Below are 54,666 nucleotides of genomic sequence, written 5' to 3'. Positions count from 1 at the left end.
TCCACGATGCGTTTTTCCCGCAGCCTCGCCTCGAAGGCGGCGCGGTCGGGAATGACGATGGCGAGCTGGTTCTCCAGCACGCCGGCGAGCTCGGTGGCGGTCGCGATCTCGCGCTGCTCGCTGCGACCGCCGGCATGATGTGTCGACAGCCGGTTGTTGCGCAGCGCATAGCGCCGGTCGGGCAAAGCGAGCGCGGCAACCAGCGTGGTCAGGAAATGCGAGCTCGGATGCGTCGACAGGAAATGGCTGCCGACCAGGTAGTCGACCTCATAGGCCTGGCTCATGTCGAAGCGGTAGAGCGTGCGCCAATCGCCGCCAATGCCGGCTTGCAGGCGAAGATCGTCGCCGGTCTCGACGATGCGAAAGGCCTCATGCGGTGTCTGCTGCACCAGCCCGGGCTCAAGCAGCAGCGGCGCCGTCAGCGTCAGGCCGCCGAAGCCGACATCGGCAATGTAGGTGTGGCCGCCGAGCTCGACGCGCAGCAGCATATGGCTGCGCGCGGTGACGGCATCATCCGGCTGGCCCCACAACACGCGCGCCGCCAGCCCGCTGGCGGTGAAGCCGAGCGCCTTCAGCGCATGCATGAAGATGAGATTGTGCTCGAAGCAATAGCCGCCGCGGCCCTGGCCAAGAATCTTGTCCTGCAGCGAGGCGATGTCGAGCCCGACGGAAACGCCCATCAAGGCGTCGATGTTCTCGAACGGGATCGCCTGCGGGTGGATTGCGTGCAGCGCCTGCAGCGTGGCCAGCGAAAGGTCGGTCGGCCCGTCATAGCCGATGCGGGCGAAATAGCCATCGAGATCGAAGTCGCTCATTCAGGGACGGGTCCGGCTTGACCGGTCCGATATAGGCACTGCCCGCCAACGCTGCAAATAACGGCCACGCTTTGCGATTGGGCCACATGCCAATGCATGTCGCCCAGAAATGCGCAGCGGTTCTGGGACAACGACATGCATCAAAACAGGAGCATGTCGCCCAGAAGTGCGCACGGTTCTGGGACCACGGCGAAACAACGCCCCTAGAGAGCGTCGTCTGAATCCATTTCAGCGCGACGTGCTTTAGGCCGGTTTGTGATTGTTTTCGGCCGGCTCTTCCTCGATGGCCATGGACTGCTGCGCCGCCAGGAAGTTGCCGACATGGCTCAAGCCCTCGAAATGGTCGCAGAAGACCTTGATGACGACCAGCAACGGCACCGCCATCAGCGCGCCGACGAAGCCCCATAGCCATGACCAGAAGGCGATGGCGATCAAGATCGCCACCGCGTTGATCTCGAGGCGCCGTCCGACCACCGTCGGCGTCACGAACTGGCCTTCGACGATATCGCACAACACCACGAAAGCCGGCGCCAGCAGCGCATAGGCGATCGTGTCGAAGCTGATCAGCGCGATGATGGCGACGAGCAGGACGGTCATCAGCGCGCCGACATAGGGCAGGAAATTGAGCAGCGCCGCCGCCGCGCCCCACACCAACGGGGTGGGCATGCCGAGCCCCCAGAGGCCCAGCCCGATCATCGTGCCGAGGCCGGCATTGATCAGGGCAACGGTAAGCAGATAGTGCGAGATTTCGTGCTCGACGTCATAGACCACGCGCAGCGCCCGCTTCTTCTGGGTCATGCTGGTGAACGACTGCACGATCTTCTCGTAGAACAGCGTGCCCGAGGCGAGCAGAAACAGCGACAGCACGAAGACGATGGTGATCGAGGTGCCGGCTTCCAGGAGATTGCTGGCCGCCGTGGACAGAACGCCGGAAGGCGCCACCGCGACCCGCTGCACCCCCGGCTCCTGCGAGGTCTCGGTCAGAGCTTCTAGCTGATGCGCGAGATCCATCACCCGTTCGAGCGGCCGCTTGAACGGCGCCAGCCGCTCGGTGAGCTGCTGGCCGATCGAATAGCTGTTGTTGATGAGGTCGATGACCGGACCGCTGAGCAGATAGCCTGCGACGACGAAAACAAAGATTGAAAGCAGCACCAGCAACGTCGCCGAAACCACTTCCGGTACGCCGTGCTTGCGCAGGAAGCGCACGATCGGCGTCAACGTCAGCGCCAGCAGGAAGGCGAGGATTACCGGCATGAAGAAATCGCGCGCGAAATAGAGCGCTGCGATCGTCAGCAGAATGAAAATCCCGATCACCAGCGATCGCGTCAAGCGCATGTCCGCCCGGGCGCTGGCACGCGGATCAGGGCTTTCGACAACGCTCGCGCCCGAAACGATCGGCTCGGCTTTCATCGGTTCCCCTTGCAAGCCCACCACCCAAACAATGAATGCATGGCAGGCTTCTGGGCGAAACGCGGGAGTTCCGGGCAAGGTTCCATGAGCCGGCTTTCCGCGGCATCGCGCCTGCGGTCGCGCTGCGGGTCGGTCAGTCTTGGCTAACGGGCTTCCGCTCAGCCGGCCGGCGCCACGATGGCGGGCGCGGTTTTGGCCGTCTCCTTGCGCACGATCGGCGCCACCCTGGTGCCGTAAAGCTCGATCGCCTTCATGATCTTGGCGTGCGGCATGGTGCCGATCGCCATTTGCAGCAGGAAGCGGTCGTTGCCGAAGATCTTGCGCTGGGCGACGATCTTTTCCGCCACGGCCTCAGGATTGCCGACGAAGAGGGCCCCACTGGGGCCCCGCGCATGATCGAAATGCGCGCGCGAGGTCGGGCCCCAGCCGCGCTCGCGGCCGATGCGGTTCATCACCTCGGCCTGCGGTCCGTAGAAATCGTCGGCCGCCTGTTCGGTCGTCTCGGCGATGAAGCCGTGCACGTTGATGCTGGTGGCGAGGCTGGCCGGATCGTTGCCGCCGCGCCGCGCCGCCTCGCGGTAGATCTCGAACAACGGCGCGAAACGGGCCGGCTCGCCGCCGATGATGGCCAGCGCCAGTGGCAGGCCGAGCACGCCGGCACGGGCGGCCGACTGCGGCGTGCCGCCGATGGCGATCCAGACCGGCAGTTTCTCCTGCAACGGACGCGGATAGACGCCGCGGCCGTTGACCGGCGCGCGCAGCTTGCCCTGCCACGTCACTGTCACCTGGTCGCGGATAGCCAGCAACAGGTCGAGCTTCTCGGCGAACAGCTCGTCATAGTCCTCGAGATTGTAGCCGAACAGCGGGAAGGATTCGATAAAGGAGCCGCGCCCGGCCATGATCTCGGCGCGGCCGCCGGACAGAAGGTCGAGCGTCGCGAATTGCTGGAAGACGCGCACCGGATCGTCGGAGGAAAGCACCGTGACCGCGCTGGTCAGGCGGATGCGCTTCGTGCGCTCGGCCGCCGCGGCCAGCGCCACCACCGGCGCCGAGGCGGCATAGTCGGGACGGTGATGCTCGCCGAGGCCGAACACGTCGAGGCCGACCTGGTCGGCCAGCTCGATTTCCTCGATGAGGTTGCGCAGCCGTTCATGCGGGCCGATGGCGCCGGGGCCCGGCTCCGGGCTGACATCGGCGAAAGTGTAGAGACCGAGTTCCATCTGGTTGCGTCCTCAATGTTCATGTCGGCGTTTGTCGTCGGCGCTAGAGGTAACCATCCGCCGTTCTGCCCGCCAGACGCGCGATCTGTGAACAGTGCATCGCGCTGCCGGGCCGTATCCCTGCGGCAACAAGCCCGAATTTTTCATGGCTGCCATACCGTTTTGGCGCTTGAACTTGCCGCTTTCACGCGTATGTAAGCGTCGCGAATACACTGCAGGGAAGTGCACTTGGCTATCTACAGGGAAAAAGACATTTTCGAGCGGCGCAATGCCGCGAACGAGGCAAAGAAGGCGCTGCTCGAGCGCTTCAAGGCAAAGCCGGCGGCGGATGATCCGACAGTGCTGGCTCGCCAGGCCGAACGCAAGGCTATCCTTGAGGCCCGCGCCATCCGCGAGGCGGAAAAGGCTCGGCTGAAGCAGGAAAAGCTGGCGCGCGAAGCGGCCGAGAAGGCCGAGCGCGAGGCGATTGCCGAAGCGGCGCGTCTTGCGGCGGAAGCGGCGGCGGCCGAAGAGGCCAAGCGCCGCGAGGCCGAGGAATCCGAGCGCATCGCTTTCGAGCTTGCCGATGAGGCCGCGCGCAAGGCCAAGCGTGACGCACGCTACGCCGCCCGCAAGTCTCGCGTCGGGCGCACGCCTCCGGGCTTCTCCGCCCGCTAGGTTCGGATTCGTTGGAAATTAGGTCAGGGTCGCCGAAAGCGGCCCTGAACGCGTTTGTGCTGTGGATACCGAGCTAGTAGCACTGCACAGGGATTTTGACCGGTCGGCTCTGTTTGCGTTGGCAGGTGGAGATTGGCCGAAACGCCCATCGCGATCGTCATTCCAGGGCGGAGCAGGAGCGAAGCTCCGTCGCGAAGACCCTGGAATCCATGCCGTTACCTTCGCCAAGGCGTGCAACGGAGCAGAATTCTGCACCGAGGCGGCGCTTGCAAGTCACGGAATGGATTCTATGGTCTGCGCGCGTCGCTGCGCTCCTTGCTCCGCCATAGAATGACGAGGTTGGGGCGGCTTCAACCAATCCCCGGCGACTTCACGGAAACGAATGGAAAATCTTGCACCAAGACAAATGGCAACCTTTCAAAATCCCTGTGTCGGGGAGCTAGGCGACCAGTTTCAGCCCGACGATTCCGCAGACGATCAGGCCGATACAGGCGAGCCGGACAATCGTCACCGGCTCGCCGAGCAGCCAGATGCCGAGCAGCGTCGTGCCGACGGTGCCGATGCCGGTCCACACCGCATAGGCCGTGCCGACGGGCAGCGTCTTCAGCGCCAGGCCGAGCAGGCCGAGGCTGACGATCATCGAGGCAATGGTGAGAAGGGTCGGCAGCGGCTTGGAGAAGCCGTCGGTATATTTGAGGCCGATCGCCCAGCCGATCTCGAACAGGCCGGCGAAGAAAAGAAAAATCCAGGACATCGAAGACACTCCGTCGTTCCAGCATCGCCTCAGATGCTTGGTGGCGGGTCGTCCCGGCCGGTTTTTCGAAAGCGAGGTCGTCCTCGCCCTTTGATATGGGGTGGCCTCGATCAACAAAACACCGGCAGCATCGTCATGCCGCCGGTTCAAAGTCAGCATTGAGCCGGATCGACCGAATTCGGCCGCTTACTTTTCCTTGATGCGCAACGCCTTGACCGGCGGCGCCTTCGGAGCCGGGGCCGCCGCGGGCTTCTTGGCGTCCTTCTTCGGCTTGCGGGCTTCCTTGCCCGCCTTCATCGCACCTTTAGCCATGATTCGCTCCTCCGATTGTGGACGTGCGAGTGAAACAAGAGAAATGCCCGGCTGCAAGAGGCTGTGCCGCTTTGCGAAGCCGGTCGACCGGCTGTCAACCGATTTCCGAAACCTCGCACGGGCTGGTGCATTGTCTGTGAGGCGGGCCGTCAAGCTCGGGCGCGGGGCAGCTCGGAGATCGGATGGCAGGACATAGCGGCTCGAGACGGGTGATCTACGCCGCGCTCGCCGGCAATTTGGCGATCGCGGCGACCAAATTCACGGCGGCAGCGCTCACCGGTTCGTCCGCCATGCTGTCGGAAGGTGTGCATTCGCTGGTCGACACCGGCAACGGCGCGCTGCTCCTCCACGGCATGCACCGCGCCGCGCGGCCGCCCGACCGCACCCACCCGCTCGGCCACGGACGCGAGCTCTATTTCTGGAGCTTTATCGTGGCGCTTCTGGTGTTCGCGCTCGGCGCCGGCGTCTCATTCTATGAAGGCGTCATCCACATCATGGCGCCCGAGCCGTTCGTCAACGCCAAGGTCAACTACATCGTGCTCGCCCTTTCCTTCCTGTTCGAGGGCAGCTCATGGCTGTTAGCGCTGAAGGAGTTCCGGCAGCAGAAGGGCAAGCAAGGCTGGCTGCAGGCCGTGCAATCGAGCAAGGATCCCAGCGTCTATACGGTACTGTTCGAGGACAGCGCCGCGCTGCTCGGGCTTGCAGTCGCTTTCGCCGGCATCCTGTCGGCCCAGCTTCTGGGAATCCCCGAGCTCGACGGCCTCGGCTCGATCGGCATCGCCATCATCCTCGGCGCGACCGCCATCTTCCTGGCGCGCGAGAGCAAAGGGCTGCTGCTGGGTGAACCTGCCTCATCCGAAGTGCAGAAGAAGGTGCTGGCGATCGTTCAGGACGATCCGGCGGTGCAGCGCGCGAACGGAATCCTGAGCGTCCATATCGGGCCGGAGGAAATCGTCGCGGGCTTGAGCATCGAATTCGAGGATCATCTCAGCGCGCCCGATATCGAGGCCTGCGTCGAGCGCCTGGAAGCAAGGCTGAAAGAGGAAATGCCGCAAATAACGAGGCTCTTCGTCAAGCCGCAAGCCACTGGCACATGGGAGCGGCGGCGCAAGGCCATGGCCGAGGCCTCGGAGGAGGGATAGGCTTTGATAAAGCGAATTTGTCAGGAGGAAGGCCTATGAAGATCGACGGCGGATGTCATTGCGGCGCGATCGCCTATGAGGCGGAGGTCGATCCGGAAAAGACCTCGATCTGCCACTGCACCGACTGCCAGCAGCTGACCGGCACGGCCTTTCGCGTGACGGTTCCGGCGCCGGAAAGCGACTACCGGATCACCAGGGGCGCGCCGAAGGTCTATATCAAGGTCGGGTCGAGCGGCGCCAGGCGGGCGCAAGGCTTTTGCGGCGAGTGCGGATCGCACCTCTACGCCACGTCGGTGGGAGATGGGCCTAAGATCTATGGCATCAGGGTCGGCACGGCGCGTCAGCGCGAGGAACTCGTCCCGAAAAAACAGGTCTGGCACCGTTCGGCCTTGCACTGGCTGCCGGAATTCGAAGGCATGACGACCATCGAGGAGCAGTAGCACTGTCGGATCGGCCCGTTGGCGGAAGCCTCGGCGATTGGCTGAATCTTTCGCGCCTTCGCCATCGTCGGGCTTGACCCGAGGATCGATGCCGTGACCTTTGTGAGGGACTCGGCGGAGCAGAATTCTTAACCGTCTCAATGCCTTAGCGTCACGGCATGGATTCCAGAGTCTGCGCGCGTCGCTTCGCTCCTTGCTCCGCCCTGGAATGACGACGGGACGGGCGCTTCGCCAAATTCCGGCGGCTACCTACTCGTCGCCCTCCACGACGCGCAGCCTGAGCTGACCCGTCTTGGAGTCCGCTACCCGCGAACCGGCTTCGGCCTTTGGCGCTGCGCTTCGCGCGGCCTCGGCCTCGCCTTCCGCGAATTCCAGCGCTTCGATCTTCTGGCCGCGCTTGGTCACCTTCGACGTCGAGACCAGGATGTCGTCGATGTCCCGCGCCGCCTGGCCGAAATGTGTCTGCAGCCGGCGCACCCGCTCGTCGACCCGCCCCACATCCTCCATCAGCCGGATGACCTCGCCCTGGATCAGATGCGCCTGCTCGCGCATGCGGGCGTCCTTGAGGATCGCCTGGATCACCTGGATCGACAGCATCAGCAGCGAGGGCGAGACGATGACGACGCGGGCGCGATGCGCCTTCTGCACCACCGCCTCGAAATTCTCATGGATCTCGGCGAACACCGATTCCGACGGCACGAACATGAAGGCGGTGTCCTGCGTCTCGCCCTGGATCAGGTATTTTTCGGCGATATCGCGGATATGCACCTCGATGTCGCGCCGGAAAGCCTGCGCCGCCGCCTTCTGCATGGCCTCGCCCTCGGCGGCGCGGATGGCGTTCCATGCTTCCAGCGGGAATTTTGCGTCGATGGCGAGCATCGGCGCGCCGTTGGGCATCCGAACCAGGCAGTCGGGCCTGCTGCCGTTGCTGAGACTGGCCTGGAACTCGTAGGCGCCATGCGGCAGGCCGTCGGCGACGATCGCTTCCATCCGCGACTGGCCGAAGGCGCCGCGCGTCTGCTTGTTGGAGAGGATCGCCTGCAGCTGCACGACTTGGCCGGCCAAGGACTGGATGTTGCCTTGCGCGGTGTCGATCACCGCCAGCCGCTCCTGCAGCTTGGCCAGGCTCTCATGCGTCGACCTGGTCTGTTCGGCCATGGTCTGGCCGAGACGCCCGGTCATGGCGTCGAGCCGTTGTCCGAGCGACTGGGTGAGCTCGGCCTGCCGCGCCCCGAAAACCTCGGCGATCGCCCCCATGCGCCCCTGCATCTCTGCCTGCGCCTGCATGATGTCGGCCATCCTCGCCTCGGCATCGCGGGCATGGTCGGCGGCTTCGGCGGCCGCCGCTGCGCGTGCCCCGGCCGCGCGCCACAAGGCGACGACGAGCGCCACGGACAGCGCAAGCAGAAGGATTGCGCCGAAAGCCAGCGCCTGGCCAAGCGTGACGGTCGTGGCGCCGAGCCGCGCGATGGGCTCGGAAAGGACGGAGGTCATGTCGTTCATTCGGGCAGCATAACCGATTCGGCCTCCTGGCACAGATCAAAACGTGAACAGGTCAAAGATGCCCCGGTTGACGCTTTTCAAGCGAGGTCTTAGGTGAGACGCCATGTCGATCAAGCCGCTCATCATCCTTCCCGATCCCGTCCTGCGCCAGGTTTCCAAGCCGGTCGAGCGCGTCGATGCCGATTTGCGCAAGCTCGCCGACGATATGCTGGAGACCATGTATGACGCGCCGGGCATCGGCCTCGCGGCGATCCAGGTCGGCGAGCCGCGGCGGCTGCTGGTCATCGACCTCGCTAAGGAAGGCGAGGAGCCTCAGCCGCATGTCTTCATCAATCCGGAAGTGCTCGAAAGTACCGACCAGCGCTCGGTCTATGAGGAAGGCTGCCTGTCGATCCCCGATTATTACGCCGAGGTCGAGCGCCCGGCTTCGGTGCGGGTGAAGTATCTCGACCGCGACGGCAAGCTGCAGGAGATGCAGGCGGAAGGCCTGATGGCCACATGCCTGCAGCACGAGATCGACCATCTCAACGGCGTCTTGTTCATCGACCACATCTCGAAGCTCAAGCGCGACATGGTGGTGAGGAAGTTCAAGAAGCTCGCCAAGGACAAGGCACCGGGCAAGATGGTGGGCTGACGTCCGCCTTGGAACCCACTGCCTTGAGCGCAGGCTCCCATTATGATATCGATGATATCAGAGTGGAGAAACGCCGATGGGCGATATGTTAATTCGGGGCATTCCCGAGCCTTTGAAGCATGAAATTGAGCAAGCTGCTCGCAGGGGTGGCCACAGCCTGTCGAGCAAAGCCATCGATCTTCTGCGCAAAGGTATCGTTGCGGAAAAAGAGGCCAAGCCGGAGCGGGGCGCTTCGGCCTGGGATGCGATTCGCTCGGCATTCGTTGCTGAAAACGCCACTGACGAGACGTTCGCAGAGATAATGGACGAAATCGAAGCAGAAAGGAAACGTGACTTTGGTCGTCCGGTCGAGGATTTCGAGTGATCGTCCTCGACACCAACGTCATTTCCGAAGCCGGCAAGCCGGTGCCAAATCCGATCGTTGCCGAATGGCTTAACAAACAGGATGTTCTGGAACTCTACCTCTGCGGCCCGGTTATCATGGAGCAATCCTTTGGCGCGGAAAGATTTTTGAACAGGACTGGATCGGATCGCTATATCCGTGCCCTGGATCATCTGATCTCACATCAGTTTGCCGGTCGCGTGGTGGAGTTTGCGGGCTCAACCCCTCGTCTTGCCGGCAAGTTGCGGGCCATGCGTGAGCGAATGGGCCGTCCAATGAGCCTGCCCGACGCCATGATCGCTGCGATTTGTCTCGCGCAAGATGCAACCCTGGCGACTCGCAATATCCCTGACTTCGACGGGCTTGACCTGAAGCTCGTAAACCCTTTTGAAGCGGGCGCCTGAGCCAGCTGGCATTCGGGCCTCAAAACAGGATCGCAGGACGTCATGCCGCTTCGCGTCATCTTCATGGGCACGCCGGATTTCTCCGTGCCGACCTTGCGCGCCATCGCCGAGGCCGGCCACGAGATCGCAGCCGTCTACACCCAGCCGCCGCGCGCCGCTGGCCGGCGCGGGCTGGAGCTGACGCCCTCGCCGGTGCAGCGCGAGGCGGAGCGGCTGGCGCTCGACGTTCGGACGCCGGCATCGCTGAAAAGCGAGGCCGAGCAGCAGGCTTTTGCCGGCTTGCAGGCCGATGTCGCGGTGGTCGTCGCCTACGGGCTGCTGCTGCCGAAAGCCGTTCTGGACGCGCCAAGGCTGGGCTGCCTCAACGGCCATGCCTCGCTTTTGCCACGCTGGCGTGGTGCTGCTCCCATCCAGCGCGCCATCATGGCCGGCGATAGCGAGACCGGCATGATGGTCATGAAGATGGAAGAGGGTCTGGACACCGGGCCGGTGGCGATGGTTGAAAAAGTCGCCATCGCGCCCGACATGACGGCAGGCGAATTGCATGACCGCCTGATGGTTCGAGGCGCTTCGCTGATGGTTGAGGCGCTCGCGCAGTTGGGGATAAATTGTCTGACATTTACCCAACAGGCAACGGCAGGGGTGACCTACGCCCGAAAGATCGATAAATCGAAGACACGCGTAGACTGGACGCGGCCTTCTGGCGAAGTCCACAATCACATTCGCGGCCTCTCGCCCTTTCCGGGCGCGTGGTGCGAGGTCGACATTGGCGGCCGCATGGAGCGGCTGAAACTGCTTCGCTCGACGCTCTCGGATGGCGTCGGCGAGTCGGGAGGAATTCTCGATGACCGGCTGACGGTCGCCTGCGGGACAGGCGCGGTCAGGCTGGTCGAAGTTCAACGGGCGGGCGGAAAGCCCGCCGCCGCGCAGGAGTTTTTGCGCGGAGCCAAGATCGAAAAAGGAACGAAACTCACATGAGCATGATGTCGATACGCGCGGCGACGCCGCGGGATCGCGAGGCGATCCGCCTCGTCGAAGAACATGCCTTTGGCCAGCAGGCGGAAGCCGGCCTGGTCGACGCGCTTGTCACCGGCGGCGATGCCGTCGTCGAGCTGGTTGCGGAAGAAGACGGCCAGGTCGTCGGCCATATTCTTTTCTCGCGGCTGTTCGTTCAGAACGGCACCAAGCAGTTCGCCGCCGTCGCGCTGGCGCCGCTGGCGGTCGAGCCGTCGTTCCACGGCACCGGCATCGGCGGCGCGCTGATCCGTGAGGCGCATGTCCGGCTCAAGGAAGCCGGCGAGACGCTGGCCGTGGTCCTGGGCGATCCGACCTATTATGGTCGCTTCGGCTACAGCCATGCCCGCGCCGGGAAGTTCGAGAGCGAGTACCAGGGCGAGGCGCTGCAGGCGCTGGCCTGGGGCGACGCGCCCGAGACCGGCAGGCTGGTCTACGCTTCCGCCTTCACCGCTTTAGCCGCCTAGGCGAGCGGCAAGCGCCGCAGAACATGCCGCGTTTTCGGCTCGATATCGAATATGACGGCGGCCAATTCGCTGGCTGGCAGCATCAGGCCGACCAGCCCTCGGTGCAGCAGGCGATCGAGCAGGCGATCGAGAAGTTCTGCGGCGAAGAGGTAAGAATACGTGCCGCCGGCCGCACCGATGCCGGCGTGCACGCCACCGCGCAGGTCGCCCATGTCGACCTGGCCAAAGCGTGGTCGGGCGACAAGGTGCGCGACGCCGTCAACGCGCATCTGCATGCGGCCGGCACGCGTGTCGCCATCCTAAAAGCTGCCGTCGTCGCCGACGGTTTCGACGCGCGGTTTTCGGCCACCGGCCGCCACTATCTCTTTCGCATCCTCAATCGTCGGGCGCCGGCGGCGCTGGAAAAGGGCAAGGTCTGGTGGGTGCCGAAGCGGCTCGACGCCGAGGCGATGCATGAGGCAGCCAAGGTGCTGCTCGGAAAGCATGACTTCACCACCTTCCGCTCCACCCAGTGCCAGGCCGAAAGCCCGGTCCGCACGCTTGACCGCCTCGACGTCAGCCGCGATGGAGACTTCATCGAGCTGCGCAGCTCGGCGCGCTCTTTTCTGCACAACCAGGTGCGCTCGATGGTCGGCTCGCTGAAGCGCGTCGGCGACGGCTCCTGGAGCGCCGCCGATCTCAAAGCGGCGCTCGAAGCGCGCGATCGCGCCGCCTGCGGCCAGGTTGCGCCGCCGGACGGGTTGTTTCTTGTCGGGGTGGATTATCCGGAGACAGAGACGGCCAGGTGAAGGCCTCTCATTCTGCCAGTGACGCGAGGCAATCGTTTCAGCTTCCAACTTGTGCTGGAGACACCAATTGTCCCGCGTCTGCACTGCCCCTCATCGCCCTGCCGGGCACTTCTCCCCGTATAGTAACGGGGAGAAGGGGCTGGCCGCAGCGCCGGCTTCCTTCCTGCACCTTTAGCAATTGGCGAAGCCGCGGATGACAGCGCCCCTCTCCCCGTCACTATACGGGGAGAGGATGCCGGCAGGCAGGTGAGGGGCAGCGCTGACTTTGAATGGTGAAAAACGAGGATGGATTCAAATCCGAAGCGACTGTTCTGGAAACAGCTGCTCTCGCTGCAACATCAACCCGTCGTGCCGTCCGGTATGTCGATGCCGAGCAGCGCCTGCAGGCCGAACAGGACCAGCAGCGAGGCGATGAACATACCGACGAACACGGCCGTGCCCACCGCGGCGCCTTTGCCGATGGTTGTATTGGTCATGCGCCAGGTCAGCACCATCGACAGGGCGAACAGCGCCAGCGACACGAGGCTGCTGACCTCGCTGGCGGAAGGCAGGAGCAGCCTGAGCAGCGCCGAGGGCAGCATCAGCCAGGCGATGATCGCCGACGCCCAGTTGGACGCGACGACATAGTGGACGAAGCGGCCGCCGATGCCGGCGCGCGGCGCCACCAGCGCAAGCGCCACCAGCGGCAGCACCCAGGAGCCGATATCGACGGTCGCCAGTCTTATCAGCATGCCGAGGCGCCCGGCGAAGGCACTGGGGTCGCCGACCTCATTGGCTATCCCGACCCAGCCGACGATCAGCGCCGGCGCCGCCACGACGATGGCAAAGAAGGAATTCCAGAAACCGTCGGCCGAAAGGTCGAGCAGGCGCAGGCCATCGGCCTTGCCGAACATCAGCCGCCAGGCGCCGGCCAGCGAAGCATAGGTTTCGTCCGTCGAAAGCATGGTCACGAAAGGCCTTTTCCGAACCAGTCTTCGATAAAGCGTTCGTAGATTTGCGTCAGCGTCTCGAGATCGGCAAGCGCGACGCGCTCGTCCACCATATGCATGGTCTTGCCGACCAGCCCGAACTCGACCACCGGGCAATAGTCCTTGATGAAGCGCGCGTCCGACGTGCCGCCGGAGGTGGAGAGCGCCGGCCTCTTGCCGACCACCGCCTTGACCGAACCGCTCAGCGCATCGATCAGCTTGTCGTCGCGGGTGAGGAAGACATGGCTCGGCCGGTCGCGCCAGACAAGCTCGTAGTCGACCGGCGCCTTCTTGCCCGGCCGGTATTTCTTGCGCCCGGCGGCCTGGTCGAGCCTGTTGTGGATCTCGGCCTGGATCGATTCGGCGTCCCAGGTGTCGTTGAAGCGGATGTTGAACATGGCCGTCGCCTTCGCCGGGATGACGTTGGTCGCCGCATTGCCGACGTCGATCGACGTCACTTCGAGATTGGTCGGCTGGAAATCCTTCGTGCCCTTGTCGAACACCGGATGGAGCAGCGCATCGACAAGGCTGATCAGGCCACGCACGGGGTTGTCGGCAAGCTGCGGATAGGCGGCATGGCCCTGGCGTCCGTTGACGGTCACGCTGCCCGACAGCGAGCCGCGCCGGCCGATCTTGATCATGTCGCCGAGCGCATCGGGATTCGTCGGCTCGCCGACGATCGAGGCGTCCCACTTCTCGCCCTTGGCCGCCGCCCAGTCGAGCAGCTTGGTGGTGCCGTTGATGGCCGGGCCTTCCTCGTCGCCGGTGACGAGCAGCGACACCGAGCCTTTCGGGCCGCCATTCTTCGCGACCTGGCGCGCCACCGCAGCGACGAAGCAGGCGATGCCGCCCTTCATGTCGACGGCGCCGCGGCCATACATCTCGCCATTGGCGATTTCGGCGGCGAAGGGCGGATGCGTCCAGGCCGCCTCGTCGCCCACCGGCACCACATCGGTATGGCCGGCAAACATCAGATGCGGGCCGTTGCCCGAGCGCCGCGCATAGAGATTTTCGATGTCCGGCGTGCCGTCTTCCGAGAAGATTGGACGCTCGACCGAAAAGCCGAGCAGCTTCAGCATGTCTTCAAGGGCCGTAAGCGCGCCACCCTCGGCGGGCGTCACGGACGGGCAGCGGATCAGGGCGGCAAGATTCGCGGCGGGGTCGGTAGGCAATGTCATGGGCAAAGCGATAGTCGAAAGCGTTTGTCGTGTCACGGTGGCAGATGATCGCCGCTCATGCCGCCGACAATATGGTTTTCATGACGGTAAATGCATGCCGCCCGCAAGTGTGCGGCGGTTCTGGGAGAACGACATGCATAATAGTAACGTGCCGGCCAAGCGAGGACGAGTGCATGGCCAGTGAAACGAGGACGATCGCGATTGCCGGCGCCGGTAGCATCGGCTGCTATGTCGGCGGCTGCCTGGCGCTCGCCGGGCGCAAGGTCGTCTTCCTTGGCCGCGACCGCGTCGTCGCGGCCATGTGCGAAAGCGGGCTGCGCGTCAGCGATCTTGACGGCCGCGACCGCCGCATCGAAGCGCAAGCGATTTCGGCCACCGACGATCCGGCGGCGGCGCTCTCCGGCGCGGATGTCATCCTGGTGACGGTGAAGAGCGGCGCAACCGGGGAGATGGCCGGGCTGGTCGCCGCCCACGCGCGCGCCGATGCCGTGGTGGTCAGCCTGCAGAACGGCGTCGACAATGCGGACAGGCTGCGCGCCGCGCTGCCTGGACGGCGGGTGCTGACCGGCATGGTGATGTTCAACGTCGTCCTGTCGCCCGATGGCGAGGCGCCGCTGCGTGCGCACCGCGCCAGCCAGGGCGAGGTGATGAGCGACGACGGCGTCGATGGCCTTGCCGACCTGCTCGACGTCGACGGGCTTGCCGTCGAAGCGCGCGCCGACATGAAGGCAGTGCAGTGGGGCAAATTGCTGATGAACCTCAACAATGCCCTCGTCGCGCTTTCCGACCTGCCGCTGGCAAGACAACTGGCCGACCGAAGCTGGCGCGTCATCCTCGCCGGCCAGATCGACGAGGCGCTCGCCGCGATGCGAGCGGCGGGCATAGCGCCTGCGCGCATCACCGGCCTGCCGCCGTCGCTGCTGCCGAAAGTGCTGCGGCTGCCCGACTGGCTGTTCGGGCTTCTGGCTCGCCGCATGCTGGCGATCGACCCTCAAGCGCGCTCGTCGATGTGGGACGACCTGAAACGCGGCCGCCCGACCGAGATCGACGAGTTGCAGGGCGCGGTCATTCGCCTGGCCAGGCAAACAGGCATCCCGACGCCGATCAACGAACGCGTCACCGCGCTGGTGCGTCAGGCGGAAGCGGAAAAGCGCGGTCCGCCCGGTCTCGGGCCGGAAGCGGTCGGCGGCGGTCCTCGATCAGCGTGATCTTCTGCCAGATCTTGCGCGACAGGTTGGAGCTCAGATTCTCGATATCGTTGACCGCGTTGACGACGACATCGTCATTGACCGATTGCGCGAACAGCGCCGCGACCTTGCCGGCGATCGACAGCATTTCGGAGCAATAGTCGAGATAGCGCGCCAGGTCGGCCGCATCGGTGATGCGGGCGGGCGAATGCGAGGTTGGCTTGAAATCGGCCGACAAGGTCGCCGGATCCTTTGTCAACTGATGCATGTCGATGACATGGATCAGCGAGCGCAGCCCGTGCAGCTGCCGGAAAACCTTCTTGCGCTTGATCCGCTCCTCGGTGCGGATCAGCGCCAGCAGCCCGAGCGCCGCGAGGATGACCGTGTTGATCGTCGCCTCGATGCCTTGCATCGACTGCACGGCATCGTCGGCGCCCGAAATGCGGTCGAGCGGCAGGATGGTGCCGACGAACAGGAACATCGCCACGCCGGCGACGAAGGCCGCGACGATGACGCCGCGCAGCCACCAGATCGGCGCTTCCAGTTCCTTGGCGGCCTTGGCGAGGTCTCGCGACAGCGACACCAGTTCGGCGGCAACGGCGCGCAGGCCCCTTTCCGGGAAACGCTCCGCGACGCGCTCCTCCAGCCTTTGAGCGGTCTCGATGATCCGCGTCGGATCGAGCGTGCGATAGCGCATGCGACCTCAGCTATCGCCCGGCGCGTTGGTGCGCCTGCCGTAGCGGTTCGGTCCGGGATCGCTGCGGAAACAGGAAAGGATGATGAGCAGGATGGGACCGATGATGAGCGAGATCAGCGCAAAATAGGTCGGCTTGCCGAAATCATGGAAGCGCTTCGCCGTCACCGCGAACGTGGCCCAGGCCGAGATCAGCAGCACGCCCCAGCATATCATGGCCCAGTTCTGGCTGGCGGTCGTGTTCAGCTCCACCCGCGCGAACTGGTAGAACGGGAAAAACTGGACAAGCACCAGCAAAATCCCGGCCAGCGCATAAGCGACCGGGCTCAGCCGCCCCGAAAGGCTGAAGAACAGCCAGAGGAATTGCGATCTTTCAGCCAATGGCGTCCGCTCCGTCGTGGACGATCAATCGCGCAGCAATTCGTTGATCGAGGTCTTGGAGCGGGTCTTGGCGTCGACGCGCTTGACGATGACGGCGCAGTAGAGGCTCGGGCCCGGCTCGCCATTGGGCAGCGGCTTGCCGGGCAGCGATCCGGCGACGACCACCGAGTTCGGCGGCACCTCCCCGTAAAAGACCTCGCCGGTGGCGCGGTCGACGATCTTGGTCGACTGGCCGATGAACACGCCCATGCCGAGCACCGAGCCTTCGCGCACGATGCAGCCTTCGACCACTTCCGAGCGCGCGCCGATAAAGCAATTGTCCTCGATGATGGTCGGGCCGGCCTGCATCGGCTCCAGCACGCCGCCGATGCCGACGCCGCCGGAAAGATGCACGTTCTTGCCGATCTGGGCGCAGGAGCCGACCGAAGCCCAGGTGTCGACCATGGTGCCGGTATCGACATGGGCCCCGACATTGACGAAGGACGGCATCAGCACGGCGCCCGGCGCGACATAGGCCGAGCGGCGCACGATCGAGGACGGCACGGCGCGGAAGCCTGCCTTCTCGAAGTCGACGGCGCTCCAGCCGTCGAACTTGGACGGCACCTTGTCCCACCACACGGCCTGGCCGGGACCGCCCTTGATGATCTCCATCGGGTTCAGCCGGAACGAGAGCAGCACCGCCTTCTTCAGCCACTGGTTGACGTGCCACTTGCCGTCATCCTGCCGTTCGGCGACGCGGGCGACGCCGCGGTCGAGCAGGTCGAGCGCCGACTGGATGGCGTCGCGCGCCTCGCCGCGCGTGGCGGTCGAAATCGTGTCGCGCTCCTCGAAGGCCTTCTCGATGGTCTTTTCGAGGCTCGCCAGATCGGGCTTCGACATGATTTCGCTCCATTACCAAGCTGTTAAGGGGCCACGCCTTAACCTGTTTAAAAGTCGCGCGGACCCTATGTTAAGGCTCAATGGGGGTCAATCGCGCCTGCGGCACGGGACGGCGCAAGTGAAGGAATTGGACGGGTGGATTCGATGACTCCCATGGAAAAGGCGGGCTGGACGCCGCTGCCGCATTCGGACGAGGATCTGGAGCGCTCGAAAGGCGTGCCGGATACCCCGCAGACGCGTGCCGAGACCTACCGGCTGGCCTGGAACGATCCCGAGTTCATGACGCGTCGCGAATTGCGTGCCGTGCGGCTGCAGCTCGAGCTGCTGAAGCCGGAAATGATCCTGGCCGAGCGCGGCATTCATTCGACCGTCATCCTGTTCGGCGGCGCCCGCCTGCCGGAACCCGGCGGCGAAGCCTGGGCGGCCAAGAACGAGACGCAGAAGAAGAACCTTGAGGCGAACAGCAAATATTACGAGGAAGCGCGCAGATTCGCCCGCCTGTGCTCGCAGCAGTCGGCCACCTCCTATTATCGTGAATATGTCGTCGTCACCGGCGGCGGGCCCGGCGTCATGGAAGCGGGCAACCGCGGCGCCGACGATGTCGGCGCGCCGTCAATCGGCTTGAACATCGTGTTGCCGCACGAGCAGGCGCCCAACGCCTATGTCACGCCGGAGCTCTGCTTCAACTTCCACTACTTCGCCGTCCGCAAGATGCATTTCGTCATGCGCGCCAAGGCGGTCGCGGTTTTTCCGGGCGGCTTCGGCACGATGGACGAGTTCTTCGAGACGCTGACGCTCATCCAGACGGGACGCATGGAGCGCGTCCCGGTCATCCTATTCGGCAAGGCGTTCTGGCAAAGGGCGATCGATCTCGATTTCCTCGCCGAGCAGGGCACGATCTCGCCCGGCGACCAGGACATCATCGATTTCGTCGACACGGCCGAAGAGGCCTGGGAGATCATCCGCCGCTTCTACAAGTTGTAGGAACTGATGAATTGAAGAACTGAAGAATTGGGGAAAAAGGACCTCCGGATCGTTCGCCAGTTCTCCAATTCTTCAATTCCTCAGTTCTCCAATTCCTCTAGCCCGAGACGGCATCCCGGCCCGGTCTGCCTACACCGGCAGCTCGACCAGCCAGCCATTCGAGTGCGCGAAACGCACGATGGCCGCCCGCGAGTGCAGCGCGAGCTTCTCGGTTGCCCTGGTGCGATAGGTCTCGATGGTCTTTATGCTGAGGTTGAGCCGGGACGAGATTTCCTTGTTGCTGTAGCCGAGCGCCACCAGCTGGATGACCGACCGTTCCCGTTCGCTGAGATTGCCGGGATCGCCCTGGGTGGCGCCGCGCGGGCTCAATATGCGCGCGGCGAGCGCCGGATCGACATAGTTGTTGCCGGCCAACACGCAGCGGATGGCCTGCAGCAGGTCCGTCGCCGTCGACCGCTTGACCACGAAGCCGCGGCCGCCGGCCGCAAGCACCTGGCGCAGGCAGCCTGGGTCCTCATGCGCCGTCAGCGCTATGCAGCTGACCTCGGGAAAGCGTTCGCCAAGCCGTTCGATCAGCGTGACCCCGTTGACGCCGGGAAGCGATATGTCGACCACGGCGACATCGGGTAGCGTCTTGCCGATCCCTTCAAGGGCATCCTCGGCATTTCCTGCCAGTCCGACGATCGTCAGATCGTCCTGGCTGTCGATCATCGCGCCGACCCCCGACAGGATGATCGGATGGTCGTCGACCACGAATATGCGCCTGCAGCACACCTTAACCTCCATCAGTCTGCCAAAGGCCCTGTCACGCGGAAAGGGTCCTCTTGTCCTTGATGGTCTAGGCAACTGGCCCGCCTGGCGCGGGACGCCCGTCTGTTCTGGCGGCCTGAACGGCCGCAACGGGTAAGCCATCCCCCGCCTAACCCAATGAAGCCGGACTGTAAGCCACCGCTAATGTCCGGGATGTGCAGCGCTTCACGTAACCCCACCTGACGCCGAAGATGCCGTTTCAGACTTGTTCGCGTCTTGTCGGGCGGACTGTCGATCAGCCGGCCAGAGGCACATCGGCGTAAATGGTGGTCCCCTTGCCCCTGGCCGTTTCAACCGACAATTTGCCACCGACCAGCGCCAGCCGCTCCCTCATTCCGGCAAGGCCCAAATGGCCCGGACCGGGTTCGGCGCCGGCGTCGAAGCCGCGGCCGTCATCCTCGATCGTCAGGCGTAACCGATCATCCTGGATGTGCGCCGTGACGCTGACGCGGCTCGGCGCGGCATGCTTGCCGATATTGGTGAGCGCTTCCTGCGCAACGCGGTACAAAGTGAGCGCGATCTCGGCAGGCGGCGGGCTCGACAGGGCTTCAAGATCCATCTCGCATGCAATGCCGAGTTGACCGCAAAGCATGGTAGCCAGGTCCTCGACCGAAGCTCTGAGGCCTTGGCGATCGAGGTCTGCGGGTCGCAGGCTCCAGGCGGCGTCATGCACCCTGGCGCTCAGCTGGTCGATAAGCATCGCGGCGCGCTCGAGGCGGGCGTCCATCTCCGGCGAGCCGGCGCGAACGATGTGCAATTCGAGCGCGACGCTGGCGAGCAGCTGGCCAAGATCGTCATGCAGCTCGCGCGACAGGCGCAGGCGCTGCTCTTCCTGCACGGCAACCAGATGCCGCGCCAGACCACGGCGCTTTCCCGAGCTTTCACCTTTGCCGGTGTCGATGCCACCCTCCATCGACTTCTTTTCCCGTCAACGCCCCGTCCGCGAGAAGAGGCACAAGGGTTGATGCTGCGCGCAATATACACCCGGCATATGCCTTTATGCCTGTCAGTTTTTTCCCGATCGCTTCAACTTTTCCTGACACGGGGTCAGCAGAAAAACCGGCCGCTCCTGCCGATCAGCCCGAATTCATGGGCGCTATTTCCGCGTGCATCCTTAGAGCGTCCTCCCGGTCATCTTGAACTGGCCGGGAAGCTCAACACCAACCAAGGAGAACGTCATGAGAAAGATCATCCTGGCCGCGGCCGTGCTGTCGGCTCTGACCGGTTCGGCATCCGCATTTTCGGTCGGTAGCGGCAACGGCAACGGCAACGGCAATGTCGGCGTCGGCAACGGCAATGGCAACGGCAACGCCAATACCGGCGCCTTCAACGGCAACTTTAACGGCAACGGCAATTTCGGCTTCGGCAACGGCAACGGGAACGGCAACGCCAATATGGGCGCCTTCAACGGCAACTATAACGGCAACCTCAATGCCGGCGCCGCCAACGGCAATGGCAACGGCAACGGCAATTTCGGTCTTGGCAACGGCAACCTGAACGGCAACGGGAACTGGGGCATCGGAAACGGAAGCGCCAACGGCAACGGCAACGCCGGTCTCGGCAACGGCAACGGAAACGGCAACGGGAACCACTAGTCCCCGCCCAACCGCCGGCGTCGCCAAGCTTCGGCTTGGAAAGACGCCGATGGCTCTGGGACCGTCGAGCCAAGCGCCGGTCCCCCGCGCAAGGCTACCGCGACATGTCGCCGGCGGTCCCAGTCCTTTTCGCCCAATCCTTTTTGAAGCAGATCCCAATTTCAAAAGCTAAGCCATGGAAGGAGCTCGCAGATGAAACGCTACGTCATACCGGCGCTATGCCTGGGGTTGTTGAGCGCAACCGCGGCGAAGGCTGACACCACGACGGGCAGCCAGGCCTTCGGCATGTCGGCCGTCCAGGGAGCGGTCGGCAAATACGGCCAATCCATCGGCGCGAACGTCAGGGGCATGAACCCGCTCGGCAATTTCGGCGGCAATGTCGGCTACAAGAACAGCGGTACGGGCAATGTCGGCGCCTTCAACAGCGGCACCGGCAATGTCGGCGCTTTCAACGGCAACTCCAACACCTCGCCGACAAGCGGCAACGGCAACATTGGCGCCTTCAACGGCAACTACAACACCGGCCAATACAACGGCAACAGCAACATCGGTGCCGGCAATGGCAACTTCAACGGCGGCAACTTCAACGGAAACGGCAATGTCGGCGCCTTCAACGGCAACTCCAACGGCCGGGGAAACCGCTGATGACCGGCTTGAGCACATCCACCCTGCCTCGCAGGCGCCGGGTGGCGGCGAGGCTGCTTGACGGCAACGGCCTCGCGCTCGGCACGCTGCTTGCCGCGTTCCTGGCCGCCGACGCCTCGACCCTGGTCAGGATTGCCGACCTTCCAATCGGGGCCGGCGTCGCCAACGGTCTCGGCAATATTGGCAATTTCAACGGCAACGGAAATTCCGGCAACTTCAACGGCAATGGCAACAGCGGCAATTTCAACGGCAACGGCAATGCCGGAAGTTTCAGCGGAAACTTCAATGGCGGCAGTTTCAACGGCAACGCCAATTGCAGCAACGGCCATGGCAATGGCTATGCGTCGGACGGCAATGGCAACGGCACGAGAGCAGCGGGCAATCCGGACCTGTGCCGGTTCTTGAAGGAGCTGAACGGCCGACTGGGACTGCCGCCCGGCACGATTCCGGATTTCGACTAGGTTCTCGATACAGGGATTTTGAAAGGTTGACGTTTGTCTTAGGGCAAGATTTCCGTTCATTTGCGTGAAATCAGCGCAAACGCCGGAGATTGGTTGAAGCCGCCCCAACCTCGTCCTCTATGGCGGAGCAAGGAGCGAAGCGACGCGCGCAGACCATAGAATCCATGCCGCGACTTGGAAGCGCCGCCTCGGTGCAGAATTCTGCTCCGTTGCACGCCTTGGCGAAGGTAACGGCATGGATTCCAGGTCTTCGCGACGGAGCTTCGCTCCTGCTCCGCTCTGGAATGACGATCGCGATGGGCGTTTCGGCCAGTCTCCAACGCATGCCACCTGGCAACGCAAACAGAGCCGACCGGTCAAAATTCCTGTGACAGCAGGCCCGGCGACAGGGCGAGATCATCGCCTGTCTTGTCCGCGAAATCAGCGCAAACGCTGGCGATTGGCTGAAGCCTCCCAGCCTCGTCATTCCAGGGCGGAGCAGGAGCGAAGCCCGTCGCGAAGACCCTGGAATCCATTCCGTGACCCGGGGGCGTGGAATGCAGCGGACCAGAATTCTGCACCGCGGCAACGCTCATGCGTCACGGAATGGATCCTCGGGTCTGCGCGCGTCGCTACGCTCCTTGCTCCGCCCGTGGATGACGAGGCCAGACCGTTTCGGCCAATCTCCAACGCATGCCACCTGACACGCAAACACCGTTCAGGCCACGACGTCGACGATCGCGGTCAGGAAACTCGCGAGGTCGTCGGTGACGAAATCGACGTCGTCCTCGTTTGCCGGATCGCGTTCCCAGATCTCCGAGAAGGTCGGCTCGAAATTGCGCGGCACCACCAGCACCGTCGTCATGCCGAGCGTTTTCGGCACGGCCAGATTGCGCGCCAGATCCTCGAACATCACCGCATTGTGCCCGGTCACCGAGTGCAGTTCGGCAAAGCGCTCATAGGTCTGGCGCTCCGGCTTGGGGTTCAGCCCCGCCGCGACGATGTCGAAGATGGCGTCGAAATGTTCCAGTATGCCGAGCTGGCGCGCGGTGCGCTCGGCGTGCCTGCGATCGCCATTGGTGAAGATGAACTTGCGCCCGGGAAGCTGGCGGATCGCCGCGCCCAGCACCGGATCCGGCACCAGCCGCGAATAGTCGATGTCGTGCACCTTCTCGAGAAAATTGTCGGGATCGATGCCGTGCCGCTTCATCAGCCCGTTCAGCGTCGTGCCGTATTCCAGGTAGAGCTCCTTCTGCAGCTTGCGCGCGTCGTCGCGCGAAAGCGTCAGCAGCTCGCCGACATAGGCGGTCATCTTCACGTCGATCTGCGCGAACAGGTTCGAGTGATGCGGATAGAGCGTGTTGTCGAGGTCGAACACCCAGTCCGTGACATGGGCAAAGCGGGCGGGATCGGGTGTCGTTGTCATGGATTTCTTATGGCATGCCGGCCAGGAGTTTATCCACAACTTATACGCGTCACGAATCGCGAAAATGGCGTGTCACTTCAAATTTTAAAAGTCCCGGAAAGGTCGCCTTTAACGCTTGCTGGCACAGAAGCTTTCCGTTGGGAGCAAGTGATGAGTCGCATATTTCTGAGGGCCGCTGCAGTGGCGTTCGCTTCGGTCGCCGTCTCGCTGTTGTTGACGCTGATTGTGGTTCCGGCAATGGGCTTTGCTATGAGCCGCACCGTCTGGCTGGCCTCGACGGTTTGCCCGCTCGTGCTCGCCTGGGCCGCCAGCGCCAGCAGCTTCTGGCAGAGCGGCCGGCTGAAGAATGCCCATCGCGAGCTTGCCCGGGCTCATGCGCAGCTCGCGGCGGCGCACAGGCGCCTGTCGGAAAAGGCAAGCCGCGACGACATGACCGGCATGCTCAACCGCGAGACCTTTTTCGCCGCGCTCGACGGTTCGCGGCGCAAGAGCGATCGCGGCGCGCTGCTCATCATCGACGCCGATCACTTCAAGAGGATCAATGACAGCTACGGTCATCTGACCGGAGACGAAGCGCTGCTTTTGATTGCCGGCGCCATCGAACGCGGCATTCGCAGCGGCGACGTGCTCGGCCGCATAGGCGGCGAGGAATTCGCGGCTTTCCTGGTTGGCGCCAGCGAACCGGAAGCCAAGCATATCGCCGAACGCATCCGCCGCGAGGTCGAGCTGATCCGTTTCCGCCCGGTCGACGAGCGGACCGTGCCGCTCACGGTCTCGATCGGCGGCGTCTGCTGCGGCGAGAGCGCGACGGTTTCGGATTTGATGCGCGCCGCCGACCGCAGGCTTTACGCGGCAAAGAACCGCGGCCGCAATCTTTCGATCCTCGACCGCGAACTGCCCGAGGCGGCATGAAGCCTCGCCGCAGGCGTTAGGAATGCCCTAACCATGTCCATATTCAACCGCGCTAGACTTCCTGGCGTAACGCCGTTTTCACCCGGGTCTGGCACGGAATTGGCCTCCAACGCGGCATATGTGCCGTTGAGGAACGGCATGCGTGGATCGAGGCCCCTGTCGAGAGGCGTGTCATGAGCAGGTTCATGAGAAAAATGTCGCGCCGCGCGATCGTGCAGGCGCTGCTCGCGCTGCCCGCCCTGTCGCTGTTCCGCAGCCAGCAACCCGTGGCCGATGCCAACGACATTGTCGAGATCAATGGCTGGATCCTGCGGCGAAGCGACCTCGCATGATCTTCGACAGCTACGAGGCCTACAAGCAGGCCGGCTTCAGACCCAAGGCCTGCATTCTTGGCTCCGGCCCGGCCGGCACGACGATCGCCAGGAAGCTCGGCTCAGCCGGCATCCCGGTCGTCGTCCTCGAAGCGGGTTCTCGCGAGTTCAGCGACGAGTCGCAGGATTTCTACCGCGGCAAGACGGTCGGCGATTTCTATTTCGACCTCGACATCACCAGGCTGCGCTTCATGGGCGGCTCGTCCAACCACTGGGCCGGCTGGTGCCGCGTGCTCGACAGCCAAGACTTCGAGCCCAAGGCCTGGGCGCCGGACACCGGCTGGCCGATCGGTCGCGCCGACATCGAGCCCTATCTTGGCGAAGTCCACGACATCCTCGAGCTGCCGGCCTTCCGTCCGGACGTCCCGGTTTCGGACGACATCCGCTGGGTTCAATTGATCAAGAGCCCGGCGGTTCGCTTCGGCGAGAAGTTCGCCGACGAGCTCGACAAGAGCAGGAACATCGCCGTCGTGCTCAACACCTATGCGACCGAGCTCACCGGCGACGGCAAGCGCGTCACCGGCGCGAAGCTCTGGTCGAACGGCCAGTATGCCGGCACCTTCGCGGCGGACTATTTCGTCACCTGCACCGGCGGGCTGGAGAACTCGCGGCTGCTGTTGTGGTCGAATGAGCGCTCGAATGGCGGCGCGGTGCCGAACGCGGCGGCGCTCGGCCGCTACTGGATGGAGCATCCGACGTTCCAGGGTGGCAATGCCATCCTCGCCAATTATTCGGAGTTCGAGGTCGACGCCTCGAGCGAAGCCTTCTTCTCGCCGACGCTTGCCGCGATGGAGCGGCTGCAGATCATGAATTTCGGTATCCGCCTGATCGAGTCGCCCTATCCCAATGTCAAGAAATTGATCGCCGATCTCGCCTGCACGGCGCCCGACATGGCGGAATGGATGTCTTCCCAGCTGGACCAGAGGCTGCACTGCGCCGCCCAGCTTTACGTCGCCTGGGAGCAGGCGCCGCTTGCCTCCAACCAGATCGCGCTGTCGAAGGCCGACGTCGACCACGCCGGCGTGCCGCGCATCGAATTGCACTGGAAGAAGTCGCCGCTCGAGCGCCGCACGCTGCTCGAAGGCCTCAGGCTTTTCGGCACGACCATGGCGCAGAAGAATCTCGGCCGCGTCCGCATCGACGACTGGATCGGCAATGGCGGCGATTACCCGACCAATGAGGAAACGGCCGGCCACCACCATATGGGCGGCACCCGCATGGGCACCGACATCTTGAAGAGCGTCGTCGACGCCAATTGCAAGGTGCACGGCATGGACAATCTCTATGTCGGCGGCTCCTCGGTGTTCTGCACGTCGGGCCAGTGCAACCCGACGACGACCATCACCGCGCTCGCCTGCCGCCTCGGCGAACATCTCGGCAAGGTGATCGTCGTCTGATCTCGACCGTGCTGCGCATTCATTAATGCGGCACACGCCTGCAGGGCGAGCAGTTGGCCAGGATCAAGGCCGAGCCGGACAAGGCATAGCCAGAAGTCAGCGCAGGATTTTGAAAAATTGCCGTTTGTCGATGGGCACGATTTTTCACCGAATCAGCGCAGACGCTGGCGATTGGCGGAAGCCTTCCAACCTCGTCATTCCAGGACGGAGCAGCCGCGACGCGGCGTCGCGGAGACCCTGGAATCCATTCCGTGGCTCTGATCAAAGAGTGCAGCTGAGCAGAATTCTGCACCGCGGCAGCGCTCATGCGACACGGAATGGATTCTATGGTCTGCGCGCGTCGCTTCGCTCCTTGCTCCGCCCGTGGATGACGACTGGGTGGGCGTTTCGGCTAACCGCCAAGGCATGGCATCTGCCAACGCAAACTTGGCCAACCGGTCAAAATCCCTGTGCTGGGGAACTAATTGCAAAAAAGGTCAAAGCGGCCCGGCCGCCTGTCGGCGGCTGAACCGCCCTGAATGTCGGTTGGGCGAGAACCGACCTCAGAGCAATTCCAGGAAAAGTGCGTTGCGGTTGGGGCTCGGCGACTTCGCCGTAGCCTCCGTCCGGAATTGCGTCAACAACACTCAGACCGTCGCCGGGTCGAGCGCCGGCTGGTCCTTGAACCGCGCCACGATGCCGGCGAGGTCGCGATTGGCGAAAGCGTCGCGCAGCGCATCGAAGGACGGCAGCACGAAATAGGCGCGCTGGAACTTGTCGATCTCATAGCCGGTGCGCATCACCGTCTCGAGGTCGAACGGCACATGGTGGGCGTCCTTGCTCTCGACCGCGAATTGCAGCTCGGTGAAGGACGACATCAGCCCGGCGCCGAAAGCTTTCAACGGCTGGCCGGCTTCCTGGATGAGACCGTATTCGGCGCTGTACCAGTAAAGCCTCGTGATCATCTCGTCGCCGCCGAGCTCGATCAGATCTTCCGCCTTCCGGCCATACATCTGCATGAAATCGGCGAACACCGGCTGGGTCAGGATCGGCACATGGCCGAAGAAATCGTGGAACATGTCCGGCTCGACGATGTAGTCGAGCTCTTTTTCCGTCCGCAGCCAGTTGGTGACCGGGAAGCGCCGGTTGGCGAGATGATCGAAGAAGGGGCCGGCCGGAATGAGGCCGGGCACCGCCACGATCTCCCAGCCCGTCAGCCTGGCGAGCTTTTCGCTGACGGCATCGAAATCCGGAATCCTGTCGAGCAGCCCGAGCGCGGCGACGCCGTCGAGATATGAGCGGTGCGCGAGCTTCCGCGTCAGCTTCGTCTGGCGGTCGCAGAGCGTGCGCCACACCGCCTGCTCCTCGGCCGAATAGTCGTGGCCCTGCGCCACGGTGAAATCGCTGCGGCAGACCGAATAATCGCCGCGAAGGCCCTGCGCCGCGCATTCGGCGGCATAATCGGCAACGCTGATCGTCATCATATCCTCCTCAAGATCGTGATCCGCGGATCGTGACGGGGAGTTTAGAAGCGACCGCTGAGGCAAATCAGCTTTGTTTATGGCACGCCAGCTGATTTGGAGGTAAAAGCGCTCAGATCAACGCGAGACTGAGAAGAAATGCCTCAATTCGACGACTTCGAGATAAGGATGCTCGATATCCTGCAGCGCGACGGCCGCAAGCCCGTCTCGGAGCTGGCGCAAGAGATCGGCCTGTCGACCACGCCTTGCGCGCGCCGCTTCGAGGCCTTGCAGGAAGCCGGTATCATCAAGGGCTTCGCCGCGGTGCTCAGCCGCCGCGCCGTAGGCCTGACCGTCGAGGTGTTCATCCAGGTGCGGCTGGTCAGCCACAGCGACGGCTCGCCCGAAAGCTTCATCGCCGCCGTGCAGCGCATGGACGAGGTCTCGTCCTGCTGGACGATGACAGGCGACTACGATTTTCTGCTGCATGTCTTGGTGCCGTCGGTGGACGACTTGAACGCCTTTGTCATGCACCGGCTGATGCGTCTGCCCGGCGTGCGAGACGTCCATACGCAACTGGTGCTGCAGAACATCAAGGGACCCGGCCACGTGCCGCTCAGCCATCTGCTGCGCTGATCCGGTCAAATCTGGCGAAAAGCTGCGTGGAAACTGCTGAACCGCGCCAAGGCGGCTTCGACATAGGCGACTAGCACAAGCGGACCAACATGGAGGTCCGCCTTGAACATCGTGCTGATCAATCCGCCGCACACCGCCATCGGCAGCCGTGTGCCCGATGACCACCTGCCGCCGCTCGGTCTTTTGGCGATCGGCGGGCCGCTGATCGATTCCGGTCATCAGGTGCGCCTGGTGGATGCCGAATTCGGGCCGATGCCGCTTGCGGCGATAGTAGACGAGGCGCTGCGCGGCGATCCGGATTTCGTGCTGATCGGCCATTCCGGCTCGACCTCGGCGCATCCGACCGCTTTGCGCATAGCCGAGATGATCAAGGCCCGCGCGCCGGACGTCATCGTCATCTATGGCGGCGTCTTCCCGACCTATCACTGGCGCGATATCCTCGCTGCGACCGACGTCTTCGATTTCATCGTGCGCGGCGAGGGCGAGGCGACCGCGACGGCGCTGGTCGAGGCGATCGAGATGCGCCAGCCGGTGGCAAGCGTTGCCGGCATCGCCTATCGCGACGATTTCGGCCGCCCTGTCGCGACGCAGCCGGCGATGACCATAGCCGACCTCGATGCCTGGCGCGTCGGCTGGGAGCTGATCGATCATCGCCGCTACTCCTATTGGGGCGGCAAGCGGGCCGTGGTCATGCAGTTCTCGCGCGGCTGCCCGCATCTGTGCAACTATTGCGGCCAGCGCGGCTTCTGGACCCGCTGGCGCCATCGCGACCCGGTCAAATTCGCCAGGGAGATCGCTTGGCTACACCGCGAGCACGGCGTCGAGCTGATCAATCTGGCCGACGAGAACCCGACTTCCTCGAAAAAGGCCTGGCGCGCCTTTCTCGAAGCCATGATCGCCGAGGACGTGCCGGTACTGATCGTCGGCTCAACCCGCGCCGACGATATCGTGCGCGATGCCGATATCCTCCACCTCTACCGCAGGGCCGGCGTCATCCGCTGGCTGCTCGGCATGGAGAACACCGACGAGGCGACGCTGTCGCTGATCCGCAAGGGCGGCAGCACAAAATCCGACCGCGAGGCGATCCGGCTGCTCCGCCGGCACGGCATCCTGTCGATGGCGACCTGGGTTGCCGGCTTCGAGGACGAGACCTTACGCGATCTCTGGCGCGGCTTCCGCCAGCTCATCGCCTACGATCCGGACCAGATCCAGGCGCTCTATGTCACGCCGCATCGCTGGACGCCGTTCTTCCGCATAGCCAAGGACCGCAAGGTGGTCCAGAAGGACGTGCGCCTGTGGGATTACAAGCACCAGGTTCTGCACATGACCAGGCTGAAACCCTGGATGCTGTTCTTCGCCGTCAAGCTGATCGAGGTGGCGGTGCAGTCGCGGCCGAAGGCGCTGGCGCGCATCCTGTTCCACCCCGATCCCGAGCAGCGCCATTCGATGCGCTGGTACACCAGGATGGGGCGCCGCGTCTGGTTCCGCGAGGTCTGGGGGTTTCTCGTCCGCGACGGCCGCGTGACGGATGGGCCGACATTAGCCGAATTCTGGGGCGCGCCGCAGGACGCCGAGGAGGAATCGATGATCGTCGGGCGCCAGCCACGCAAGTCCGTCGCGCCGATCATTGAAGATCGAGGCGCGCCGGCGGCAAGAAAGTTAGCCGGCTGACATGGCGGTTCACCGTTCGATGGAAATGCTGAACTTGCCTTCCTTACGGAACGATCAGCGTGCCGGCGCCGTGCTCGGTGAACAGCTCAAGCAGCACCGAATGCGGCGTCTTGCCGTTGAGGATGACGACGCCCTCGACGCCGCGCTCGATCGCCTCGATGCAGGTCTCGACCTTCGGGATCATGCCGCCCGACACCGTGCCGTCCTTGATCAGCGTCCTGGCCTCGGCGACCGTCAGCTCGTCGATCAGCTTCTTGTTCTTGTCGAGCACGCCGGGCACGTCGGTGAGGAAGAGCAGGCGCGAGGCGCGGCAGGCGCCGGCGATCGCACCGGCAAAGGTGTCGGCGTTGATGTTGTAGGTGTGGCCGTCGCGGCCGGGCGCCACCGGCGCCAGCACCGGGATCATTTCCGAGCGCGCCAGAAGGTCGAGCAGTGTGCGGTCGACCTCGACCGGCTCGCCGACGAAGCCGAGATCGAGGACCCGCTCGATGTTGGAATCCGGATCGACCATGGTCTTGCGCGCCTTTTCGGCGAACACCATGTTGCCGTCCTTGCCGCAGAGCCCGATCGCCCACTCGCCCTCGGCGTTGATCAGCGCCACGATCTCCTTGTTGATGGAGCCCGCCAGCACCATCTCGACGATCTCGACCGTCTTCTGGTCGGTGACGCGCAGGCCGCCCTCGAACTTGGATTCGATGCCCATCTTGGTGAGCATCGCGCCGATCTGCGGCCCGCCGCCATGCACGACAATCGGGTTGACGCCGGACTGTTTCAGAAGCGCGATGTCGCGGGCGAACGCCTTGCCGAGCTCGGTATCGCCCATGGCATGCCCGCCATATTTCACCACCACGGTCTTGTTCTCGTAGCGCTGCATATAAGGCAGCGCGCGAGAGAGCAGCGCGGCCTGCATTTCGGCGGTGGCGGCGATGTCCGTCATCGGTGTCGATCCCAGCTAGCGTGAATGGCGGCCTCTTAGCGGGAATTGCGGCGCGGAGCAAATGGTTCGGCAAGCAACATTATGTGCGATCCGATCGGCCTATTCTTCGATCCGCAAGCCGTTTTCGACGATCAACGCAAAGACACCCTCGATGTCGTCCGAATCCAGGTCAGGATGACGCGCAAGCACGGGATTGAGTTCGTCGAGCGCGACCGACCCGCGCTCCCGGCACCGGTTGATCAAATCGAGGATCGCGCTTCTGATCTGGTCTGGCAAATTGGTCATCCGCGCAAAGATCGGGCGGCGCTGATAATTTTCAAGGCGTTGGCCTATTGGGGCACCTTGAGAGGCGCGCGCCGCTTCAGCCATCCCGAAAGCTTCTCCATCTGCGCGGCCACGGACAGCAGCGTCTCCTCGTCGCCGGGCCGGCCGGCGGCCTGGATGCCGAGCGGCAGGCCGTTCGCCGTGACGTGCACCGGCAGCGCGATCGAGGGCTGCCCGCTGACATTCTGGATCGCTGGCCAATGGGTGAACCACAGGCTCTTGTCCATCAGCTGGCCGAACACCGCCTTGACCTTGAGCAGGCGGGTGAGATGCAGTTTGTCGAGCAGGTTCTCGATGAATTCGTCGGCGCCCTTGGGGTCCATCGAACCGCAGGCCAAGGGCGGATGCGCGATCAGCGGCATCAGCACGGCGTCGTAGCGCGCGGTCTCTTCAATCAGCCGCCGTGCCGTGGCGTTGAGCCGCTGCACGCCCTCGTAAACCTCGCCGGCCGACAACATTTCACCCAGACGGGTGAGCACGCGGGTCGCCCGCTCGACCTCGCCGGTCACCGGGCGGCCGACGCGCTGCGCCTCGGCCCGCATCGTGCCGGCAACGGCCGCGGCGACACTCCGGCAGAAATCGGAAATGAAATCGCGGCCGATGAAAGGCAGGTCGATCTCCTCCACCGTGTGGCCGCCTTCGCGCGCCAGCGCCACCGCGGTGTCGAGCGCCTGGAGCGTCTCGGCCGAGATCGGCAGGCCGAGCGGCGACTTGCGGTAGACGGCGAGGCTGAGCTTGCCCGGGTCGCGCGCCGCGGCCGTGGCAAACGAGCCTTTCGGTGCGCGGGCCGCATAGGGCGAGAGCGGATCGGCGCCGTGGGTGAGGTCGAGCAGCAGCGCGGTATCGCGCACCGAGCGGCTGACGGCGTGGTCGACGACCATGCCGTACCAGCTTTCGCTGACGAGGGGCGTCAGCGGCACGCGGCCGCGCGAGGTCTTCAAGCCGACCAGCCCGCTGCAGGCCGAAGGCACGCGGATCGAGCCGCCGCCGTCGGAAGCATGCGCCGCCGGCACCACGCCCGCGGCGACGAGCGCCGCCGAGCCGCCGGAGGAGCCACCGGTCGTATGCCCGGTATTCCAGGGATTGCGGGTGATGCCGAAGCGGGCCGACTCCGTCATCAACCTGAGCCCATGCTCGGGGGAGGTGCTGGTGACGATCGGGATCAAGCCGGCGGCCAAATAGCGCTCGACCATCACCGAGTCGAAATCGGCGGTGAAGGGCGGGATGCGGCTGCCGCCATGGATCGGCACGCCCTTGATGCCGATGCCGAGATCCTTGAGCGCGAAGGGCACGCCGGCCAGCGGCAGCATGCGGTCGACGGTCTTGGCCCGTGCCCGCGCGGCGTCGTAAAGCGGCGTGGCAATCGCGTTGATATCGAGCCTTGTCGCTTCGGCGCGCGCGATCGCCGCGTCGACCAGCTCCTGCGGCGCGATTTCCCCTTTGTGGACGAGCTCGGCAAGGCCGGTCGCATCCTGCTCCCAAAGCACGCGTTCGATCGACATCCGCATCCCCCCGGTTTTCGAGAGGCTAGAGCAATTCCAGGAAAAGTGTGAGCTGTTTTCCGTTTGGAATTGCGTCGGGCAAGGGGCAGGGATTTGCTTTGGCAACGACACAGTGCCGAGACGCCTAGGATCGGCCCGCGGCCGCTGGTGGACAACGCTTCCGCCGCCGTTGCAATTAAATCGCAATCTTCTAATTTGCCTGCATGGCGCCGCAGGATATCAGCAAGCTGATCGTCCGGACTTCGATGAAGGACCGGGCGGCGTTCGATCAGCTCTACAAGCAGACCAGCGGGAAACTTTTCGGCGTCTGCCTTCGTGTCTTGAGGGACCGGGGTGATGCGGAAGAAGCGCTGCAGGAGGTCTTCGTCAAAATCTGGATGAAGGCGGACCGTTTCGCGGTTTCCGATCTGAGCCCGATTTCCTGGCTGGTGGCCGTTGCGCGCAACCATGCGATCGATCGCATCCGGTCGCGGCGCAGTCCTTCCGCCAACATCGATATGGCCCTCGACGTCGCCGATCCGGCGCCGGGACCCGAGGCCATGGCTGTGGCGGGCGGCGAGGCCGAACGCATCTACCACTGCCTCGACGAACTGGAACAGGACCGGGCGGCGGCCGTCCGGGGCGCCTATCTGGGCGGCGAAAGCTATGCCGAGCTGGCAGAGCGCTTCAAGGTTCCGCTGAACACGATGCGGACCTGGCTGCGGCGAAGCCTGCTGAAACTGAGAGAATGCCTGGAAAGATGACGCTTGCAGAGGACAACGGACCGGAACGTGGAGGCGACGATCTGCTCGCCGCCGAATACGTTCTCGGCGTTCTGGCAGCCGACGAGCGCCAGATCGCTTCCCGTCGCATCGATGCTGAGACGGCGTTCGCCCGCCTGGTCGATGCCTGGGAAGCCCATTTCGCGCCCATGGCCGCCGCCTATGCCGCGGTCGAGCCGCCGGCTTCCGTGAAAGTGGCAATCGACCGCCGCCTGTTCGCGTCGTCCGCGTCCACGGCGCCCAGCGGCGGCCTGTGGGCGAGCCTTGCCTTCTGGCGCGGCCTCGCCGCAGCGGCCATCGCCGCTTTGGCCGTCTATGTCGCCCTGCCTTACGTCAATCCGCCGGTCCAGCCGCCCGAGACCAGGCTGGTCGCCTCTCTGGCCGCCGACAACAGCAACCTCAAATATCTTGCCGTCTATGACGCCGCCCGCCATGAGGTCGGCCTGTCGCTGGTCTCCGGCGACCGAGGCGCCGGCAAGGATTTCGAGCTGTGGATGATCGAGGGCAAGAACGCGCCGGTTTCGATGGGTGTCATCCCCGCCGGCCCGACCGCGCGCATGGCGGTGACGCCCGCCGTCCAGCAGAAGCTGGCGCAAGGCGCCGTGCTCGCCGTCAGCCTCGAGCCCCCTGGCGGTTCGCCGACCGGCCAGCCGACCGGTCCGGTCGTCGCCGCGGGTGACCTGAAGGGCATCTGACCCTGGTCAGCCGGTTATCGAAGACTCATTGAAGTCTATATCCTCCTTTACCAGGCAGGAAAATTCGCTGTCGCTATCGGTGACGCGGACGCAATAAAGCATCTGAATAAGAAATCGCTCGACCTTTGTGAAACTAACGTTTTTCGGGCCCGTATCTCCTCGCGTTCCCAAGGACGGGAAAAACAACCCGAGGAGACTGACACCATGCGTAAACTCGCCACCCTTTTGCTTGCCTCTACACTTGGCCTTTCGGCGCTCGGCGCCGTTGCCTACGCTGCCAATCCGATGGTCGGCGGCGCGCCCATGTATGCCAAGAAGAACATCATCGAGAACGCCGTCAATTCAAAGGACCACACCACGCTGGTCGCCGCCGTCAAGGCCGCCGGCCTGGTCGACACGCTGCAGGGCGCCGGCCCGTTCACCGTCTTCGCGCCGACCAACGAGGCCTTTACGGCGCTGCCCGCCGGCACGGTCGACACGTTGCTCAAGCCCGAGAACAAGGACAAGTTGACCAAGGTGCTGACCTGCCACGTCGTCGCCGCCAAGGCGCTGGCCGCCGACGTCGCCAAGATGGCCAAGGCCGATGGCGGCGCCCACCAGGTCAAGACCGTCGGCGGCTGCGAGCTGACGCTGAAGGCGGAGAAGGGCAAGGTCACCGTCACCGACGAGAACGGCAATGTCGCCCATGTCACCATCGCCGATGTCCGCCAGTCGAACGGCGTCATCCACGTCATCGACAAGGTTCTCTTGCCGAAGATGTAACAAAGCGGACCTGGCCGGCGAAGACATGGCTGAGCGCCGGCCGCATCATCCAATATCCGCGCCGCCGGCAAGAGTGTGCTCCGCGCCATCCCGCAAGGGCGGCGCGGAGCAGCGTCCGGAGCGTTCCAAGAGGGTTCTGCCCGGAATTGCTCGAACGAGGAGATGGGGCGTCACCGGCTTTTGATTTCCCCGGGCTCTATCTTGGCAAAATGCGTCAGGAGGAACGGCCATGAACCGTCGCGATTTTCTCTGGAGCGGGGCCGCCGGCACCGCTCTCATCGTCGGATCCGCAGCGATGCTGCGTGCCGGCGGACCGAAGCCCGCTCTCGCCGCCGAGACGTTCGAAATCACCAAGACCGATGCCGAATGGCACGCCATTCTGTCGGACGAGGCCTTCGACGTGCTGCGCAAGCAAGGCACCGAATATCCAGGTACCAGCCCGCTGCTCAAAGAGCATCGCAAGGGCATCTTCGCCTGCGCGGGCTGCGACCTGCCGGTCTATTCGTCCGAGACGAAATTCGATTCCGGCACCGGCTGGCCGAGCTTCTACCAGGAGATCGCCAATTCCATCGGCAAGACCGTGGACAATTCTCTCGGCATGACCCGCACCGAGGTCCACTGCCGGCGCTGCGGCGGCCATCTCGGTCATGTCTTCGACGACGGCCCGCCGCCCACCGGTCTGCGCCACTGCATCAACGGCGTGGCGCTAAGCTTCAAGCCGGCTTCAGCCTGAGCAATTCCAGTCCTGCAGAAAAGAATGACCCCGGAAATCGTCGCCGATTTCCGGGGTCACGCGTTGAGGAAGCCAGGCGGGGGTTCCGGCTCCTCAATGGCCTCCGCCGCCACCGCCGCCCTGCGGGGCCGGCTTGTTGATGAACAGCACGAAAAATCCGAGCGAGGCGAACAGCACCGTCAGCATCATGAACACGTCCATGAAGGACAAAAGCGCCGCCTGCTGGTGCACCATGCCGGACAGCTTCGAGATCGCAGCGCTTGCGGCGTCGAGACCGGCGGTCTGCTCGAAATTCTGCGTCATGTTCTGCAGCCTGGTCTGCGCGGTCTCGCTGCCCCACTGCACATGCTCGGAGAGCCGCGCATAGTGGAAGGCGTTGCGGTCGATCAGTACCGTGTTGATCACCGCGAGGCCAACGGCGCCGCCGAGGTTGCGGGTCAGGTTGAACAGGCCCGACGCATTCTTCAGCCGTTCCGGCGGCAGCGTGCCGAGCGCGATGTTGTTGATCGGCACCATGCACAACATCATCGAGCAGCCGCGCAGGATCTGCGGGATCAACAGCTCATAGAAATCCCAGTCGGCGGTAAGATGCGTCATCCACCAGGTGCCGGTGGCGAAGCCGACGAAGCCGATCATCATCATCAGCCTGAGGTCGATCTTGTTCGACAGGATGCCGGCAACGGGCGCGGTGAAGAACATCGCCAGGCCGCTGACGAACAGCGCCTCGCCGATCATCATCGAATCGTAGCCGCGGATACGCCCCAGGAACACCGGATAGAGATAGGTGAGCCCGTAGAGGCCGATGCCGACGACGAAGGAGAACAGCGAGCCGAAGGCGAAGTTGACGTTGCTGAAGGCCCTGAGGTCGACGATCGGCTCCTCGGCGGTGAAGACGCGCCAGAAGAAGATGACGCCGCCGATGGTCATGATGATGGCGCAGGCGAACACCGCCGGCTCCTGCAGCCAGTCGTGGTTCGGGCCTTCCTCCAGCACATATTCCATGCAGCCGAGGAAAGCGGCCATGCCGATCAGGCCCCACCAGTCGAACTTCGAGAACAGTTTCAGGTTGGGCTTGTCGAAGTCGATCAGCGCCCAGGCGGCCGTCGCCACCAGGATGCCCGGCACGACATTGATCAGGAACAGCCAGTGCCAGGACATGGCGTGGCTGATATAGCCGCCCACCGTCGGGCCGATCGTCGGTGCCAGCGTCGCTACCAGGCCGATCATCGGCGAGACAACGGCGCGCTTGGAAGGCGGGAAGATGGTGAAGGCGGCCGCGAAGACGCTGGGGATCATGCCGCCGCCGATAAAGCCCTGGATGGCGCGGTAGACGATCATCTGGTCGATATTGGTGGCGGTCGCGGCGAGCGCGCTGGCCGCGGTGAAGCCGGCCGCCGCGGTGGTGAACAGCACGCGCGTCGACAGCATGCGGCTGAGGAAGCCGGACAGCGGGATCATCACCACCTCGGCGATCAGGTAGGCGGTCTGCACCCACGGGATCTCGTCGGAGCTGGCGCTCAGGCCCGCCTGGATTTCCGAGAGCGAGGCCGAGACGATCTGGATGTCCAGGATCGCCATGAACATGCCGAACACCATCGCCAGGAAGGCGACGACGCGGCGCACAGGCATATGGTCGGCGGGCAGGGCCGGCGCGGCGGCGACCGGACGTCCGGGCATTGATCCTGCGGTGATGGTTGCGGTTGCCATGTCATGGCCTCCCTGGGCAATTCCTCGGACGAGCGCGTGGCGGTCCCGAATTGCGTCGAAAACGATAAGGCAGGCTGGACGGCCCGGCGCTCGATCGGCCGCCGGGCCGCCCCCCAATCAGTTGGTCGTCGAGGCCGGCGCGGTGCGGCTGTCGACCGCGACGACGACGCTCAGCCCGGCGCGCAGCTTGCCGGCCTTCAGCACGTCGGCCGGCACGTCGATGCGCACGGGCACGCGCTGCACCACCTTGGTGAAGTTGCCGGTGGCGTTTTCCGGCGGCAGCAGCGAGAACACCGCGCCCGAAGCCGGCGCCAGCGAGGAAACCGTGCCTTCGAAGGTCTGGCCATCGATAGCGTCGACGGTGATGCGGACCTTCTCGCCAGGCACCATCCGGCCGAGCTGCGTCTCCTTGAAATTGCCGACGATGTAGAGCTTGTCCATCGGCACGACGACGGCGAGCTTCTGGCCGGGGCTGACGAGATCGCCCTGCTCGACCGAGCGATTGCCGACGACGCCGTCATAGGGCGCCTTCAGCACGGTGAAGGACAGGTCGCGCTGGGCCTTGTCGCGGGTGAGCTGCAGCGACGCGAGCGTCGAGGCCTGCTCCGCGCGCTGGGCTTCCAGAACGCCGATATTGGCTTGCGCCGCGGCGATCTGCGCATCGGCGCCGACAAGCGCCGCCTTGGCCTGGTCGAGCGCGGTCTGGGCGTCGTCGAGCTGGGCCTGCGTGCCGACATGGGTCTTGACGAGTTGCGCCGCACGCACCTGGGCGCGCGCCGCATTGTCGGCGGCGGCCTGGTCTGCGACCTTCTGCGCCTGGGCCTGCGACAGCGAGGCCTGGGCCGCCTTGGTCTGGGCGTCGATGCGGTCGAGCGTCTTGCTCAAGGTGGCGATCTGCGCCTCGGCCTGGGCGACGGCGATCTTGTAGTCGCCATTGTCGATGACGAACAGCGGATCGCCGGCCTTCACCCGCTGATTCTCGCTCACCAGCACCTTGTCGATATAACCGGATATTTTCGGCGAGACGAACGACATATCGGCCTGGACATAGGCGTCGTCGGTGGAGATCATGAACCGTCCGTCGGTCCAATAGTTATACCCATACCAGGAACCGGCGCCGAGCAGGGCAAGCCCGATGATCGGTAACAGCAAAGAGCGGACAGAGCGCTTCTTCTTGGCGGGTGCTTCAGCCGCCGGCGTCGCAACGGGAGCGGCGGGCTGGACAGGAACTTCCGGCGCTTCGGTCGAAGGTTGGACCTTGGCGTTGGGAAAAGAGCGGACTTCGGCGGTGGCGGGCGCGTTCGAGGACATAGCGATCTCTCTGGATGTCAGTCAGACTGAACCGTTCGGTTCGAATTGGAGATTGACATAGCGCGGAAAGAGGACCATATCAAGAGGAAATCGAACCGAGCGGTTCGAAATATTTTTCAAGGAACGACTTCCATGGTCGACACGACAGCCGATAGCGATCTGCTCGACTTACGCAAGGGCCGCCCGGCGGCCGGGCAGGATCCCGTAAAACGGGCCCAGATCATCGAGGGCGCCCGCCGCGTCTTTATAGATAAGGGTTTTGAAGCGGCCTCGATGAACGACATCACGCGCGAGGCCGGCGTCTCCAAAGGCACGATCTACGTCTATTTCGAGAACAAGGAAGAGCTGTTCGAGGCTCTGATCGAGGAAGAGCGCGGCACCATCTTCAAGAACATGTATGAGGTGCTCGACCATTTCGACGACCTGCGCAAGACGCTGGTGAAATTTGGCACCGTGCTTTCCGTCAAGATCACCTCGGCCAAGGTCATCCAGGCCCAGCGCACGGTGGTCGGCGCGTCCGACAGGATACCCGAGCTCGGCGCGCGGTTTTACGAGCGCGGCCCGAAGCGCGGCCATGACAGGGTCATGGCCTTCCTCAATGAAGCCGTCGAGCGCGGCCTGCTCAAGATCGACGATGTCGACCTTGCCGCCTATCAATTCACCGAGCTCTGTCTCGCCGGCCTGTTCCGGCAGTGCATCTTTTCCTACCGCACCAAGGCGCCGAGCCAGGCGGAGATCGAGCACATCGTGACCTCCGGTGTCGATGTCTTCCTCAAGGCCTACGGCACGGAAAAATTCCTCGCCGAGGAAAAGGCGCTGCAATCGGCCTGACCGTTCGGGCATGCGGATCCCGGAGCGCAAAGGGCGAAGCTGAAGGGGTCGCGAGGCGTCTTTGCGAAGTCCATCGGCGCGGTCTGCCTCGACCGCGAAGACCGGCCTGAAGACCCCTCTCAAAATATCGGTCGACATCGTCCGGCAGGCGCTTTCGGAAGGACCTGTTAACCATCGCTTCCTATGTCTCGGGAGACGTTCAATCGGCGAGTCTCGAGAATGACATCCATGCGTTTCCCCCGTGCCACTCATCCCGGCGCCTCAGCCCACGACAGCGACAACGAACATCGCAATCCGCGGGAAACCGGGCGCCATGGCACGGTCCCGCAAGCAGGGCAGGTCGTGCCGCTGCGAGTCCCGCCCGGGGCCGAATCGAGCGCCGCTCGTAACGCATCGTCCGAATCGGCCGGCGACGATTTCGGCCTCCCCGCCTGGCAGAACTATTTCTTCCTTGCGCCCAATGTGCGTTTCACGCGCACGCCGGACACCGACCTCGCCAGGCGGGCCGCCCCGCCGGAGGATGCCGCTCAGGGCAAGGCATCCGCGGCCGAGCCCGTCCGGCCTGCGCCGCCGGCTCCGCCGCCAGCCGCTCCGGTCCGGAAAAGTTCCGCCGCTCCCGCCACGGCGCCGATGCAAACCAGGCTGGTCCGCGCACCAGCCACTGTTGCCCCAGCCGCCGTCCCGAGCCCTCCGACCGCGCCGACCCAGGCTGCCGCTGCTGCGACGCCAAGACCGCGCCCGAGCGGACTGCGCTGGTCCTATCTTTCCGATCATGCCTTTTTCGAGTTCGGCATGCCCTTCCTGGCCGAGCGCCTGGCGCGGGCGCGTCTGACTGAGGCCGCGCAGGCGCCTGCCGTTCCGGCGCAGCCATTGATGCAGCCGGTGCCGGCGCAGCGTCCGGCCGCGCAACCGGTCCAGCCCCGTGCCGCCTTCCTGGGCGAGGCGACGTCATTTTACCGGGTCATCGAATGGCGCTCCAACGCGGTTGAGGCAAGTCCGATCTCGGCGCCCGTGCCGGCTCCGGCGGCCGCCCAACCGGCGCCTGCCAAGCCCATGCCGATCTCCGCCCCAGTAAGCGCTAGGAAAGCCAGGCAGGCGCCTTCCCTGCCCATCGCCGGCGAAGTCGTGCCGCTGCCAGCGTCCGCCGGCTACGAGCTTCCTTCGGAAGAGCTTCTGCAGATGCCGCCCGAGGGCCAGGGCTTCTACATGTCGCAGGAGCGGATGGAGCAGAATGCCGACCTGCTCGAAAGCGTGCTGGAGGATTTCGGCGTCAAGGGCGAGATCATCCATGTCCGGCCGGGGCCGGTCGTCACGCTCTACGAGTTCGAGCCGGCGCCGGGCGTGAAATCCAGCCGCGTCATCGGACTCGCCGACGATATCGCCCGCTCCATGTCGGCCGTCTCGGCGCGTGTCGCCGTGGTGCCGGGCCGCAATGTCATCGGCATCGAACTGCCCAACGAGACGCGCGAGACGGTCTATTTTCGCGAGCTGATCGGCTCGGCCGGCTTCCGCAACACCTCCTGCAAGCTGGCGCTCGGCCTCGGCAAGACGATCGGCGGCGAACCGGTCATCGCCGAGCTCGCCAAGATGCCGCATCTCTTGGTGGCGGGCACCACCGGTTCCGGCAAGTCCGTCGCCATCAACACCATGATCCTGTCGCTGCTCTTCAGGATGAAGCCGCAGGAATGCCGTCTCATCATGGTCGACCCCAAGATGCTGGAGCTCTCCGTCTATGACGGCATACCGCATCTTCTGACGCCGGTCGTCACCGATCCCAAGAAGGCCGTCACAGCGCTGAAATGGGCGGTGCGCGAAATGGAGGACCGCTACCGCAAGATGGCGCGCCTCGGCGTGCGCAACATCGACGGCTACAACCAGCGCGCGGCCGGCGCCCGCGACAAGGGCGAGGTCGTGACCATGCAGGTGCAGGCCGGCTTTGAGAGGGGCACGGGCGAGCCGCTGTTCGAGGAGCGCGCGATCGACCTCGCGCCCATGCCTTACATCGTCATCATCGTCGACGAGATGGCCGACCTGATGATGGTGGCCGGCAAGGAGATCGAAGGCGCCATCCAGCGGCTGGCGCAGATGGCGCGCGCCGCCGGCATCCATCTGATCATGGCGACGCAACGCCCGTCCGTCGACGTCATCACCGGCACGATCAAGGCCAATTTCCCCACCCGCATCTCCTTCCAGGTGACGTCGAAGATCGACAGCCGCACCATCCTCGGCGAGCAGGGCGCCGAGCAGTTGCTCGGCCAGGGCGACATGCTGCACATGGCCGGCGGCGGGCGCATTTCGCGCGTGCATGGCCCCTTCGTTTCCGATGTCGAGGTCGAGCATGTCGTGGCGCATCTGAAAGCGCAGGGACGTCCCGAATATCTCGACACCGTCACCGCCGACGAGGAAGAGGAACAGGAAGCGGCCGACGCCGGCCCGGTCTTCGACAAAAGCGCGATGGCCGAGGAGGATGGCGACGCGCTCTATGAGGAAGCCGTCAAGGTGGTCAAGCGCGACAAGAAATGCTCGACCTCCTACATCCAGCGCCGCCTCGGCGTCGGCTACAACCGCGCCGCCTCATTGGTCGAGCGCATGGAGAAGGAAGGCCTAGTCGGCGCCCCCAACCATGTCGGCAAGCGCGAGATCCTCAGCGGCCGGCGCGATCGCGAGCCGGAACGCGACGAGATGGATTGATCCTGAGGGATCGGTCCCTGGCGGGCGGCGTCAGCCGCCGTTCGCCACAAGGGCGATGGCGGCGCGCAGCTCGTCCAAGCCCTCGGCTTTTTCCGACGAGGTGGCCAGCACCAGTGGAAACGCCGCCGGCCGCTTCTTGATCTTGGCCAGCGTCTCCTCGATCAGCCTCGGCACGCCCGCGGCCTTGATCTTGTCGGTCTTGGTCAGCACCACCTGGTAGGACACTGCCGCCTTGTCGAGCAGGGTCAGCACTTCCTCGTCCTTGGCCTTGATGCCGTGGCGCGCGTCGATCAGCACATAGACGCGCTTCAGCGTCACGCGGCCCTGCAGATATTCGTAGATCAGCTTGGTCCACTCATCGACCTTGTCCTTCGGCGCGCTGGCATAGCCGTAGCCCGGCATGTCGACCAACGCCATCGGCGGCAAGTCGGCGCCCTCGCCGGAAAAGCCGTCGGGCACGAAATAGTTGAGCTCCTGGGTGCGGCCCGGCGTGTTCGACGTCCGCGCCAGGCCCTTGTGCCCGACCAGCGCGTTGATCAGGGACGATTTGCCGACATTGGAGCGGCCGGCGAAGGCGATCTCCGGCGGGCCTTCCGGCGGCAGGAACTTCATCGACGGCACGCCGCGGATGAAGACCCAGCCGCGGGTGAACAGCTCCGGGCTGATCGCCGTTTCGTTCGGGGTCTTGCCGTTTGTCATTTTTTCGGGCGCGCTCAAACCGCCGCCTCCAGCCTGGAAATGTCGGCGCCGCGAATGGCGTCGAGATTGCGGCTGATCTTGTCGACCGGCCAGTCCCACCAGGCCGCCTTGAGCAGCCGCCGCACCGTGAACTCGTCGAAGCGCATCTTCACCACCTTGGCCGCATTGCCAGCCACGATCGCATAAGGCGGCACGTCGTGCGTGACAACCGATTTCGCCGCGACAATGGCGCCGTCGCCCACCGTCACGCCCGGCATGATCACCGCATCCATGCCGATCCACACGTCATTGCGGATCGTGGTGTCGCCGCGGATCTCCTTCGACCAGGTCTGCGGGTCGAAGCCTTCCTCCCAGCCATGGCCGAAGATGTTGAACGGATAGGTCGAGAAGCCCGACATGGCGTGGTTGGCGCCGTTCATGATGAAACGCGCGCCTTCGGCTATGGCGCAGAACTTGCCGATGATCAGCTTGTCGCCAATGAAGTCGTAGTGATGCAACACGCATTTCTCGGCGAATTTGTCGGGACCGTCGGGGTCATCATAATAGGTGAAGTCGCCGATCTCGATGTTGGGCGACGTCACCAGTCCCTTCAGGAAACCGACGCGCGGATGCATCGCAATCGGATGCTTGACGTTGGGATTGGGTCCGGTCATCGCGGTCCTTTGCAGGCGGGTTTGCGCGCGGTCGGCGCGCGATCAAACTAACGCGATCCTTCGACGGGACCAACCGTTCAATGGCTGCCGCGACAGATCGCGATCGGATTGGAAAGGGCGCTGTCTCCAACGTCAGCGCCAATAGCGCCCGGTCAACCCACCGCCACTTTCAGCCACAGCGCCTTTTCGCCGAGCGTCGCGACCAGCCCCGCATGCGCCGCCCGATCCGTTTCACTGAGCCGCGGCGGCAGGGCGATCGGTCTCGCGCCGATCGAGATGTCGATATCGGCCACCTCGCCGGCGCCGTTCATGTGCACCGCCACGGACTCCAGCACCAGCGCCGCCTGCTTGCCGCCGATGAGCTCGATATAGACCTCGGCAAGCAATTCGGAGTCGAGCAGCGCGCCGTGCTTGGTGCGGCGGGTGTTGTCGATGCCGTAGCGCCGGCAGAGCGCGTCGAGCGAGTTCGGTCCCATCGGATGCTTGCGGCGCGCCAGCGCCAGCGTGTCGACCACGCGGCCGGGATCGATGGCCGCTTGCTCGAGCCGGCTGAATTCGAGGTTGAGGAAGCCGATATCGAAGGTAGCGTTGTGGGCGATCAGCCGGGCGCCGTCGGTGAATTCCAGCCATTCCTGCGCGATTTCGGCAAAGGTCGGCTTGCCGACCAGGTCGGCGGCGCTGATGCCGTGCACGGCCTGCGCCTCGGCATGGATCGCGCGCCCCTGCGGATTGATGAATTTGTGGAAGGTGCGGCCGGTCGGGAAGCGATTGACCAGCTCGACGCCGCCAAGCTCGATGATGCGGTCGTCGCGCAAATCGAGGCCGGTGGTTTCCGTATCGAAGATGATCTCACGCATTCGAATCAGTTCGCTTCCCAAACGAGCAGAATCATACACCGGAACAAAATGGCAATGGGGACTGGTGACGGCCTAACGCATGACCTGCGAAAATCGGAATCGATTTTCGGAAAGGATCATGCGCAAAATCAAAGCGTTAGCGTCCTTTGCGCGTCTGAACGGACGCGCGGCGCTGTAATGTCAGGAGCCGGCTTTGCTGGACTTTTCCCCTGAGAGTTCGGCGACGATCGCCTCGACCGCCTTTCGCGCGGCCTCGAAGCCGTGGCCGGTATCGATGATGAAATCGGCCTGGCGGCGCTTTTCGGCGTCGGGCACCTGCCTGGCCAGGATGGATGAGAACTTCTCCTCGCTCATGCCCGGCCTCGCAAGCACGCGCTCGCGCTGGATTTCGGGCGACGCGGTGACGACCACGACTTTGTCGACGCGGTTGCGGCCGCCGGTTTCGAACAGCAGCGGGATGTCGAGCACGGCAAGCGGCGCGCCGGCGGCGCGATGCTTTGCCACAAACGCGTCGGCGTCGGCGCGCACCAGCGGGTGAATGATCGCCTCCAGCCGCTTCAGCGCGGCCGGATCGGCGAGCACTTTTTCGGCGAGCTTGACCCGATCGACCGCGCCCGCCTGCGTCGTGCCCGGAAAAGCCGCCTCGACCAGAGGGGCTGCCTTGCCGGAATAAAGGCGATGCACGGTCTCGTCGGAATCATGCACCGGCACGCCGGCCTCGGCGAACATTTTCGCCGTGGTGGACTTGCCCATGCCGATCGATCCGGTGAGGCCGAGCACGATCATCAATGGCCCTCGATGTCGGCGACGATCATGCGCCGCAAATCCGGCGTCACTTCGGGTTTCCTGCCGAACCAGCGTTCGAAACCGGGCACGGCCTGATGCAGCAGCATGCCGAGACCGTCGACCGTCTTCAGGCCGCGCGCCCTGGCGGCGGCAAGCAAAGGCGTTTCCAACGGCACATAGACAATGTCGGTGACGATGGCATGGCCGGGCAAGCCGGCCGGATCGGCTGCCGAGCTCTCATTGCCATGCATGCCGAGCGAGGTGGTGTTGACGAGCAGGCCGGCATCGGCAAGCAGCTCACTGAGCGCGCCCGCGCCATGCGCCGAGACTCCGGCGCCGAAAAGGCGGCTGAGTTCCTCGGCTCTCGCGAGCGTCCGATTGACGATGCGGATATCCTTGATGCCACGCTCCTTCAGCGCGTGGATGACCGCGCGGGAGGCGCCGCCGGCGCCCAGAACCACGGCCGGCCCATTGACCGCCCAGCCCGGCGCATGCTCGTCGAGGTTGGCGGCGAAACCGTAGCCGTCGGTGTTGCCGCCCCACAGAAGGCCATCCTCGAACCACAACGTGTTGACCGCGCCGATTTCATCGGCCGCATGGTCTCGGCGGGCGACGCCGGCGAAGGCCGCCTCCTTGTGCGGAATGGTGACGTTGCCGCCGCGGTAGCCGTGCTCGCCGAGAGATTTCAGGAATGCGGCGAAATCCGCCGGCGCGACGTCGATCGCCTGGTAGCTGCCGTCGATGCCGTATTTGGTCAGCCAGTAGCCGTGGATCTTCGGCGAGCGCGAATGCGCGATCGGATGTCCGGTGACGAAGGCCTTTTTCTCAGCCATCGATGGCACCCAATGCACGCAGCTCCTTCAGCAGCGGCAGCAGCGGCAGGCCGACGATGGTGAAATAATCGCCCTCGATCTTCTCGAACAGCTGAATGCCTTCGCCCTCGATCTGGTAGGCGCCGACACTGGAGAGCGCCTTGGCGCCGACGCGCGCCAGATGCCTGCCGATGAAGCCGGGGTCGAGTTCGCGCATGGTCAGGCTGGCGACGCCGACATGGCGCCACAGCACCTCGCCGTCGCGGCAAAGCACGGCGGCGCTGTTCAACTGATGCGTCTTGCCGGACAAGGTGAGGAGATGGCGGCGGGCGCCTTCCATGTCGGCGGGCTTGTGAAAGATCTCGTCGCCCAGCGACAGGGTCTGGTCGCAGCCGAGCACCAGGGCGCCAGGCTTGCGCTCGCAGACCGCGGTCGCCTTGGCCTCGGCCAGGATCGAGGCGACGTCCTCGGGCGAAACGCCGCTGTCCTTCAGCGGAGCCTCGAGCGCGCGCTCGTCGACATTTGCCGGCACCGCCTCGATGTCGAGGCCGGCGCTGACGAGCATGGCTTTTCGGAATGGGCTGCCGGAGGCGAGGATGATCTTTTCGGGCATGATGTACTACCTGATTAGTTCCTTCACGCTGCTGATCCGGCAAGTTGAAGGCGAAGCCCTTACGAACTTCGTCATCCTAGGGCGGAGCAGGAGCGAAGCTCCGTCGCGGAGATCCTAGGATCCATTCCGTTCCCTCAATCGAGGAGCGCAGCGGAGCAGAATTCTGCACCATCGCAACACTTCGGCGTCACGGCATGGATCCTAGGGCCTACGCTGCGTCGCTCCGCTCCTTGCTCCGCCCTAGGATGACGAAGCGATGGACGTTTCGGCCAATCTCCGAGGCATGCGATCCGTCGTGACTTTTCGATCTATTCGGCGGCCGTGGCAGGTCCACCTTCATCCGGCTTGGTCTCCGTTAGCGCGTCTTGCCCCGCAGGGCAACGATGGCCGCCGCCGTTTCCTCAATGGAGCGGCGGCTGACATCGATCATCGGCCAGCCATGCCGCGTGCAAAGCTGGCGGGCATAGGCGAGCTCCTCGTTGATCGCGGCGCGGTCGACATAGTCGGTCGACACGAAGGCGGCGCTGCTGCCGAGGATGCGGTTTTGCCTCACATGCGAGATGCGCTCGGCCGTGGCGACCAGGCCGACGACCAAAGGCGTCTTGGCGGCAATCAGGCTTTCGGGCAGCGGCACGCCGAGCACAATCGGGATGTTGGCGGTCTTGATGCCGCGATTGGCGAGATAGATGCTGGTCGGCGTCTTCGAGGTTCGCGAAATGCCGATCAGCACGATGTCGGCATCGTCCATATTGGCCGGCAGCTGGCCGTCATCATGCTCCATGGTGAAGTTCAGCGCATCGATGCGGCGGAAATACTCGGCGTCGAGCACGTGCTGGGCGCCGACGCGGCGACCGGCCGGCGTGCCGAGATAGGACTGGAAGACGGTCAGCACCGGTTCCAGCACCGAGACGCAAGGCAGGCCCATGGCCGCGCACCGCTCATCGATCGAGCGGGCAAGCTTCTGGTCGACCACCGTATAGAGAATAATGCCGGGCTCCTCCTCGATGTCCTCGAAGACCTTGGCTATCTGCTTTTCCGTGCGGATCAGCGGATAGATGTGCTCGATGGCGCGCGCATCTTTGTATTGGGCGGACGCCGCGCGGCCGGCCGCCAGCAGCGTCTCGCCCGTGGCGTCGGAGATCAGATGCAGATGGAAGAAGCTCTGAGGTTTGTTCACAGGGGATGGGTCCAGGCTGTGGGCAATTGTGGACAAGGCTGGATGGGCAAGCCTTGGGCAAGGAGGCGACTGTATCAGATGGCCGCTTGTCCACAATTCGACCCGCTGTAGGCTTTGTCGCGGCGCTGGGGACAAAACCGGGGATCAAGTTTTCTTGGCCGATCTCGTCCACAGGGCGAGGTTCGGAACGGAAAGCCCAAGCTTTTGACTCCAAAGCCTGAATCCGCTTCGTCCCCAGAACCCTCCAAATTGCGCAAGCGAGTACGCGACAATATGCTGACTGGCCTTTTCGGCTCGGACGCTGGACAGGTCGCAACCATCACAACCAACAGACTCTTAGAATCAGAAGACTCTTTTAAAATAGATATTTGATTTAAGAGAAGCGGAGAGGGCAGCGCAGGATGGCTGGGAAACGGATCATGCTCGACGTCCTCAAGGGCGAGACGGTTTCACCGCCGCCGCTCTGGATGATGCGCCAGGCGGGCCGCTATCTTCCCGAATATCGCGAGACCAGGAAGCGGGCGGGATCCTTCCTTGATCTCTGCTACGATCCCGACCTTGCCGTCGAGGTGACGCTGCAGCCGATCGAACGCTTCGGCTTCGACGCCTCGATCCTGTTCTCCGACATTCTCGTCGTGCCCAACGCCCTGGGGCGGGATGTCCGCTTCGAAGAAGGCCGCGGACCGGTCCTGAAGCCGATCTCGGCGGCCGAGATTGCGGCGCTGAACGGCGACATGTTTCACGTGAATCTCGAACCGGTCTACGAGACCGTGCGCCGGCTGCGGGCGAAACTGCCCGATGAGACGACGCTGCTCGGCTTCTGCGGCGCGCCCTGGACGGTGGCGACCTATATGATCGCCGGCCATGGCACGCCCGACCAGGGCCCTGCCCGGCTATTCGCCTATCGCGAGCCCGAGGCCTTCGCGCGGCTTCTGAAGATTTTGGCCGATCATTCGGCCGCCTATCTCATCCGCCAGATCGAGGCTGGCGCCGATGCGGTGCAGATTTTCGATTCGTGGTCGGGCGTGCTGGACGAGCCGTCCTTCGAGGCCTTCTGCATCGAGCCGGTTGCCGAGATCGTCGCCCAAGTGAAGGCGGTTCACCCCGACGTGCCGGTGATCGGTTTTCCGAAGGGCGCGGGCGAACGCTATCGCGACTACAGGGGAAAGACCGGGATTGCCGGTCTCGGTCTCGACTGGACCGTGCCGCTGTCGATGGCGAAGGAGCTGCAGCGCGACGGGGCGGTGCAAGGCAATCTCGATCCGTTGCGCCTGGTCGCCGGCGGCAAGGCGCTCTCTGACGGCGTCGAGGCAATCCTGAGGACTTTGGGTGGCGGGCCGCTGATCTTCAATCTCGGCCACGGCATCACGCCGGAAACGCCGGTGGCGCATGTCGAGGCGATGGTGAAAATGGTGAGAAGCTGGCAATGAGGGATGTAAGCAACGAGAACGGCGCGAGCAGCGAGAACAGCACTGGCCAGGCGATGAAGCGCATGGCGATCGGCATTGCCCTGCTCGTCGTGCTGACGGCGCTGCTTTATCTCGCGGCACCCGACGGCTTCTATCCGTGGGCCAAGGCGATCCATGTGATCGCGGTCATTTCCTGGATGGCCGGCATGCTCTATCTGCCGCGTCTCTTCGTCTATCACGTCGATGCCGAAAGGGGCTCGGTTCAGTCCGAGACCTTCAAGGTGATGGAGCGCCGGCTGCTGCGCGGGATCATCAATCCGGCGATGACCGCGACCTGGGTGTTCGGGCTTTGGCTCGCCTGGAAAGGCTTTGGATTCCAGGGCGGCTGGCTGCACGCCAAGATCGCGCTGGTGCTCATTATGTCGGGGCTGCATGGCTATCTCGCCGGCGCGGTCAGGAAATTTGCCGAGGACAAGAACGAAAAGCCGGCGAGGCACTGGCGGATCGTCAATGAGATCCCCACATTACTGATGATCGTCATCGTCATCCTGGTCATCGTGAAGCCGTTCTGAGGCTTTCCCGGACCTGGTCCCTGCCCCGCAAAAGGCGGCTTGCTCTTTCAGTCGAGCGACGATACAAGACGGGTCTTCCTTCCCGTCATGCGCCGCCCCTTTCACTCGCTTTCGGCCGCGCCCGACATTTGTCGCATCCAGCCGATTTCCCTCTCCAAAGCCTACCCAGAGTCTATCTAATGCAAGAAATGAAACTCGCAGAGTTCAAGAACAAGAAGCCGCCAGAGCTGATCGCTTATGCCGAGACGCTCGAGGTGGAGAACGCCAGCGTCATGCGCAAGCAGGAGCTGATGTTCGCGATCCTGAAGAAGCTCGCCGCCCAGGACGTCGAGATCATCGGCGAAGGCGTGGTCGAGGTGCTGCAGGACGGTTTCGGCTTCCTGCGCTCGGCCAACGCAAACTACCTGCCGGGTCCCGACGATATCTACATCTCGCCGTCGCAAATAAGGCGCTTTTCGCTCAAGACCGGCGATACGGTCGAAGGACCGATCCGCAGCCCGAAAGAGGGCGAGCGCTATTTCGCGCTGCTCAAAGTCAACACCATCAATTTCGACGACCCGGAGAAGATCCGGCACAAGATCCACTTCGACAATCTGACGCCTCTCTACCCGACCAAGCGGCTGAAGATGGAGATCGACAATTCGACTTCCAAGGACATCTCGCCGCGCGTGATCGACCTGGTCGCGCCGATCGGCAAGGGACAGCGCGCGCTGATCAACGCGCAGCCGCGCACCGGCAAGACGGTGCTGATGCAGAACATCGCCCATTCGATCACCGCCAACCATCCGGAATGCTATCTGATCGTGCTTCTGATCGACGAGCGTCCGGAGGAAGTGACCGACATGCAGCGCTCGGTGAAGGGCGAGGTGATTTCCTCGACCTTCGACGAGCCGGCAGCGCGCCACGTGCAGGTCGCCGAGATGGTGATCGAGAAGGCCAAGCGCCTGGTCGAGCACGGCCGCGACGTCGTCATCCTGCTCGATTCGATCACGCGTCTCGGCCGCGCCTATAACACCGTGGTGCCGTCATCCGGCAAGGTGCTGACCGGCGGTGTCGACGCCAACGCGCTGCAGCGCCCGAAGCGCTTCTTCGGCGCCGCCCGCAACATCGAGGAAGGCGGCTCGCTGACCATCATCGCCACCGCGCTGATCGATACGGGCAGCCGCATGGACGAAGTCATCTTCGAAGAGTTCAAGGGCACCGGCAACTGCGAAATCCAGCTCGACCGCAAGGTGGCCGACAAGCGCATCTACCCGGCGATGGACATCCTCAAGTCGGGCACCCGCAAGGAAGACCTGCTTGTGCCGCGCGCGGACCTGCAGAAGATCTTCGTGCTGCGCCGCATCCTCGCGCCGATGGGCACCACCGATGCGATCGAGTTCCTCATCGACAAGCTCAAGCAGACCAAGACCAACGCGGATTTCTTCGATTCGATGAATACGTGATTGGGGCTACTTTTCCTTCTCCCCTTATGGGAGAAGGTGGCCGCGAAGCGGCCGGATGAGGGGTGTTCCAGGGAAAGCCAGCGTCGCACTTCGCTGGAACACCCCTCATCCGTCTCGGCGCTTCGCGCCGATCCACCTTCTCCCACAAGGGGAGAAGGTAACGGGCGCTATCGCCGCAACAGCTTCTCCAACTCCTCTGCCTCGGTCACCACCGGCATGCACGCCTGTCCGCTGCAGAACCAGGCGCCGGCCTTGTCCGTCGGCGGCAACGCGCCGCCTGGCAACAACGGTAGATTCGCTTCCGAACCGACCGGAACGACAATGTCGACCCGGCGCGGGTCTGGATTTCGATTCGCAACCGGAACGAGACTTGGTGAATCCAGCTTGTCTACAATGACGAGCTTCAGCGACTCGAGCGTCAGGGCACAGGCGTTGACGATGCCGGCTTGGCCGTAGGCCTGTTGCGAGGAGCGGCCCATCGCATGCTCGGCGGTCGACCACGCCTTTTCCCAGAGAGCGAGGTCGCCGGTGAGCGATGATAGCCGCACCAGCGCCTCAACGATCTGGCTGGTGGCGGACGGGATTGCTTCATCCACATCACCGCGGATGCGGATCGGAACATCGCCGCTGTCCGACGCCGTCAGCCAGTAGCCGCTCTTTGGTTCATCCAGGTGCCAGCGGTCGAGCTCGTCGATGAAGCGCTTGGCGCGATCGGAATAGGCGGGATCGCCGGTCGCCTCGAACAGCGCGATCGCCGCGTTGGTCATGGCGGCGTAATCGCTGGACAGCGCCGGGAAAAGCCTCTTTGCGCCCAGCATGGAATGCGGGAGGCGCCCGTCCTGGCCTGCCTCGACGATATGGCCGAAGGCTTTCGCGGCGGCGTCGATCCAGTCTCGCCGCCCAAGCGAGCGGCCCGCCTCGGCAAGCGCTGCGATCATCAGCCCGTTCCAGTCGGTGAGCGCCTTGCCGTCGCGGCCCGGCCTGACCCGCCCTTCGCGGACGCCCAACAGCTTTGCCTTCAGAGTCGCCAATTGCGCATAGTCGGCGATGCCTTGAGCTTGCTGCGCCTCGCTCTGGCGAATGATCGGCTTGCCTTCCCAGCCATGCGGCGCGGCGAGCTCGAAATATCGCAAGAAGGTCGACGTATCGTCGCCGAGCGCGGCTTCGACTTCGTCGCGGTTCCATGTGTAGAAAAGCCCCTCCTCGCCGTCGCTGTCGGCATCGAGGCTGGCGGCGAAGGCGCCGCCTTCGACCAGCATCTCGCGCAGCAGCCAGCCGACGGTCTCTTCGATTCGTATCCGGAACAAGTCGTTGCTGGTGGCCGCATGGGCCCAGTTGCACAGACGGATGAGCTGGGCGTTGTCGTAAAGCATCTTCTCGAAATGCGGCACCAGCCATTCGGCGTCGGTCGAGTAGCGGCTGAGACCGCCGCCGACATGATCGTAGATGCCGCCGGCGAGCATTTTTTCGAGGCTGGCAAGCACCGCGTCGCGATGCGCGGCCTCGCCGTCACGCAGCCAGGACAGCCAAAGCGTGTGCATGAAGGGCGCGTTGGGGAATTTCGGCGCGCCCTTCAAGCCGCCGAGATCGCGATCGATCATGCCGTCGATGCGTGTGGCGAGGTCGGCCAGCGTGTCGCGGTCGAGCACGCCCTTGCCTGTGGCTCCGGCAAGCCGCTGCTCGACATGGGCGGTCAGCCCGTCGGCGCTTTCGGCGAGGCTCTGATGCTTCTCGCGCCAGGCCTTGTCGATCGCTTCCAGCACCTGGATGAAGCCGGGTCTTCCGTAACGCGCCTCGCGCGGGAAATAGGTGCCGCCCCAGAAAGGCTTGCCGTCGGGCGTCAGAAACATGGTGAGCGGCCAGCCGCCCTGCTCGCCCATGGCATGCAGCGCCGCCATATAGATCTGATCGATGTCGGGCCGCTCCTCGCGATCGACCTTGATATTCACGTAGAGCCGGTTCATGACGGCGGCCACGGCGTCGTTCTCAAAACTTTCATGGGCCATGACATGGCACCAGTGGCAGGCGGCGTAACCGATGGAGAGCAGGATCGGCCGCCCGAGCTGCTTCGCTTCGGCAAGAGCCGCAGGCGACCAGCCGCGCCAATGGACAGGATTGTCGCTGTGCTGCTGCAGATAAGGGCTGGCCTCTTCGGCAAGCAGGTTTCGTGCGGGTAAGGTCACGATGGGCGGCTCATTTTGGGTCTGATGCATCAAAGAGCATGATGCCGAAGAAGCGGCTTTCGGCCGTGCTCTCTCTTTCAATCTAGGCGGTTCGGTAGGTCCGGCAAATGGTTTCCCCAATGGCTTCGAAAGATTCGATTGTTGCGCTGTCGAGCGGCCGCTTGCCGGCAGGCATCGCCGTCATCCGTATTTCCGGCCCCAAAACTCGATTCGTGGTCGAAACGATAGCCGGATCCGTTAAGGATCGGTTTACCACGTTGCGAAGGCTCCGGGCGGCGGACGGCTCGATCATCGACCATGGCCTCGTCCTGTTCTTTCCGGGTCCCGGCAGCTTCACCGGCGAGGACGTCGCCGAATTCCAGGTCCATGGCAGCCGCGCCGTTGCGGCAAAGATGCTGGAGACGATCACGCAGGTCGATGGGGTGCGGCATGCGGAACCGGGCGAGTTTACCCGGCGCGCCTTTCTCAACGGCAAACTGGATCTGGTCGAGACGGAGGCATTGGCCGATCTGGTCAATGCCGAGACAGAGGCGCAGCGCCGCTTCGCCTTGCGCAATGCGGGCGGCGCGCAGAGCGAGCTTTATTCGAGCTGGCGCCGCCGGCTGATCCATGCGCGAGCCATGATCGAGGCGGAGATCGACTTCGCCGACGAAGAGGATGTACCGGGCTCCGTTTCGGACGCGGTCTGGTCCGACGTGTCGGCAATGATCGGCGAGATCGATCGCCACATCGGAGGTTTCAAGGCCGCGGAGATCATTCGCGACGGTTTCGAAGTCGTGATCCTCGGCGCCCCGAATGCCGGCAAGTCCAGTCTGTTCAACGCCCTGGCCAGGCGCGAAGCAGCGATCGTCACCGACGAACCGGGCACGACGCGCGATCTACTCGAGGTCGTCATGGACCTCAACGGGCTGAGAGTGCGCATTGTCGATACGGCCGGGCTGCGCGACGCCGCAGGCAAGGTCGAATCGATCGGCATCGAGCGTGCCATGGCCAAGGCCGGCGAGGCGGACCTGATCCTGTTGCTGGAGGATATGGTCGATCCGGTTCCCGTCGGCGAGGTCGCGAGCGGCGCTCCGCTGCTGCGAATCGGAACGAAATCGGATATCGCGAGAGCCGGGGCCGGCCACTATGACCTCGTGATTTCGTCCAGGGACGGCACCGGCCTCGGCGCGCTTCTCGACGAGATCGGAGAACGCGCCACCAAGGCAACCGGCGACGCGAGCGAAGTCCTCCCGTCGAGGTTGCGCCACGTCGAATTGCTCAAGGAGACGACGGGCTTTCTGCGAGCGGCGCTGGCCGGAGATAGCCAGGAATTGCGGGCCGAGGATCTGCGATTGGCGGCTGATCGGCTCGGCCGGATCACCGGCGCGGTCGATGTCGAGGATCTGCTCGACGTCATCTTTTCGCAGTTCTGCATTGGCAAGTGATTCACGTGAAACACGGGTGGCTCCTGCCCGGCAGTGACTCACGTGAAACACCGCCGGCGCCGCAAGGGGGGTGTGGAACTGTGCCAGCCGACATCGCCGCGTTCCTTCGCGCCCCCCTCTGTCCTGCCGGACATCTCCCCCACGAGGGGCAGGGATGTCCGGGGAAAGTTATTCATATGCGAAGCCCAACTGGTTTGGGGAGGTCCGGGCCATTCGGCGGCTCG

The 54,666-nt window shown here is 64.1% G+C and carries 57 protein-coding genes (1 of these 57 only partly in view); 29 read left to right on the top strand and 28 right to left on the bottom strand.

The genetic code is table 11. From position 1 onward, the window contains the following. The 3 genes from FJ419_RS28475 to FJ419_RS28465 form a co-directional block, all read right to left on the bottom strand. A protein-coding gene (locus FJ419_RS28475) for an arylamine N-acetyltransferase (protein WP_140700573.1) crosses the window boundary here: on the bottom strand, positions 1–815 show its 5' portion. It extends 7 nt beyond the left edge of the window; the window shows 815 of its 822 coding nt (coding positions 1–815); its start codon is at positions 813–815; its stop codon lies beyond the left edge, outside the window. A 243-nt stretch (positions 816–1,058) separates the two neighbouring features. Beyond that, positions 1,059–2,225 (bottom strand): AI-2E family transporter, encoded by a 1,167-nt coding sequence (locus FJ419_RS28470; RefSeq protein ID WP_140700572.1) that lies wholly within the window; start codon positions 2,223–2,225, stop codon positions 1,059–1,061. A 158-nt stretch (positions 2,226–2,383) separates the two neighbouring features. Beyond that, complete coding sequence (locus FJ419_RS28465) at positions 2,384–3,445, bottom strand: LLM class flavin-dependent oxidoreductase (RefSeq protein ID WP_140700571.1); 1,062 nt, start codon at positions 3,443–3,445, stop codon at positions 2,384–2,386. A 228-nt stretch (positions 3,446–3,673) separates the two neighbouring features. On the opposite strand from FJ419_RS28465, the gene FJ419_RS28460 reads away from it, so the two are divergent. Beyond that, positions 3,674–4,102: a DUF6481 family protein gene (locus tag FJ419_RS28460; RefSeq protein ID WP_140635884.1), complete on the top strand. Its 429-nt coding sequence runs from the start codon at positions 3,674–3,676 to the stop codon at positions 4,100–4,102. 439 nt (positions 4,103–4,541) lie between these two features. Here the strand turns inward: FJ419_RS28460 and sugE are convergent, their stop codons facing one another. Together sugE and FJ419_RS31510 are read right to left on the bottom strand one after the other, a co-directional pair. Then, on the bottom strand, positions 4,542–4,856 hold the full coding sequence (gene sugE, locus FJ419_RS28455; protein WP_140700570.1) for a quaternary ammonium compound efflux SMR transporter SugE: 315 nt from the start codon (positions 4,854–4,856) through the stop codon (positions 4,542–4,544). Positions 4,857–5,042: 186 nt separating this feature from the next. Beyond that, complete coding sequence (locus tag FJ419_RS31510; protein WP_095769470.1) at positions 5,043–5,168, bottom strand: hypothetical protein; 126 nt, start codon at positions 5,166–5,168, stop codon at positions 5,043–5,045. Between the two features lie 182 nt (positions 5,169–5,350). On the opposite strand from FJ419_RS31510, the gene FJ419_RS28445 reads away from it, so the two are divergent. Together FJ419_RS28445 and FJ419_RS28440 are read left to right on the top strand one after the other, a co-directional pair. After that, on the top strand, positions 5,351–6,310 hold the full coding sequence (locus FJ419_RS28445) for a cation diffusion facilitator family transporter (protein ID WP_140635881.1): 960 nt from the start codon (positions 5,351–5,353) through the stop codon (positions 6,308–6,310). A gap of 35 nt (positions 6,311–6,345) precedes the next feature. Next, entirely contained in the window at positions 6,346–6,750 is a 405-nt protein-coding gene (locus FJ419_RS28440) for a GFA family protein (protein ID WP_140700569.1), read from the top strand. A 249-nt stretch (positions 6,751–6,999) separates the two neighbouring features. Here the strand turns inward: FJ419_RS28440 and FJ419_RS28435 are convergent, their stop codons facing one another. Further along, complete coding sequence (locus FJ419_RS28435; protein ID WP_140700568.1) at positions 7,000–8,253, bottom strand: DNA recombination protein RmuC; 1,254 nt, start codon at positions 8,251–8,253, stop codon at positions 7,000–7,002. Positions 8,254–8,356: 103 nt separating this feature from the next. On the opposite strand from FJ419_RS28435, the gene def reads away from it, so the two are divergent. The 6 genes from def (at position 8,357) to truA (ending at position 11,942) form a co-directional block, all read left to right on the top strand. Further along, positions 8,357–8,887: a peptide deformylase gene (def, locus tag FJ419_RS28430; RefSeq protein WP_140700567.1), complete on the top strand. Its 531-nt coding sequence runs from the start codon at positions 8,357–8,359 to the stop codon at positions 8,885–8,887. A gap of 76 nt (positions 8,888–8,963) precedes the next feature. After that, positions 8,964–9,251, top strand: coding sequence for a plasmid stabilization protein (locus FJ419_RS28425; protein ID WP_140700566.1), 288 nt, complete (start codon positions 8,964–8,966; stop codon positions 9,249–9,251). Next, complete coding sequence (locus FJ419_RS28420; protein ID WP_140544838.1) at positions 9,248–9,673, top strand: type II toxin-antitoxin system VapC family toxin; 426 nt, start codon at positions 9,248–9,250, stop codon at positions 9,671–9,673. The genes FJ419_RS28425 and FJ419_RS28420 overlap by 4 nt, the downstream gene beginning before the upstream one ends. A gap of 42 nt (positions 9,674–9,715) precedes the next feature. Next, positions 9,716–10,651: a methionyl-tRNA formyltransferase gene (fmt, locus tag FJ419_RS28415; protein ID WP_140700565.1), complete on the top strand. Its 936-nt coding sequence runs from the start codon at positions 9,716–9,718 to the stop codon at positions 10,649–10,651. Continuing rightward, entirely contained in the window at positions 10,648–11,154 is a 507-nt protein-coding gene (locus FJ419_RS28410) for an N-acetyltransferase (protein ID WP_140700564.1), read from the top strand. Before fmt ends, FJ419_RS28410 begins: the two co-directional genes overlap by 4 nt. A 23-nt stretch (positions 11,155–11,177) precedes the next feature. Then, positions 11,178–11,942, top strand: a complete 765-nt coding sequence (gene truA, locus FJ419_RS28405) for a tRNA pseudouridine(38-40) synthase TruA (protein ID WP_140700563.1) — start codon at positions 11,178–11,180, stop codon at positions 11,940–11,942. A gap of 338 nt (positions 11,943–12,280) precedes the next feature. Here the strand turns inward: truA and FJ419_RS28395 are convergent, their stop codons facing one another. Continuing rightward, positions 12,281–12,886 (bottom strand): transporter, encoded by a 606-nt coding sequence (locus tag FJ419_RS28395; RefSeq protein ID WP_140700584.1) that lies wholly within the window; start codon positions 12,884–12,886, stop codon positions 12,281–12,283. Between the two features lie 2 nt (positions 12,887–12,888). Continuing rightward, positions 12,889–14,088: a succinyl-diaminopimelate desuccinylase gene (gene dapE, locus FJ419_RS28390; protein ID WP_140700562.1), complete on the bottom strand. Its 1,200-nt coding sequence runs from the start codon at positions 14,086–14,088 to the stop codon at positions 12,889–12,891. 173 nt (positions 14,089–14,261) lie between these two features. Here dapE and FJ419_RS28385 point away from each other — a divergent pair, with 173 nt between their 5' ends. Beyond that, positions 14,262–15,296: a 2-dehydropantoate 2-reductase gene (locus FJ419_RS28385; RefSeq protein ID WP_140700561.1), complete on the top strand. Its 1,035-nt coding sequence runs from the start codon at positions 14,262–14,264 to the stop codon at positions 15,294–15,296. On the opposite strand, the gene FJ419_RS28380 is transcribed toward FJ419_RS28385, so the two are convergent. From FJ419_RS28380 to dapD, 3 genes are read right to left on the bottom strand one after another with little or no spacing between them, the layout of a single operon-like run. Then, positions 15,205–15,972: a hypothetical protein gene (locus tag FJ419_RS28380; protein ID WP_140700560.1), complete on the bottom strand. Its 768-nt coding sequence runs from the start codon at positions 15,970–15,972 to the stop codon at positions 15,205–15,207. The genes FJ419_RS28385 and FJ419_RS28380 overlap by 92 nt on opposite strands. 6 nt (positions 15,973–15,978) lie before the next feature. Then, a complete protein-coding gene (locus FJ419_RS28375; protein ID WP_095769482.1) occupies positions 15,979–16,350 on the bottom strand; it encodes a DUF805 domain-containing protein in 372 nt (123 codons plus the stop codon). A 24-nt stretch (positions 16,351–16,374) separates the two neighbouring features. After that, entirely contained in the window at positions 16,375–17,229 is an 855-nt protein-coding gene (gene dapD, locus FJ419_RS28370; protein WP_140700559.1) for a 2,3,4,5-tetrahydropyridine-2,6-dicarboxylate N-succinyltransferase, read from the bottom strand. 144 nt (positions 17,230–17,373) lie between these two features. Between dapD and FJ419_RS28365 the strand changes: the two genes are divergently transcribed. Beyond that, complete coding sequence (locus FJ419_RS28365; RefSeq protein ID WP_095769522.1) at positions 17,374–18,213, top strand: LOG family protein; 840 nt, start codon at positions 17,374–17,376, stop codon at positions 18,211–18,213. 129 nt (positions 18,214–18,342) lie between these two features. Here FJ419_RS28365 and FJ419_RS28360 read toward each other — a convergent pair whose 3' ends face one another. Together FJ419_RS28360 and FJ419_RS28355 are read right to left on the bottom strand one after the other, a co-directional pair. After that, entirely contained in the window at positions 18,343–18,966 is a 624-nt protein-coding gene (locus FJ419_RS28360) for a response regulator transcription factor (RefSeq protein WP_246679416.1), read from the bottom strand. A gap of 292 nt (positions 18,967–19,258) precedes the next feature. After that, complete coding sequence (locus FJ419_RS28355; RefSeq protein ID WP_140700557.1) at positions 19,259–19,936, bottom strand: sensor histidine kinase; 678 nt, start codon at positions 19,934–19,936, stop codon at positions 19,259–19,261. Positions 19,937–20,201: 265 nt separating this feature from the next. Between FJ419_RS28355 and FJ419_RS30945 the strand changes: the two genes are divergently transcribed. From FJ419_RS30945 to FJ419_RS30940, 3 genes are all read left to right on the top strand, one after another. Continuing rightward, positions 20,202–20,618: a hypothetical protein gene (locus FJ419_RS30945; protein ID WP_181170835.1), complete on the top strand. Its 417-nt coding sequence runs from the start codon at positions 20,202–20,204 to the stop codon at positions 20,616–20,618. Between the two features lie 192 nt (positions 20,619–20,810). After that, positions 20,811–21,263, top strand: coding sequence for a hypothetical protein (locus tag FJ419_RS28345; RefSeq protein ID WP_140700556.1), 453 nt, complete (start codon positions 20,811–20,813; stop codon positions 21,261–21,263). Continuing rightward, positions 21,263–21,724: a hypothetical protein gene (locus FJ419_RS30940; RefSeq protein WP_181170834.1), complete on the top strand. Its 462-nt coding sequence runs from the start codon at positions 21,263–21,265 to the stop codon at positions 21,722–21,724. The genes FJ419_RS28345 and FJ419_RS30940 overlap by 1 nt, the downstream gene beginning before the upstream one ends. A 697-nt stretch (positions 21,725–22,421) precedes the next feature. Here the strand turns inward: FJ419_RS30940 and FJ419_RS28335 are convergent. After that, positions 22,422–23,129, bottom strand: coding sequence for a pyrimidine 5'-nucleotidase (locus FJ419_RS28335; protein ID WP_140700555.1), 708 nt, complete (start codon positions 23,127–23,129; stop codon positions 22,422–22,424). 150 nt (positions 23,130–23,279) lie between these two features. Here FJ419_RS28335 and FJ419_RS28330 point away from each other — a divergent pair, with 150 nt between their 5' ends. The 3 genes from FJ419_RS28330 to FJ419_RS28325 all read left to right on the top strand — a co-directional run bounded on the left by FJ419_RS28330 (position 23,280) and on the right by FJ419_RS28325 (position 25,809). After that, the gene (locus FJ419_RS28330) at positions 23,280–24,041 is read left to right on the top strand and encodes a GGDEF domain-containing protein (protein ID WP_140700554.1); all 762 of its coding nucleotides are present in this window, start codon (positions 23,280–23,282) and stop codon (positions 24,039–24,041) included. A gap of 173 nt (positions 24,042–24,214) precedes the next feature. Beyond that, a complete protein-coding gene (locus FJ419_RS30935; protein WP_181170833.1) occupies positions 24,215–24,373 on the top strand; it encodes a hypothetical protein in 159 nt (52 codons plus the stop codon). Then, positions 24,370–25,809 (top strand): GMC family oxidoreductase, encoded by a 1,440-nt coding sequence (locus FJ419_RS28325; protein ID WP_140700553.1) that lies wholly within the window; start codon positions 24,370–24,372, stop codon positions 25,807–25,809. Before FJ419_RS30935 ends, FJ419_RS28325 begins: the two co-directional genes overlap by 4 nt. A 626-nt stretch (positions 25,810–26,435) precedes the next feature. On the opposite strand, the gene phhA is transcribed toward FJ419_RS28325, so the two are convergent. Then, positions 26,436–27,272, bottom strand: coding sequence for a phenylalanine 4-monooxygenase (gene phhA, locus FJ419_RS28320; RefSeq protein WP_140700552.1), 837 nt, complete (start codon positions 27,270–27,272; stop codon positions 26,436–26,438). A gap of 135 nt (positions 27,273–27,407) precedes the next feature. Here phhA and FJ419_RS28315 point away from each other — a divergent pair, with 135 nt between their 5' ends. Both FJ419_RS28315 and bchE read left to right on the top strand, forming a co-directional pair. Beyond that, the gene (locus tag FJ419_RS28315) at positions 27,408–27,884 is read left to right on the top strand and encodes an Lrp/AsnC family transcriptional regulator (protein ID WP_140700551.1); all 477 of its coding nucleotides are present in this window, start codon (positions 27,408–27,410) and stop codon (positions 27,882–27,884) included. A 102-nt stretch (positions 27,885–27,986) separates the two neighbouring features. Next, positions 27,987–29,555, top strand: a complete 1,569-nt coding sequence (bchE, locus tag FJ419_RS28310; protein ID WP_140700550.1) for a magnesium-protoporphyrin IX monomethyl ester anaerobic oxidative cyclase — start codon at positions 27,987–27,989, stop codon at positions 29,553–29,555. A gap of 43 nt (positions 29,556–29,598) precedes the next feature. Here bchE and argB read toward each other — a convergent pair whose 3' ends face one another. The 3 genes from argB to FJ419_RS28295 form a co-directional block, all read right to left on the bottom strand. Continuing rightward, positions 29,599–30,492, bottom strand: coding sequence for an acetylglutamate kinase (argB, locus tag FJ419_RS28305; protein ID WP_140546855.1), 894 nt, complete (start codon positions 30,490–30,492; stop codon positions 29,599–29,601). A gap of 99 nt (positions 30,493–30,591) precedes the next feature. Next, entirely contained in the window at positions 30,592–30,861 is a 270-nt protein-coding gene (locus FJ419_RS28300; RefSeq protein WP_140700549.1) for an RNA polymerase sigma factor region1.1 domain-containing protein, read from the bottom strand. Further along, positions 30,822–32,318 carry an amidase gene (locus FJ419_RS28295; protein ID WP_140700548.1) on the bottom strand — a complete coding sequence of 499 codons (1,497 nt, stop codon included), beginning with the start codon at positions 32,316–32,318 and terminating at the stop codon, positions 30,822–30,824. Before FJ419_RS28295 ends, FJ419_RS28300 begins: the two co-directional genes overlap by 40 nt. A 203-nt stretch (positions 32,319–32,521) precedes the next feature. Here FJ419_RS28295 and FJ419_RS28290 point away from each other — a divergent pair, with 203 nt between their 5' ends. The 4 genes from FJ419_RS28290 to msrB all read left to right on the top strand — a co-directional run bounded on the left by FJ419_RS28290 (position 32,522) and on the right by msrB (position 35,269). After that, entirely contained in the window at positions 32,522–33,061 is a 540-nt protein-coding gene (locus FJ419_RS28290) for a sigma-70 family RNA polymerase sigma factor (RefSeq protein ID WP_140700547.1), read from the top strand. Beyond that, complete coding sequence (locus tag FJ419_RS28285) at positions 33,058–33,774, top strand: anti-sigma factor (protein ID WP_140700546.1); 717 nt, start codon at positions 33,058–33,060, stop codon at positions 33,772–33,774. The genes FJ419_RS28290 and FJ419_RS28285 overlap by 4 nt, the downstream gene beginning before the upstream one ends. A 204-nt stretch (positions 33,775–33,978) precedes the next feature. Continuing rightward, a complete protein-coding gene (locus FJ419_RS28280) occupies positions 33,979–34,536 on the top strand; it encodes a fasciclin domain-containing protein (RefSeq protein ID WP_140700545.1) in 558 nt (185 codons plus the stop codon). Positions 34,537–34,765: 229 nt separating this feature from the next. Continuing rightward, the gene (gene msrB, locus FJ419_RS28275; protein ID WP_140700544.1) at positions 34,766–35,269 is read left to right on the top strand and encodes a peptide-methionine (R)-S-oxide reductase MsrB; all 504 of its coding nucleotides are present in this window, start codon (positions 34,766–34,768) and stop codon (positions 35,267–35,269) included. 93 nt (positions 35,270–35,362) lie between these two features. On the opposite strand, the gene FJ419_RS28270 is transcribed toward msrB, so the two are convergent. After that, positions 35,363–36,946: a DHA2 family efflux MFS transporter permease subunit gene (locus FJ419_RS28270; protein ID WP_246679417.1), complete on the bottom strand. Its 1,584-nt coding sequence runs from the start codon at positions 36,944–36,946 to the stop codon at positions 35,363–35,365. A 147-nt stretch (positions 36,947–37,093) separates the two neighbouring features. Further along, a complete protein-coding gene (locus tag FJ419_RS28265) occupies positions 37,094–38,287 on the bottom strand; it encodes an HlyD family secretion protein (RefSeq protein WP_140700542.1) in 1,194 nt (397 codons plus the stop codon). Between the two features lie 132 nt (positions 38,288–38,419). Between FJ419_RS28265 and FJ419_RS28260 the strand changes: the two genes are divergently transcribed. Both FJ419_RS28260 and FJ419_RS28255 read left to right on the top strand, forming a co-directional pair. Next, the gene (locus FJ419_RS28260) at positions 38,420–39,118 is read left to right on the top strand and encodes a TetR/AcrR family transcriptional regulator (RefSeq protein WP_140545566.1); all 699 of its coding nucleotides are present in this window, start codon (positions 38,420–38,422) and stop codon (positions 39,116–39,118) included. A 228-nt stretch (positions 39,119–39,346) separates the two neighbouring features. Next, positions 39,347–41,809, top strand: a complete 2,463-nt coding sequence (locus FJ419_RS28255; RefSeq protein WP_181170832.1) for a DNA translocase FtsK — start codon at positions 39,347–39,349, stop codon at positions 41,807–41,809. Positions 41,810–41,839: 30 nt separating this feature from the next. Here the strand turns inward: FJ419_RS28255 and yihA are convergent, their stop codons facing one another. The 7 genes from yihA to FJ419_RS28220 all read right to left on the bottom strand — a co-directional run bounded on the left by yihA (position 41,840) and on the right by FJ419_RS28220 (position 47,406). After that, positions 41,840–42,508, bottom strand: a complete 669-nt coding sequence (gene yihA, locus FJ419_RS28250; RefSeq protein ID WP_140700583.1) for a ribosome biogenesis GTP-binding protein YihA/YsxC — start codon at positions 42,506–42,508, stop codon at positions 41,840–41,842. Positions 42,509–42,522: 14 nt separating this feature from the next. Beyond that, positions 42,523–43,161, bottom strand: coding sequence for a CatB-related O-acetyltransferase (locus FJ419_RS28245; protein ID WP_140700540.1), 639 nt, complete (start codon positions 43,159–43,161; stop codon positions 42,523–42,525). 152 nt (positions 43,162–43,313) lie between these two features. Continuing rightward, positions 43,314–44,018 (bottom strand): DNA polymerase III subunit epsilon, encoded by a 705-nt coding sequence (gene dnaQ / locus FJ419_RS28240; RefSeq protein ID WP_140700539.1) that lies wholly within the window; start codon positions 44,016–44,018, stop codon positions 43,314–43,316. 180 nt (positions 44,019–44,198) lie between these two features. Next, the gene (gene coaE / locus FJ419_RS28235) at positions 44,199–44,804 is read right to left on the bottom strand and encodes a dephospho-CoA kinase (RefSeq protein ID WP_140700538.1); all 606 of its coding nucleotides are present in this window, start codon (positions 44,802–44,804) and stop codon (positions 44,199–44,201) included. After that, positions 44,804–45,637 (bottom strand): shikimate dehydrogenase, encoded by an 834-nt coding sequence (locus FJ419_RS28230; protein WP_140700537.1) that lies wholly within the window; start codon positions 45,635–45,637, stop codon positions 44,804–44,806. Before FJ419_RS28230 ends, coaE begins: the two co-directional genes overlap by 1 nt. Continuing rightward, positions 45,630–46,229, bottom strand: coding sequence for a Maf-like protein (locus FJ419_RS28225; RefSeq protein ID WP_140700536.1), 600 nt, complete (start codon positions 46,227–46,229; stop codon positions 45,630–45,632). Before FJ419_RS28225 ends, FJ419_RS28230 begins: the two co-directional genes overlap by 8 nt. Positions 46,230–46,584: 355 nt before the next feature. Further along, positions 46,585–47,406, bottom strand: a complete 822-nt coding sequence (locus FJ419_RS28220) for a pyruvate, water dikinase regulatory protein (RefSeq protein WP_140635822.1) — start codon at positions 47,404–47,406, stop codon at positions 46,585–46,587. A gap of 401 nt (positions 47,407–47,807) precedes the next feature. Between FJ419_RS28220 and hemE the strand changes: the two genes are divergently transcribed. The 3 genes from hemE to rho all read left to right on the top strand — a co-directional run bounded on the left by hemE (position 47,808) and on the right by rho (position 50,832). Continuing rightward, complete coding sequence (gene hemE / locus FJ419_RS28215; protein ID WP_140700535.1) at positions 47,808–48,836, top strand: uroporphyrinogen decarboxylase; 1,029 nt, start codon at positions 47,808–47,810, stop codon at positions 48,834–48,836. Next, on the top strand, positions 48,833–49,387 hold the full coding sequence (gene hemJ / locus FJ419_RS28210; protein ID WP_140700534.1) for a protoporphyrinogen oxidase HemJ: 555 nt from the start codon (positions 48,833–48,835) through the stop codon (positions 49,385–49,387). Before hemE ends, hemJ begins: the two co-directional genes overlap by 4 nt. Before the next feature lie 179 nt (positions 49,388–49,566). Continuing rightward, positions 49,567–50,832 carry a transcription termination factor Rho gene (gene rho, locus FJ419_RS28205; RefSeq protein ID WP_095769513.1) on the top strand — a complete coding sequence of 422 codons (1,266 nt, stop codon included), beginning with the start codon at positions 49,567–49,569 and terminating at the stop codon, positions 50,830–50,832. A 167-nt stretch (positions 50,833–50,999) separates the two neighbouring features. On the opposite strand, the gene FJ419_RS28200 is transcribed toward rho, so the two are convergent. Then, positions 51,000–53,015, bottom strand: a complete 2,016-nt coding sequence (locus tag FJ419_RS28200; protein ID WP_140700533.1) for a thioredoxin domain-containing protein — start codon at positions 53,013–53,015, stop codon at positions 51,000–51,002. Between the two features lie 119 nt (positions 53,016–53,134). On the opposite strand from FJ419_RS28200, the gene mnmE reads away from it, so the two are divergent. Further along, a complete protein-coding gene (mnmE, locus tag FJ419_RS28195; protein ID WP_140700532.1) occupies positions 53,135–54,442 on the top strand; it encodes a tRNA uridine-5-carboxymethylaminomethyl(34) synthesis GTPase MnmE in 1,308 nt (435 codons plus the stop codon). Positions 54,443–54,666 lie beyond the last annotated feature (224 nt).

Source organism: Mesorhizobium sp. B2-6-2, assembly GCF_006440615.1.
Classification (GTDB): Bacteria; Pseudomonadota; Alphaproteobacteria; order Rhizobiales; family Rhizobiaceae; genus Mesorhizobium.
The sequence above is the reverse complement of the archived record's forward strand: the minus strand, read 5'-3'. Positions and strand labels throughout refer to the sequence as shown.

What these genes read in the sequence shown, in the direction of transcription:
- FJ419_RS28270 (WP_246679417.1), bottom strand. Translation starts at nt 36,946, where the DNA reads ATGCCCGGACGTCCGGTCGCCGCCGCGCCGGCCCTGCCCGCCGACCAT.
- FJ419_RS30940 (WP_181170834.1), top strand. Translation starts at nt 21,263, where the DNA reads ATGACCGGCTTGAGCACATCCACCCTGCCTCGCAGGCGCCGGGTGGCG.
- FJ419_RS28255 (WP_181170832.1), top strand. Translation starts at nt 39,347, where the DNA reads ATGCGTTTCCCCCGTGCCACTCATCCCGGCGCCTCAGCCCACGACAGC.
- fmt (WP_140700565.1), top strand. Translation starts at nt 9,716, where the DNA reads ATGCCGCTTCGCGTCATCTTCATGGGCACGCCGGATTTCTCCGTGCCG.
- sugE (WP_140700570.1), bottom strand. Translation starts at nt 4,856, where the DNA reads ATGTCCTGGATTTTTCTTTTCTTCGCCGGCCTGTTCGAGATCGGCTGG.
- FJ419_RS28300 (WP_140700549.1), bottom strand. Translation starts at nt 30,861, where the DNA reads ATGGCTGAAGCGGCGCGCGCCTCTCAAGGTGCCCCAATAGGCCAACGC.
- FJ419_RS28445 (WP_140635881.1), top strand. Translation starts at nt 5,351, where the DNA reads ATGGCAGGACATAGCGGCTCGAGACGGGTGATCTACGCCGCGCTCGCC.
- FJ419_RS28260 (WP_140545566.1), top strand. Translation starts at nt 38,420, where the DNA reads ATGGTCGACACGACAGCCGATAGCGATCTGCTCGACTTACGCAAGGGC.
- dapD (WP_140700559.1), bottom strand. Translation starts at nt 17,229, where the DNA reads ATGTCGAAGCCCGATCTGGCGAGCCTCGAAAAGACCATCGAGAAGGCC.
- FJ419_RS28280 (WP_140700545.1), top strand. Translation starts at nt 33,979, where the DNA reads ATGCGTAAACTCGCCACCCTTTTGCTTGCCTCTACACTTGGCCTTTCG.
- FJ419_RS28330 (WP_140700554.1), top strand. Translation starts at nt 23,280, where the DNA reads ATGAGTCGCATATTTCTGAGGGCCGCTGCAGTGGCGTTCGCTTCGGTC.
- dnaQ (WP_140700539.1), bottom strand. Translation starts at nt 44,018, where the DNA reads ATGCGTGAGATCATCTTCGATACGGAAACCACCGGCCTCGATTTGCGC.
- hemJ (WP_140700534.1), top strand. Translation starts at nt 48,833, where the DNA reads ATGAGGGATGTAAGCAACGAGAACGGCGCGAGCAGCGAGAACAGCACT.
- FJ419_RS28440 (WP_140700569.1), top strand. Translation starts at nt 6,346, where the DNA reads ATGAAGATCGACGGCGGATGTCATTGCGGCGCGATCGCCTATGAGGCG.
- truA (WP_140700563.1), top strand. Translation starts at nt 11,178, where the DNA reads ATGCCGCGTTTTCGGCTCGATATCGAATATGACGGCGGCCAATTCGCT.
- FJ419_RS28425 (WP_140700566.1), top strand. Translation starts at nt 8,964, where the DNA reads ATGGGCGATATGTTAATTCGGGGCATTCCCGAGCCTTTGAAGCATGAA.
- FJ419_RS28230 (WP_140700537.1), bottom strand. Translation starts at nt 45,637, where the DNA reads ATGGCTGAGAAAAAGGCCTTCGTCACCGGACATCCGATCGCGCATTCG.
- hemE (WP_140700535.1), top strand. Translation starts at nt 47,808, where the DNA reads ATGGCTGGGAAACGGATCATGCTCGACGTCCTCAAGGGCGAGACGGTT.
- FJ419_RS28365 (WP_095769522.1), top strand. Translation starts at nt 17,374, where the DNA reads ATGACTCCCATGGAAAAGGCGGGCTGGACGCCGCTGCCGCATTCGGAC.
- def (WP_140700567.1), top strand. Translation starts at nt 8,357, where the DNA reads ATGTCGATCAAGCCGCTCATCATCCTTCCCGATCCCGTCCTGCGCCAG.
- FJ419_RS28285 (WP_140700546.1), top strand. Translation starts at nt 33,058, where the DNA reads ATGACGCTTGCAGAGGACAACGGACCGGAACGTGGAGGCGACGATCTG.
- FJ419_RS28295 (WP_140700548.1), bottom strand. Translation starts at nt 32,318, where the DNA reads ATGTCGATCGAACGCGTGCTTTGGGAGCAGGATGCGACCGGCCTTGCC.
- FJ419_RS28225 (WP_140700536.1), bottom strand. Translation starts at nt 46,229, where the DNA reads ATGCCCGAAAAGATCATCCTCGCCTCCGGCAGCCCATTCCGAAAAGCC.
- FJ419_RS28385 (WP_140700561.1), top strand. Translation starts at nt 14,262, where the DNA reads ATGGCCAGTGAAACGAGGACGATCGCGATTGCCGGCGCCGGTAGCATC.
- FJ419_RS28470 (WP_140700572.1), bottom strand. Translation starts at nt 2,225, where the DNA reads ATGAAAGCCGAGCCGATCGTTTCGGGCGCGAGCGTTGTCGAAAGCCCT.
- FJ419_RS28315 (WP_140700551.1), top strand. Translation starts at nt 27,408, where the DNA reads ATGCCTCAATTCGACGACTTCGAGATAAGGATGCTCGATATCCTGCAG.
- FJ419_RS28410 (WP_140700564.1), top strand. Translation starts at nt 10,648, where the DNA reads ATGAGCATGATGTCGATACGCGCGGCGACGCCGCGGGATCGCGAGGCG.
- yihA (WP_140700583.1), bottom strand. Translation starts at nt 42,508, where the DNA reads ATGACAAACGGCAAGACCCCGAACGAAACGGCGATCAGCCCGGAGCTG.
- FJ419_RS28245 (WP_140700540.1), bottom strand. Translation starts at nt 43,161, where the DNA reads ATGACCGGACCCAATCCCAACGTCAAGCATCCGATTGCGATGCATCCG.
- FJ419_RS28335 (WP_140700555.1), bottom strand. Translation starts at nt 23,129, where the DNA reads ATGACAACGACACCCGATCCCGCCCGCTTTGCCCATGTCACGGACTGG.
- FJ419_RS28265 (WP_140700542.1), bottom strand. Translation starts at nt 38,287, where the DNA reads ATGTCCTCGAACGCGCCCGCCACCGCCGAAGTCCGCTCTTTTCCCAAC.
- FJ419_RS28325 (WP_140700553.1), top strand. Translation starts at nt 24,370, where the DNA reads ATGATCTTCGACAGCTACGAGGCCTACAAGCAGGCCGGCTTCAGACCC.
- FJ419_RS28435 (WP_140700568.1), bottom strand. Translation starts at nt 8,253, where the DNA reads ATGAACGACATGACCTCCGTCCTTTCCGAGCCCATCGCGCGGCTCGGC.
- FJ419_RS28380 (WP_140700560.1), bottom strand. Translation starts at nt 15,972, where the DNA reads ATGCGCTATCGCACGCTCGATCCGACGCGGATCATCGAGACCGCTCAA.
- FJ419_RS28465 (WP_140700571.1), bottom strand. Translation starts at nt 3,445, where the DNA reads ATGGAACTCGGTCTCTACACTTTCGCCGATGTCAGCCCGGAGCCGGGC.
- FJ419_RS28345 (WP_140700556.1), top strand. Translation starts at nt 20,811, where the DNA reads ATGAAACGCTACGTCATACCGGCGCTATGCCTGGGGTTGTTGAGCGCA.
- rho (WP_095769513.1), top strand. Translation starts at nt 49,567, where the DNA reads ATGCAAGAAATGAAACTCGCAGAGTTCAAGAACAAGAAGCCGCCAGAG.
- FJ419_RS28395 (WP_140700584.1), bottom strand. Translation starts at nt 12,886, where the DNA reads ATGCTTTCGACGGACGAAACCTATGCTTCGCTGGCCGGCGCCTGGCGG.
- FJ419_RS30945 (WP_181170835.1), top strand. Translation starts at nt 20,202, where the DNA reads ATGAGAAAGATCATCCTGGCCGCGGCCGTGCTGTCGGCTCTGACCGGT.
- argB (WP_140546855.1), bottom strand. Translation starts at nt 30,492, where the DNA reads ATGACGGACATCGCCGCCACCGCCGAAATGCAGGCCGCGCTGCTCTCT.
- FJ419_RS30935 (WP_181170833.1), top strand. Translation starts at nt 24,215, where the DNA reads ATGAGCAGGTTCATGAGAAAAATGTCGCGCCGCGCGATCGTGCAGGCG.
- FJ419_RS28290 (WP_140700547.1), top strand. Translation starts at nt 32,522, where the DNA reads ATGGCGCCGCAGGATATCAGCAAGCTGATCGTCCGGACTTCGATGAAG.
- msrB (WP_140700544.1), top strand. Translation starts at nt 34,766, where the DNA reads ATGAACCGTCGCGATTTTCTCTGGAGCGGGGCCGCCGGCACCGCTCTC.
- dapE (WP_140700562.1), bottom strand. Translation starts at nt 14,088, where the DNA reads ATGACATTGCCTACCGACCCCGCCGCGAATCTTGCCGCCCTGATCCGC.
- coaE (WP_140700538.1), bottom strand. Translation starts at nt 44,804, where the DNA reads ATGATCGTGCTCGGCCTCACCGGATCGATCGGCATGGGCAAGTCCACC.
- phhA (WP_140700552.1), bottom strand. Translation starts at nt 27,272, where the DNA reads ATGATGACGATCAGCGTTGCCGATTATGCCGCCGAATGCGCGGCGCAG.
- mnmE (WP_140700532.1), top strand. Translation starts at nt 53,135, where the DNA reads ATGGCTTCGAAAGATTCGATTGTTGCGCTGTCGAGCGGCCGCTTGCCG.
- FJ419_RS28355 (WP_140700557.1), bottom strand. Translation starts at nt 19,936, where the DNA reads ATGGAGGGTGGCATCGACACCGGCAAAGGTGAAAGCTCGGGAAAGCGC.
- FJ419_RS31510 (WP_095769470.1), bottom strand. Translation starts at nt 5,168, where the DNA reads ATGGCTAAAGGTGCGATGAAGGCGGGCAAGGAAGCCCGCAAGCCGAAG.